General features: G+C 45.5%; 41 protein-coding genes, 3 tRNA genes and 4 pseudogenes. 10 read left to right on the top strand and 38 right to left on the bottom strand.

Features of this window, described 5'->3' with window-relative positions:
- Nucleotides 1-576: 576 nt before the first annotated feature.
- Both RIM23_RS30140 and RIM23_RS30135 read right to left on the bottom strand, forming a co-directional pair.
- Nucleotides 577-858: a DUF433 domain-containing protein gene (locus RIM23_RS30140; protein WP_446355050.1), complete on the bottom strand. Its 282-nt coding sequence runs from the start codon at nt 856-858 to the stop codon at nt 577-579.
- A gap of 119 nt (nt 859-977) precedes the next feature.
- Entirely contained in the window at nt 978-1,241 is a 264-nt protein-coding gene (locus RIM23_RS30135) for a hypothetical protein (RefSeq protein WP_446372097.1), read from the bottom strand.
- Between the two features lie 119 nt (nt 1,242-1,360).
- On the opposite strand from RIM23_RS30135, the gene RIM23_RS30130 reads away from it, so the two are divergent.
- Nucleotides 1,361-2,029: a hypothetical protein gene (locus tag RIM23_RS30130; RefSeq protein WP_446372095.1), complete on the top strand. Its 669-nt coding sequence runs from the start codon at nt 1,361-1,363 to the stop codon at nt 2,027-2,029.
- 367 nt (nt 2,030-2,396) lie between these two features.
- Here RIM23_RS30130 and RIM23_RS30125 read toward each other — a convergent pair whose 3' ends face one another.
- The 23 genes and pseudogenes from RIM23_RS30125 to pds all read right to left on the bottom strand — a co-directional run bounded on the left by RIM23_RS30125 (nt 2,397) and on the right by pds (nt 30,624).
- Nucleotides 2,397-5,141: a bifunctional acetate--CoA ligase family protein/GNAT family N-acetyltransferase gene (locus tag RIM23_RS30125; RefSeq protein ID WP_446372093.1), complete on the bottom strand. Its 2,745-nt coding sequence runs from the start codon at nt 5,139-5,141 to the stop codon at nt 2,397-2,399.
- Between the two features lie 224 nt (nt 5,142-5,365).
- Nucleotides 5,366-5,917, bottom strand: a complete 552-nt coding sequence (locus tag RIM23_RS30120) for a hydrogenase maturation protease (protein ID WP_446372091.1) — start codon at nt 5,915-5,917, stop codon at nt 5,366-5,368.
- 20 nt (nt 5,918-5,937) lie between these two features.
- Nucleotides 5,938-7,104 (bottom strand): SpoIIE family protein phosphatase, encoded by a 1,167-nt coding sequence (locus tag RIM23_RS30115; RefSeq protein WP_446355058.1) that lies wholly within the window; start codon nt 7,102-7,104, stop codon nt 5,938-5,940.
- A gap of 123 nt (nt 7,105-7,227) precedes the next feature.
- Nucleotides 7,228-7,734, bottom strand: coding sequence for a PAS domain S-box protein (locus RIM23_RS30110; protein WP_446355060.1), 507 nt, complete (start codon nt 7,732-7,734; stop codon nt 7,228-7,230).
- 25 nt (nt 7,735-7,759) lie between these two features.
- The gene (locus tag RIM23_RS30105; protein WP_446337168.1) at nt 7,760-8,017 is read right to left on the bottom strand and encodes a (2Fe-2S) ferredoxin domain-containing protein; all 258 of its coding nucleotides are present in this window, start codon (nt 8,015-8,017) and stop codon (nt 7,760-7,762) included.
- Nucleotides 8,018-8,033: 16 nt separating this feature from the next.
- Nucleotides 8,034-8,807, bottom strand: coding sequence for a pyruvate formate-lyase-activating protein (pflA, locus tag RIM23_RS30100; RefSeq protein ID WP_446372109.1), 774 nt, complete (start codon nt 8,805-8,807; stop codon nt 8,034-8,036).
- A gap of 287 nt (nt 8,808-9,094) precedes the next feature.
- Entirely contained in the window at nt 9,095-11,380 is a 2,286-nt protein-coding gene (gene pflB, locus RIM23_RS30095; protein WP_446372107.1) for a formate C-acetyltransferase, read from the bottom strand.
- Nucleotides 11,381-11,815: 435 nt separating this feature from the next.
- A complete protein-coding gene (locus tag RIM23_RS30090; RefSeq protein ID WP_446372089.1) occupies nt 11,816-13,552 on the bottom strand; it encodes a CHAT domain-containing protein in 1,737 nt (578 codons plus the stop codon).
- 61 nt (nt 13,553-13,613) lie between these two features.
- Nucleotides 13,614-14,330: pseudogene (locus RIM23_RS30085) on the bottom strand (filamentous hemagglutinin N-terminal domain-containing protein); the annotation flags it as partial.
- 596 nt (nt 14,331-14,926) lie between these two features.
- Entirely contained in the window at nt 14,927-15,349 is a 423-nt protein-coding gene (locus RIM23_RS30080; RefSeq protein ID WP_446372087.1) for a PIN domain-containing protein, read from the bottom strand.
- Nucleotides 15,336-15,599 (bottom strand): FitA-like ribbon-helix-helix domain-containing protein, encoded by a 264-nt coding sequence (locus tag RIM23_RS30075; RefSeq protein WP_446372085.1) that lies wholly within the window; start codon nt 15,597-15,599, stop codon nt 15,336-15,338. Before RIM23_RS30075 ends, RIM23_RS30080 begins: the two co-directional genes overlap by 14 nt.
- 175 nt (nt 15,600-15,774) lie before the next feature.
- Nucleotides 15,775-18,342, bottom strand: coding sequence for a leucine--tRNA ligase (leuS, locus tag RIM23_RS30070; protein ID WP_446372083.1), 2,568 nt, complete (start codon nt 18,340-18,342; stop codon nt 15,775-15,777).
- Nucleotides 18,343-18,922: 580 nt separating this feature from the next.
- A complete protein-coding gene (locus RIM23_RS30065) occupies nt 18,923-19,081 on the bottom strand; it encodes a hypothetical protein (RefSeq protein ID WP_446372081.1) in 159 nt (52 codons plus the stop codon).
- A gap of 5 nt (nt 19,082-19,086) precedes the next feature.
- Nucleotides 19,087-20,112, bottom strand: a complete 1,026-nt coding sequence (gene adhP / locus RIM23_RS30060) for an alcohol dehydrogenase AdhP (RefSeq protein ID WP_446372079.1) — start codon at nt 20,110-20,112, stop codon at nt 19,087-19,089.
- 129 nt (nt 20,113-20,241) lie between these two features.
- Entirely contained in the window at nt 20,242-20,874 is a 633-nt protein-coding gene (locus RIM23_RS30055) for a GNAT family N-acetyltransferase (protein ID WP_446372077.1), read from the bottom strand.
- Nucleotides 20,874-22,295: a WD40 domain-containing protein gene (locus tag RIM23_RS30050; protein WP_446372075.1), complete on the bottom strand. Its 1,422-nt coding sequence runs from the start codon at nt 22,293-22,295 to the stop codon at nt 20,874-20,876. Before RIM23_RS30050 ends, RIM23_RS30055 begins: the two co-directional genes overlap by 1 nt.
- Nucleotides 22,296-22,368: 73 nt before the next feature.
- Nucleotides 22,369-23,634: a WD40 domain-containing protein gene (locus RIM23_RS30045; RefSeq protein WP_446372073.1), complete on the bottom strand. Its 1,266-nt coding sequence runs from the start codon at nt 23,632-23,634 to the stop codon at nt 22,369-22,371.
- A gap of 43 nt (nt 23,635-23,677) precedes the next feature.
- Entirely contained in the window at nt 23,678-24,619 is a 942-nt protein-coding gene (locus RIM23_RS30040) for an Rpn family recombination-promoting nuclease/putative transposase (RefSeq protein WP_446372071.1), read from the bottom strand.
- Between the two features lie 179 nt (nt 24,620-24,798).
- Nucleotides 24,799-26,136: a WD40 domain-containing protein gene (locus RIM23_RS30035; RefSeq protein WP_446372069.1), complete on the bottom strand. Its 1,338-nt coding sequence runs from the start codon at nt 26,134-26,136 to the stop codon at nt 24,799-24,801.
- 166 nt (nt 26,137-26,302) lie between these two features.
- Nucleotides 26,303-26,482, bottom strand: a pseudogene (locus RIM23_RS30030) (AAA family ATPase); the annotation flags it as partial.
- Between the two features lie 102 nt (nt 26,483-26,584).
- On the bottom strand, nt 26,585-27,511 hold the full coding sequence (gene crtB, locus RIM23_RS30025; RefSeq protein WP_446372067.1) for a 15-cis-phytoene synthase CrtB: 927 nt from the start codon (nt 27,509-27,511) through the stop codon (nt 26,585-26,587).
- A gap of 323 nt (nt 27,512-27,834) precedes the next feature.
- Nucleotides 27,835-28,986: an RRXRR domain-containing protein gene (locus RIM23_RS30020; RefSeq protein WP_446338525.1), complete on the bottom strand. Its 1,152-nt coding sequence runs from the start codon at nt 28,984-28,986 to the stop codon at nt 27,835-27,837.
- A 195-nt stretch (nt 28,987-29,181) separates the two neighbouring features.
- Complete coding sequence (gene pds, locus RIM23_RS30015; RefSeq protein ID WP_446372065.1) at nt 29,182-30,624, bottom strand: 15-cis-phytoene desaturase; 1,443 nt, start codon at nt 30,622-30,624, stop codon at nt 29,182-29,184.
- Between the two features lie 317 nt (nt 30,625-30,941).
- On the opposite strand from pds, the gene RIM23_RS30010 reads away from it, so the two are divergent.
- The 3 genes from RIM23_RS30010 (at nt 30,942) to RIM23_RS30000 (ending at nt 35,610) form a co-directional block, all read left to right on the top strand.
- Nucleotides 30,942-32,336 (top strand): hypothetical protein, encoded by a 1,395-nt coding sequence (locus RIM23_RS30010; RefSeq protein WP_446372064.1) that lies wholly within the window; start codon nt 30,942-30,944, stop codon nt 32,334-32,336.
- Nucleotides 32,337-32,364: 28 nt separating this feature from the next.
- Nucleotides 32,365-34,512, top strand: coding sequence for a tetratricopeptide repeat protein (locus tag RIM23_RS30005; protein ID WP_446372062.1), 2,148 nt, complete (start codon nt 32,365-32,367; stop codon nt 34,510-34,512).
- A 189-nt stretch (nt 34,513-34,701) separates the two neighbouring features.
- Nucleotides 34,702-35,610 (top strand): Rpn family recombination-promoting nuclease/putative transposase, encoded by a 909-nt coding sequence (locus tag RIM23_RS30000; RefSeq protein ID WP_446372060.1) that lies wholly within the window; start codon nt 34,702-34,704, stop codon nt 35,608-35,610.
- 6 nt (nt 35,611-35,616) lie between these two features.
- On the opposite strand, the gene galT is transcribed toward RIM23_RS30000, so the two are convergent.
- Entirely contained in the window at nt 35,617-36,615 is a 999-nt protein-coding gene (galT, locus tag RIM23_RS29995) for a galactose-1-phosphate uridylyltransferase (protein ID WP_446355640.1), read from the bottom strand.
- A 181-nt stretch (nt 36,616-36,796) separates the two neighbouring features.
- Between galT and RIM23_RS29990 the strand changes: the two genes are divergently transcribed.
- Nucleotides 36,797-38,296 carry a glycosyltransferase gene (locus RIM23_RS29990; protein WP_446372058.1) on the top strand — a complete coding sequence of 500 codons (1,500 nt, stop codon included), beginning with the start codon at nt 36,797-36,799 and terminating at the stop codon, nt 38,294-38,296.
- Nucleotides 38,297-38,512: 216 nt separating this feature from the next.
- On the opposite strand, the gene RIM23_RS29985 is transcribed toward RIM23_RS29990, so the two are convergent.
- Nucleotides 38,513-40,237 carry an ABC1 kinase family protein gene (locus RIM23_RS29985; protein ID WP_446372056.1) on the bottom strand — a complete coding sequence of 575 codons (1,725 nt, stop codon included), beginning with the start codon at nt 40,235-40,237 and terminating at the stop codon, nt 38,513-38,515.
- Between the two features lie 249 nt (nt 40,238-40,486).
- On the opposite strand from RIM23_RS29985, the gene RIM23_RS29980 reads away from it, so the two are divergent.
- Nucleotides 40,487-41,035, top strand: coding sequence for a Uma2 family endonuclease (locus RIM23_RS29980; protein ID WP_446372054.1), 549 nt, complete (start codon nt 40,487-40,489; stop codon nt 41,033-41,035).
- Nucleotides 41,036-41,600: 565 nt separating this feature from the next.
- On the opposite strand, the gene RIM23_RS29975 is transcribed toward RIM23_RS29980, so the two are convergent.
- Nucleotides 41,601-42,476, bottom strand: a complete 876-nt coding sequence (locus tag RIM23_RS29975; RefSeq protein WP_446351076.1) for a class I SAM-dependent methyltransferase — start codon at nt 42,474-42,476, stop codon at nt 41,601-41,603.
- Nucleotides 42,477-42,605: 129 nt separating this feature from the next.
- Nucleotides 42,606-44,183: a flavin-containing monooxygenase gene (locus RIM23_RS29970; protein ID WP_446355602.1), complete on the bottom strand. Its 1,578-nt coding sequence runs from the start codon at nt 44,181-44,183 to the stop codon at nt 42,606-42,608.
- Between the two features lie 189 nt (nt 44,184-44,372).
- On the opposite strand from RIM23_RS29970, the gene RIM23_RS29965 reads away from it, so the two are divergent.
- Nucleotides 44,373-44,882, top strand: coding sequence for a TerB family tellurite resistance protein (locus tag RIM23_RS29965; RefSeq protein ID WP_446351074.1), 510 nt, complete (start codon nt 44,373-44,375; stop codon nt 44,880-44,882).
- 497 nt (nt 44,883-45,379) lie between these two features.
- Here the strand turns inward: RIM23_RS29965 and RIM23_RS29960 are convergent, their stop codons facing one another.
- The 8 genes from RIM23_RS29960 to RIM23_RS29925 form a co-directional block, all read right to left on the bottom strand.
- Nucleotides 45,380-47,962, bottom strand: coding sequence for a M1 family aminopeptidase (locus RIM23_RS29960; protein WP_446372052.1), 2,583 nt, complete (start codon nt 47,960-47,962; stop codon nt 45,380-45,382).
- Nucleotides 47,963-48,310: 348 nt separating this feature from the next.
- Complete coding sequence (locus tag RIM23_RS29955; protein WP_446372050.1) at nt 48,311-50,410, bottom strand: S-layer homology domain-containing protein; 2,100 nt, start codon at nt 50,408-50,410, stop codon at nt 48,311-48,313.
- A 166-nt stretch (nt 50,411-50,576) separates the two neighbouring features.
- Complete coding sequence (locus tag RIM23_RS29950) at nt 50,577-51,047, bottom strand: hypothetical protein (protein WP_446372048.1); 471 nt, start codon at nt 51,045-51,047, stop codon at nt 50,577-50,579.
- Nucleotides 51,048-51,051: 4 nt separating this feature from the next.
- The gene (locus RIM23_RS29945) at nt 51,052-51,957 is read right to left on the bottom strand and encodes a Dam family site-specific DNA-(adenine-N6)-methyltransferase (RefSeq protein ID WP_446372046.1); all 906 of its coding nucleotides are present in this window, start codon (nt 51,955-51,957) and stop codon (nt 51,052-51,054) included.
- A gap of 169 nt (nt 51,958-52,126) precedes the next feature.
- Nucleotides 52,127-52,213, bottom strand: a tRNA-Ser gene (locus RIM23_RS29940).
- Between the two features lie 7 nt (nt 52,214-52,220).
- Nucleotides 52,221-52,295 (bottom strand) — tRNA-His (locus RIM23_RS29935).
- Nucleotides 52,296-52,300: 5 nt separating this feature from the next.
- Nucleotides 52,301-52,361: transfer RNA gene (locus RIM23_RS29930), tRNA-Ser, on the bottom strand.
- Nucleotides 52,356-52,802, bottom strand: coding sequence for an NADAR family protein (locus RIM23_RS29925; RefSeq protein WP_446372044.1), 447 nt, complete (start codon nt 52,800-52,802; stop codon nt 52,356-52,358). The genes RIM23_RS29930 and RIM23_RS29925 overlap by 6 nt, the downstream gene beginning before the upstream one ends.
- A gap of 214 nt (nt 52,803-53,016) precedes the next feature.
- Between RIM23_RS29925 and RIM23_RS29920 the strand changes: the two genes are divergently transcribed.
- Nucleotides 53,017-54,537, top strand: a complete 1,521-nt coding sequence (locus tag RIM23_RS29920) for a hypothetical protein (RefSeq protein ID WP_446372042.1) — start codon at nt 53,017-53,019, stop codon at nt 54,535-54,537.
- A 74-nt stretch (nt 54,538-54,611) separates the two neighbouring features.
- Here RIM23_RS29920 and RIM23_RS29915 read toward each other — a convergent pair.
- Nucleotides 54,612-54,728, bottom strand: a pseudogene (locus tag RIM23_RS29915) (transposase); the annotation flags it as partial.
- Between RIM23_RS29915 and RIM23_RS29910 the strand changes: the two are divergent.
- Nucleotides 54,719-55,231, top strand: a pseudogene (locus RIM23_RS29910) (RNA-guided endonuclease InsQ/TnpB family protein); the annotation flags it as partial. The pseudogenes RIM23_RS29915 and RIM23_RS29910 overlap by 10 nt on opposite strands.
- A 9-nt stretch (nt 55,232-55,240) precedes the next feature.
- Nucleotides 55,241-57,610: a hypothetical protein gene (locus RIM23_RS29905; protein ID WP_446372040.1), complete on the top strand. Its 2,370-nt coding sequence runs from the start codon at nt 55,241-55,243 to the stop codon at nt 57,608-57,610.
- Nucleotides 57,611-57,671: the final 61 nt, after the last annotated feature.

Here is a 57,671-nt window from a genome sequence, read left to right as displayed (position 1 = left end):
TTGGCGGAAACTAGAGAAAGCAAATGCACCCTGCCTTGTAAAAGACCCTAAATGAATATGAAAGGGCAGATGCACCCCTAAAACCCTGACAGCCGCCCACATTCTGATTGACAGCACGTACTCAAATCGAAATGTGGGCTTCACTTCTAGAGTAGAAATTTCTAGTGGTAATTGTTGTGATCTAAATTTCCACTACTGTGTGTTAAAAATGGATTTTCCCGTGATAGCGATCACTAAAGTCTTGGTTTTGTAATCCCAGTTAGCTATAAAAAAAGTAACGTAGAGACGTGCCATGGCACATCTGTCATAAGATGGAGTAATGAGTTACTTTGGTTTCACCTATCCCTGCTGGAGAAAGCAACTTGGTATAAGTATCAAGTAACGGTGCGATCGCAGAGGGGGCGCGTGATCAATTTAATACAAATGTACTAATTGACTCCGGAGTTTTTTTTTATGCCCCAAGCTGTAAAAGCGATTTACCGTAACGGTGTATTTATTCTTCAGACAGCCTGTAACTCACCCCTGCGACCAAGACATTGACATCTTCATCTAAGTACAAACAAATAAAAAGGTTGCTCACAAATCTTTAACCAATGGGTCAATCAACTCATCAGGAATTCGATTACGTTCAATGTAATTGTTGATTTCATCTTGATGATCGCTGTAATAAGTCAATGCACTAAACACCTGCGCCAAAGTCAAATGAGGCAACCCTTTGGGAATTTCTTCTGGTGCAACACCCATACGCCAAGTTTCAACAATTGCTCTTACGGGTGTACGAGTTCCCTTAATAATTGGCTCACCCCTCAAAATCTGCTCGTCTCTAACAATGTAAAGATATTCCGTGGTTTGAACCATTGCTACTCTCAAAAATCGTTATCATTTAGGTAGCGTACTCCTAGCACCAAGCTTAGCGCTTAATGTAGGCTTTCTCTTATCAAAGACTAAATTATCGCCTACAGCCAGGGGTATTTCATTTAAGATTTATTGCTCTGGTCGATAAAAAATGGGGGAGTTGGTAAATCATTGGCTATTGCCAGTACCTGAAGAGCAACTTTAACTTTGACTATTGTTGCGTCTTTGTCAGAGAAGGAGGATCTCGTCTCGCCTTCTCCTTCCGATGGATTCTTGAGAAACTCTATCAGTACCCTAGCCGCCTCTACGCCAGCTTCATGTAGAGCATCATCAAATTCTCGTTCTGCTGCCATGACTTTCTCCTCGTATTGGGCTGATGCTTCCATTGTAGAAGGCGAGATTATGAGCTGGCTTTATAACACTTCATATTAAGCGTCTGAGGTGGGAATGAATTAAAATCATGAGTACAGGTACTTAGAGGATGTGTATGATGAGGGAAAAGTTCATGTTGGGTGTAAAAAACTTATTAACCGCTACAGCCGGGGTGACACTACTCAGTTTAGGAACAGTTGAGATAGCACAGGCGGCTGAAATCGATACGACAGCCGGATGGCTAGGTGCAGGATATATATTCGAGAATAGTCGCTATGGACAAGTCTTCACCGTACCAAAGGATAATGTGATCAATTCCTTTAGCTTTTTTCTCAGTTCAGTAGAAAGCCCTCCTACAGAGTTCACAGCCCACCTTGCACCCTGGAATCCCACTACCTTCGAGTCAGCTATAGACATCTACTCTAGCGATTCTCAGTCAGTAGCCGGTTTGCCGAGATATACGGCTACACCGTCTGGTTATGCTGAAATTACTTTTAACACTGGAGCAATTTCTCTGCTTGCTGGACAGCAGTACGTAGCTTATTTGAATGTGGAAACTCCGGGTTCGGGAGCCATTGGATATAATTTTGATCAGGATTCTTATTCAGAAGGATACGGTCTTTATTACAGTAAAAACAATGCTTTTTGGTACAACAATGGAGATAATCGGGACTATTCATTCAATGCCGCTTTTTCTACAGATTCCACAACTGTTCCAGAACCCTCATTAACTATAGGGACAGTAATGATTAGTACTTTTTTGATTGGTAAAAGGTTAAAACGGGGCAAAAATAGAGGCTAGGATGTAAGATTTTTTCTGTCTAAATCTTTGTTTTTAATATTTAGGATTTTGCTATTATCTTGTGGAGATATTTTCTGTAACGTCTTCAAGATTTTATTGGTTAACTTTACCCACTTTAAAGGGCATAGCAGTGCTATGCCCCTACAGATAATGCCAAATCCGGGTAACTCCCCCCTTTTTGGACAGTCCGCCCAAACATCCTAGAGACTTCGAGGGAATGTCTCTACAACCTGTAAAAGATCCTTTTATTCTCGTTTCCAATAACTAGAAAAAAATGCCCTCTAGTCAACTGTTCCGCTGTTAAAGGAGGCTGGAGCCTCCACAAGAGCATTCCCAGGCAGAGCCTGGGAACGAGGGAGACAGAGTTTTACGATAAATTAATCTCTGCTTTGACTAATTCATTCCCCGCACGGGAGAGACGGAATCCCACTTTTTCCGCCACTTTCTGCATGGGGATATTTTCGGCGAGAATTTCTGCCGTAATCCGGCTGAGTTTCTCATCCCGCCCAATTTGCACAATGCGCCGCAGTAATTCTGTGCCTAATCCCCGGCGCTGATAGGGATCACTAATTAACATGGCGAATTCCGCCTCGTTAATCCCGTGCAGTTTACTCAGTCGCGCCACACCTAAAATTTCATGCTTTCCGGTTTCAGGGTTCTTATAATCCCCAACCAGCGCCATTTCCCGGTCATAGTCGATAAAGCAGATGCGGGTTAAGCGTTCGTGGGCAATCCGCCGACTCAGCTTAATGGCATTGAAGTACCGCAAATATACGCTTTCATCGGATAGGGTGGTGTGAAACTTGACAATTAGGGGTTCATCTTCCGGACGGATGGCACGAATCTTCACTGGCGTCTCATCAGTAAGCTTCCAGGGACAGGTGTATTGGTTGGGATAAGAACGAATCGCGGTTTTGGGGAGTTGATCTTCTTGCATATCCGGTTCGTGCAGCACAACCCGTGCATCTACCGCAATTAATTTGTCAGCAGACGCCAGCAGGGGATTAATGTCAATTTCTTTAATCCAGCGTTGTTCGATGACTAACTGACTAAATTGCACCAGAATTTGTTCTAGTGCTGTCAAATCCACAGGTTTACGTCCCCGCACCCCTTTAAGCGCTTTGTAGATTTTGGTTTGTTCCATCATCCGCCGCGCTAAGGTGGTATTCAACGGAGGTAGTGCGATCGCGCTGTCTTTAAAGACCTCCACTAACTGTCCGCCCGATCCGAAGACTAAAATCGGTCCAAATTGCGGATCGACACTGCTGCCAATAATCAATTCATAAGCACCATCCAAACGCACCATTTCCTGAACCGTGACGCCCAAGAAATGGTGGGCACCGACTTTCTCTGTCACGGAGGATTGAATCCCCCGAAACGCCCAGCGTACCGCATCCGCATCGGTGAGATTCAACTGCACCCCACCCACATCAGTTTTATGGGTAATGGTTTCGGAAAAGAGTTTCAGCACCACGGGATACCCCAGGGAATTTGCCCAATTCACCGCTTCCTCTTCCGTTTTCGCCACCCCTGTATGCACAATTGGGATATTATAAGCAGCCAGAAGTTGTTTCGATTCCAACTCCGTCAGAATCGTCCGCCCCGCCTGCCGTGCGGTTTCAATCATCTGCTGGGCACAAGCGCGATCGGGTGCGGTTTCTTCGGATGAGGGCAGAATCGGCGTTTCGTAGATCCCACTCAGGTTGTAGCTGTACTGCCACATTAAATTAAATAACCGCGCCGCATCATCGGGGTAGGGATAGGTGGGAATACTGGCACGGTTGAGTAAGGTTTCCCCGGTTTTCGTTTCTGATCCCCCCATCCAACTGGCAAACACTGGTTTCCCGGCTTTCTGGGCATAGGGTTTTAACTGTTCGGCAATTTGGGTGGGATCAGTCATGGCTTGGGGCGTCAGGATCACCAGCAAGCCGTCACTGTTGGGATCGTCAACGGCAATATCTAAGGCTTTGGTATAGCGATCGGGATCAGCATCACCGAGAATATCAATGGGGTTGCCATGACTCCAATGGCGCGGCAAGATTTCGTTGAGGGCAGTTATTGTCCCCTCAGATAGTTCTGCTAGTTCACCGCCAGCGCTAATCAGGGCGTCTGTCGCCAAAACTCCGGGTCCCCCGGCATTGGTAATAATTGTTAAGCGGGGTCCTTTGGGACGACGGGGTTGTTTCGCCCATACCTCTGCCATATCAAACAGTTCGGAGATGGTATTTACACGCACCACCCCACAGCGGCGGAATGCGGCATCAAGGACATCATCGCTACCTGCCAAAGAACCGGTATGGGACGCTGATGCCTTGGCGGCGGCTTCAGTTCGCCCAGTTTTAATCACGATAATCGGCTTAGTTAATGCCACTTCCCGCGCCGCTGAGAGGAAGGATCGGGCATCACCAATGGATTCCATATAAATGACGATGCTATGGGTGTGGGGATCATCTCCGAGATAGTAAATCAGATCCCCCCAACTCACATCAATCATGGAACCAATGGAAATAAAGGCGCTAAAGCCGACATTTTCCCAGAAACTCCAATCGAGGACAGCGGTACATAATGCCCCACTCTGACTAATAAACGCCAAATTACCCGGACGCGCCATGGTACTGGCAAAGGTGGCATTTAACCCCGTGCGCGGACTCATTAAACCCAGGCAATTGGGACCAATAATTCGCATTTTGCCCCGGGCGGTTTCCAGGATTTTTTGTTCTAACTCAACTCCCTTGGGACCAATTTCTTTAAATCCTGCTGAAATAATAATCGCGCTTTTGACGCCAACATCAACGCACTCTTGGATAACTCCGGGTACCAGGGGGGCGGGTATGGCAATGATCGCCAGATCCACGCGATCGGGTATTTCTTTAATGCTGGGATAGGCGGGAATCCCTAGGACATTATGCCGTTTGGGATTCACGGGAAAAATGGTTCCCCCGAAGGGATTACTCATTAAGTTCCACAGTAGGGTTCGCCCTACACTTCCCTCTTTATCTGTCGCCCCAATTACCGCAACTGTCTCGGGGGCGAAGAAGGAGTGCAGGGGTTGACGTTCGGAACGCAGAATATCATAAGCTGGATCGGTGGTTGGTTTAAGTGGCTTAACCATTGTTTTTTCCTTTCCTTATTAATTAATCTGGGAAAAATTGAACGGAACGGTTAACGCTGAACACCCAAGGACTCAAGCCTAGGGTTCTCCCTGATAATCTGCCCTCTGAGTTGGAGAAGGTGGGGAAGAGGTTTTGATTGTGTAGGGGCGGGTTTTACTACTATGGTTTCTTACCTCACAAAAGATGGGACTCGCGCCCGCCCAGACTGAGTGCGAGATTTAACTCACAACTCCCTCATCTCCCTCATATCGGCGCAACCTGATGATTCTTGAGTCGGCGACTCCCCTGGTGTTGCCAACAAGCGATGAATATGAATGAGGGCATCGGTAACTCCCTGTTGGGCAATGGGTGAGAGGGTTTCGCCAAACTCGAAGTCAACAGCGGGAATGGTAACCAACCAAGCGGGGGGAGAATGATTATAAAGGGCTTGGGCTAGAGCTAAGAGCGATCGCGGATCACAATGATGCCCGAATGGGACAGAATCAGCCTCCCCCGATCGCAGCGGAAAGACTTGCACCAAGGCTTTCTCAGGCGAGACGGGATAAGCATCGACAAAAATCGCCCCATCCACAGTAGCTAAGGTTTGTGCCAGTTCTGGGGTCAGTTGGTGTAGGGGGAGCGATCGCACCCCAAGCCATCCCCACTCTTGCACCTGCATTGCCACAACTTGACCCACACCGTCATCCCGCCGCAGCGTATTCCCATAGCCAATCACCACCCATGACTGAGGATTTGGATTGGCTTGTCCTAAATCGGTCTTAAGGGTGGCATTCATTTTCATTACCCCAATTGGTGTTAGCAGTATTCTAACTGGACTTCTTTTTTATGGTTTTGCAAATATTTCACTACCTCTTCTACTAAATTTCGGCGGATGGAAATGTTTTTGGGTAACAGCGGATTTTGGTAAAATTCGTTAATTTTCTGTCCCACTAAGAAGAGTACCGAATCCGCCATCAAGATTTCCTTGGCTAGAAGCACCGCCCCATTGCTGTCAGTGGGTAAGCGATCTATATCACATTTACATTTTTTTAAGATTTCTAGGCTTTTCGAGATGGTTAATATCCCTTCGGTTACCAAGTCAATTTGACTTAACTTCCCAATCGGCGGCAGATCCGGTCGCATGGTGGCAATATCCATTTCCACCTCTTCGCCCAGATATTTGCCCACAATATTCCCCGTGGTGCCGCCACAGATCACTTTTCTGCCCTCAAAGTTTAATAAACGTTCCACATAAACTTTGTCTTGCCGTTGATCTAAAGGCGGACCTGTAAAAATCATTAACTCATTCCGCTGTCGTACACAGACGCCCACAAACGTGGCATCATCCCCAATTTTCCCTTGATACAGGCTGTGCGTTTCGCTAATCACTTTGCGGACAATATTACGGGCAGTGTAGGTATCCCGAATATATAAGCTTTCGATGTATTTGGCAATATTTTCCCAGCCCCAGCCAAAATTTAAAACCTCACCCAGCCCCGCATACAAGACGCCATCACTAATCGCACCCAGGAAATCTCCCCGTTCTAAATACCCTTCTGAGATAACAATGTCTTTCTCCATAATTTTCTCCGTGCGCGTTTCAACTGGTACAGGTTTTCCTCTCCTAAAATGAAAAATTGGTGGGTTATCAAAGTTTATAACCTTAAACTTATTGGTTTGATGATTAATCCGAATAATCGTAAAAGTGGCGTAAGCAATTTTCCGTACCCGACAAATTGGTAAAGTACCAATCACCGTTTTGATCACCTCAGTTAGGGACAGGTCAGCATTCAACATGGTGATCAATATTTCCGTCGTCAGTGTTGCCAGAATGTTTGCTTTGACACCACTTCCCAACCCATCGGATAAAACAATTGTGCTCTTATCCTTCGTCTTGATAAACTTAACCTTGTCGCCACACAGTTCCTCTCCCTTTTTATTTAAGCTCAAATCATAGATATCCAGAAAGTTATCACTGCTCATAAGCTATTCTCTAGTGAAACTACTGCTCCCAGACGTAGCTACGTCTCTACATTGCTTCCAGACGTGCCATGGCACGTCTCTACAACCCCACCGCAAGACTTATTCAGCGACTCTAGTTATCTTCTACCCCATCTCCTGTTCCACCATTTGAATAATTTTCAATAGACTCACCTTCGTCGTTGCCGTCGTTTCTCCCAATATTCCAGCAATTTCTTGTACAACTTTCATTTGATTATCCACCACCTCATTAACCTTCTCCACCGTTTCTCGCTTAACCTTTATCAATTCTCGCTTCCGCTGTAACTCATAACTCATATTCACAAAAATAGCTGCAATTATATTTTCCTCTTTAATCGGAAAAATAACTTCTCTGACATAAAGTTGGTGATTGGCGTACTCTTTTTCCTTCCCCTGAATCACTTCATTATTATCCCAGACCCGTTGAAAATCACTGACATCTGTTAAAATTTGGGAGGCGGACTGACCAACAGCCGCCTCCTGCTCCACCTTAAACATTTTGCAAAAGGCGGGATTGACCAGCTTAATTGTCATATTTTTATCCACGACAATCAAGCCATTGGGATCATACTGCCACAGTAGTTCCCACAAACTTTTATCGTTACTTGCCATATTATTTATTGTTCAAGATGCTGTATCATTGAAGACAAGGCAAAATCTCTTGTTTAAACTTTTGCTCGACATTGTTAGCATTGATATTGACAAAAAATTTATCCTTGAATTTCATCACAATACCAGCGCTACAGGTTTCTAGGCAAAAGGAACCCTTTAATTCAACTTTATCCCCCAAATTGTATGTGCTAATCAACTCCTGAATTTTGGGTAATACTTCATAAACACCCAGTTGATGGCACGCTGAACCCATACATAAATAGAGATTTTCTTTCCCGTCCATATTTTACACCTCAATTTTACTGCACGTTCAGCCCCTGTCTTTGGAAGATTTCCATCACCTGCTGCACCTGTTGGGGCGAGGGCGAGGGCGTGTTTTTGAGCTGATAGTCGTACCCCAACTGCTCCCATTTATATTCTCCCATTTTGTGAAAAGGGAGAACTTCTACTTTTTCCACATTGCCTAAGGTTGAGATAAAGCGGGCTAATCCCTCAATACTCTCTAAATTATCGGATAAGTTGGGGACTAAGACAAAGCGAATCCAGGTTGGCTTTTTAATCTCACTCAAATACTGGGCAAATGCGAGTGTGGGTTCTAGGGAAACGTTGGTAATCTTAAAATAAATTTTGGGATCAAAGGACTTGATATCCAACAAGACCAAATCTACATGATCCAGCACAGGTTTGACCAGATCCAAGTTGACATAACCAGACGTATCTAGGGCAGTATGAATCCCCAAATCTTGGCAGCGTCGGTAAATTTCGCGGACAAACTCCGGTTGCATCAAGGGTTCACCCCCTGAGATGGTAACGCCGCCGCCGGAAAAGCGCATATAAGAACGATACTTTTGGATCTGGGTTATCAGTTCATCAACAGTAACCTCCTGACCTTCACGGATACAGCGGCTATCCGGATTGTGACAATAAAGACAGCGCAGGGGACAGCCTTGGGTAAAAATAACAAAGCGGATACCCGGACCATCGACTGTACCGCAGCTTTCTATGGAATGAATGCGTCCGGTTACAGAGGTTTTGGGAGTGGCGATTGGGGATTGAGAAATTGATGATTGCATTACCATAGTTCAAATGTTGAGTGTTCCAGACGTGGCATTATTCGTCTGTAGGGGCGGGTTTGATGACTATCGTTTACGAAAGCACTTAGATGTAAATAAACCCGCCCAGAGGAATGTGTAGGGGCGGGTTTGATCAGTATCGTTTACGAAAGCACCCAGATGTAACTAAACCCGCCCCGACTTCGCTTGGTTCGAGGAAACCTGGTGAGTGATCCTTCGCTTTGCCTTGTTAGTTGGTGGGCATTGCCCACCCTACGGGTTTCGGCGAACCCAAAATGTCATTGCACCTAAATCCGTTCGTGGAACGTGCGGTTAATCACATCCAGTTGCTGTTCGCGGGTTAATTTAATAAAGTTCACCGCATAACCCGATACCCGAATCGTTAACTGCGGGTATTTTTCCGGATGATCCATCGCATCAAGCAGGGTATCGCGATTGAAGACATTGACATTGATATGATGACCTTCATCATGGAAATACCCATCTAGCATTCCCACCAAGTTATTCACCTTAGCATCATCCGTCTTACCCAATGCTTGCGGCACAATGGAGAACGTATAAGAAATGCCATCTTGGGCATGTTCATAGGGAAGTTTCGCCACTGAAGCTAAAGCTGCGATCGCGCCATTGCTATCACGACCATGCATTGGGTTCGCACCAGGGGCAAAGGGTTCCCCAGCTTTGCGACCATCGGGGGTACTGCCGGTTTTCTTCCCGTACACTACATTTGAGGTAATCGTGAGAATCGATTGGGTAGGAACAGCACCGCGATAGGTCTTGTTCTTGCGGACTTTATCCATAAACGCTTTCACCAGGTTGGCAGTAATTTCATCCACCTGATCATCGTTATTGCCAAATTTCGGATAATCTCCTTCTACCTCATAGTCTACGGCTAGACCCTGGTCATTGCGAAGGACTTTCACCTTGGCATATTTAATCGCCGATAACGCATCACCAACCACCGACAATCCCGCAATCCCACAAGCCATCGTCCGATAAACATCCCGGTCATGCAGCGCCATTTCCAAACGCTCATAACAATATTTATCGTGCATATAGTGGATCACATTCAGGGTATTGACGTAGAGTTTCGCCAACCACTCCATCATTTGGTCAAATTTCCCCGTCACCTCGTCATAATCTAGGTAATCTGAGGTCACTGGTGCTAGTTCTGGACCGACTTGATCGCCCGCTTTTTCATCTTTACCACCATTAATGGCATAGAGTAGGGCTTTCGCCAAGTTGACTCGTGCACCAAAGAACTGCATCTGTTTGCCAATGGGCATTCCCGATACACAGCAGGCAATGCCATAATCATCACCATAGTGCGATCGCATCAGGTCATCGTTCTCGTACTGAATCGAACTGGTTTCTACCGATACCTTGGCGCAGAACCGCTTAAAGTTAATCGGTAACCGTTCTGACCACAGGACGGTTAAATTCGGTTCCGGTGCAGGACCTAGGTTATTGAGAGTATGCAAGAAACGGAAACTCGTCTTCGTCACCAACGGACGACCATCTTCACCCATTCCGCCAATGGCTTCGGTTACCCAAACCGGGTCACCTGAGAACAGTTCATTATAAGCCGGTGCCCGCAAAAAGCGCACCATCCGCAGTTTCATCACGAAATGGTCAATTAATTCCTGTGCCTCGGATTCGTTGAGAGTGCCGTTATTTAAATCATGTTCAACGTAAATATCCAGGAACGTAGACACTCGTCCTAAGGACATCGCGGCACCATTTTGTTCCTTCACCGCACCCAGATAGCCAAAGTACGTCCACTGCACCGCTTCCTGGGCATTTGCCGCCGGACGGCTAATATCATAGCCATAGCTAGCTGCCATTTCTTGCAGTTCTTTTAGCGCCCGGATTTGTTCAGCAATTTCTTCCCGTTGCTGGATCACCGACTCGTCAATGGCATCGAATTCCAGGGAATCTTGCTGCTGTTTTTTATCAGCAATTAAACGAGTGATCCCATACAATGCAACCCGGCGATAGTCACCAATAATCCGACCCCGACCATAGGCATCCGGTAACCCCGTGATAATACCCGATCGCCGCGCCGTCCGCATTTCCCGCGTGTAGGCATCAAACACCCCATCGTTATGGGTTTTGCGATATTTGGTGAAAATCTCTTCCGTTTGGGGATCAAGTTGATAGCCGTAAGCTTCTAAGGATTTCTTGACAACTCGGATACCACCCAAGGGCATAATTGCCCGTTTTAGAGGTTTATCGGTTTGTACCCCGACAATTTGCTCGATGTCTTGGTCAATATAACCCGGTGAATGGGCGGTGATACTTGTGGGAACTTTGGTATCGACATCTAAAATACCTTTTTCCCGCTCTTGCTGCATTAAATCGCAGACTTTTTGCCAGAGTATTTTAGTCCGTTCAGTTGCTCCTGCCAAGAAGGAGTCGTCTTCTTTATAGGGGGTATAATTCTTTTGGATAAAATCCCGGACATTAATTTCATTCGTCCATTTACCGGGAGTAAAATCCTGCCATTGTTCGCATAAAACACTGGCTGTCTCTTGCTGTTGCGTAGACGTGTTAGGTACAAATGTCCCAACCATATGCATTATTTACCTCGTTTCTTGTGTAAACTTTTCGACTTTCGACGTAGCTCTGATCCTTTGTTTTTCGTAAATTTTGGTCAAAAGTCTAAGGTATTTGTGTTGCTGCTTAAAAACCGTAGTGTTTTATTTTTACCTCAGGCTTTTGACTAAATTCATGGATCTGGAGGAGGAACAGTAAGGTTTATCCTCACTAAATCTATTCCTTGCGGTCTATTTAGCTTGGACGTTTACTGCTCTCTCTAACTGTCTATCTATATCCTAACTCCATGGATATTAAATCAGCAAATTTTCTAGAAGTCAATCCACTGCTTTACAAAGATTTTTAATTGTCAAGGGTAGGGTGATTTTTATATGAAATGTGGGGTAAATACTACCCCTTAAACTCAGTTTGGTGTTAAAATGGGAAGATATTTTCAAAAATATTCTTTCTGCTCACAAAAGGCTATAGCTTAAGTTGACACGGATAAAGGCTTTGTCATTGCCGTCATGTAACGCCGCTAGGGGAATATGGCGCAACCCGGCGTCGAGAATAAAGCTTAGGTTTTCGATGTTGAGTTGTTGCAACTCCGTTTCTAACGGACCAACTAACCATTGATAGACTTGTTGTGCTGGAATACGATAGGCAGTAGGTCGTCTCGCATTCGTCACCGTGGAGTGAAAGTCTCGGACGACAGAGAGGACTTGGCTACGGGTGACATTCAGGGATTTACGAATCGGCGGTTGGTCAGCCGTGACTAGAATTAATTCTAAGCGATCGCTATCTTGGGGAGTCTGCGATCGCAACAGTGACAAAGAGGTGTTTTCACTCCCTTGGTTGGGGGGAATCGGCGTAATCACTTGGGGAACGAACAGGACATAGATCACCGCAGGTTTGATACCCGTGACACTATTGATATCTTGCAATAAGCTTTGGGCTTGGCTTAGGGTAATCTCTGAGGTGTTGTCTAAGCCAAAATAGTCGGCATAATCTTGACTCATCGATTGGTCAAGTTCCCCCAGTCCCCTGGGTTCGGTGGTGGGATTTGACACCATCAGCCGTTCTGGTAACCTCAGAGGCTGCGTCAGGTCAACGGGATTAACATCGCCAAGGTTAATAATTTGAATATTGCCTTCAATGTATGTTGTTGAAAACGATTGAACGGGTTCAATGGTAAACTCACCACTGCTAAGAGAACCCGCCGTCCCGTTCTCCCCCCCATCACCCACAGTAAAGGGAATATCCCGCAATCCCCCCTGATGAATAATTGTAATCGAACCACCGCCGCTTCCTCCAGATGTGGAGATACTCGCCTCTCGGTCTAAGGTATCGGGTATTTCCTCCGGTTCCAATCCACCCTCTGGAATTTTCGACAAGGCGTCTTCAGTCACATCTGTGGCGGTAAAAATACCTGTTGCTGTCGCCTCGACATCCCCCCCTGCGCCTATATCTAAGGCTTGAGAATTGATTATAGATACCTCAATATCACTCTCATTTTCCGTTACCGTCAACTCAACCTTCCCCGCATCTGAGTTGAGAGAACTGGAAATCAGATGACCTGTAATAATATCTTGACCCGCCTTGAGGATAATATCGCCACCCTTACCCGTTCCCGCAGAACCCGATAATAAGACTCCAGGATTAACAATAGTTTCCCCTAAAAATCTCACCTCACCCCCAAACGTATCAATAATACCCGTAGCGCTGGTTAGGCGAATATTTCCGCCATCCCCCATCGCCGACCCTGAACCCAGAGAACCTGTGTTAATATTACCGCGAGCGCTCATTATAATATCTCCCCCTCGACCCATTCCCCCGGCAAAGGTAAACACCCCTGCGTCTACCGCCAGTGAACCACTTCCAGTTTCCAGGGTTAATTCTCCCCGCATTGGATCAATAAAAATGTTTCCTGTGATACTGGTCAGCGTAACCGAACCCCCATCCCCATTCGTCGAACCGGAATCAATCCCGCCCGTGATCATATCTCCCTGTGCCTGCAAACGGATGTCTCCTCCCTGACCTTCAGAGGCTAGGGAGAAGAGAGTTTGGGTGCTAATCTGGTCAGCCGTGGCGGTGAGATTAATCGCACCTGCATCAAGATTACTGGAGGTATCAATTGTCCCCACCGTGACAGACGCGCCGGAAATCGTCACGTCTCTACCCTCAGCCGTAATCGACTGACTTTGATCCATAAAAAAAGACCCCGCCAAATCCCCATCTGAGTCGGCGGTAAATGTAATTGACCCACCACTGGGGTTCAAGTTCCAAACTCAGGACATGCCCAGGTTGACTAATTCTAACTTGATTCTCTCCCGGTACTGACGCGATCGCAATCTGTCCACCCGAGGCTATTAGGTTCCCCGTATTAATCACAGGATTCCCCAGTAAGATTAAATTCCCCTCAGTTACAGCTAATTTTCCAGCGTTGACAATTGCCCCCGGTTGTGATAATTCAAACGTAAAAAGATTGGGTGTACCCATCAAACTCTGGTAATTATTTTCACCCCAAGCATTAAACCAAAGCGTTTCTCCAAACCCGATTCCCGTAGCCGTTGTCGCGGTAAAGTCAGCCGGAACATTCAGTTGAGCATTCGCACCAAAAATAAACCCGGCGGGGTTCATTAAAAATAGATTCGAGTTTCCCCCGGTTATTTGCAGCAAGCCATTAATCAGTGAAGCGTCACCGCCAACGATTCGCCCTAAGATAGTTTGAATCGTGGGTGAACTGATAAAGGTAGCAATTTGATCCGCATTCAAGTTCAATTGCTCAAAACTATGAAAGAGATTCGCGCCATCTCCGGAATAGCTACCCCCCGTAATCGTAAACTGATTTCCCGTTTGAATGACTTGGGTTCCAGTCCCATCATTAGCAGGTGTCACCCCTTGAGCCTTGGCGCAAGAGGAATAAAAAACACTAAGCCAAAAAACAGAACTACAAAGCCAGTACAGAGAGAATCGAGTCGATTGCATGGTTGGTATAGCACTTGCCTTTTTAGCATTGTGGCACAATTTTTGACCTGAAACCGCCACATCTGCATCAGACCGAAAAGCTATAATCAGCAATGACGCAACCCTTCGACTTCGCTCAGGGTATCAGTAGAGGGACAAAAGCCCCTTTCCTCGCCGTAGCGAATCTATTTTTTTCAACAGCTAAGTTCGTAGTTGGGCTGTCTTCGCCATCAACGCTTGTATCGCTTACTACTGGCGTTGTACAGATAAAATCGTGATATAGATATTACCATAAAATCGGGCGCACGTCAGATGTAGGTTGGGTAGAGCGTAAGCAAAACCCAACAGGTTCTATGGGGAGTTGGGTAAGTAGTCGGACTTTCATTAAAGTTAACGGTTGAGATTAGGCAATAAGCTGTTTGGCATTTAAACCTTAATATCAATAATGGCGAAAGCCGTGTAGTGCAGAGCATCTTGCTCGCTACTAATACCCCATTTAAATGCATGACAGCTTAAACTAGAAAAACTCTGCCAGAAACCGGATTAAAAACTACTTGGCTAAATCGAGGAGAGTCCCATGTCTAGCATGACGATACCTGATACTCTCATCCATAGGTTTATTCAAGCTCCCAAGGATTAACAAGTGTAATACCGCACCCTTCAAAATCAGAAACATTACGAGTGGCAAGAGTCGCTTGGCAAGCAGAACAAATACTGGCTATTTGAGCATCAGATTGGGAAATTGGTTTACCCATTCGTCTTCTTTCAGCGGCAATTCTAGCAAAAGCGATCGCGGCTGTTTCATCAAACGGTAAAATACGTCCTATAAAATCTTCAGCAAACATCAATTGAGCCGCTTGGTTAAGTTCAGCTTGGCGTTTTCCAGCAGGTAATAAAGCAATCCCATAGAGAATTTCCGCTTGAGTGATAGTTGTTGTAAAAAGATTAGTCAGGGGTTGTGCTGCTACCCATTGACGCACCACTTGCGAACCTCTGGGGTGCATCAGTTCGGACAATACATTAGTATCAAGTACAATCATGTAAGTCTTCAAAATTAGGGGGTTCGCGTAAAGGTTCCCTAGTAATAGTTGGGAGTTCAAAATCGCCAAAATCTGCAAAACGTCGCTCGATTGCCAAAGCAAGATTTAAGGGTTTGGACGCTTTTTCTGTTAAGACAGCGCCGAGGATTGCTTTAGCTTCTTCTTCTAAAGAACGTCCCGAATATTCAGCTCGCTTCTGTAGGCGATTTTTCAGGTCATCATCAAAGTTTTTAATCGTGATACTGTTCATAGTCAATTTGAGTTTGGGTCATTTGTTATTCGTCATTCGTTTATGTCATTCGTCTTATGGTCGGGGCGGGTTTAGTTACTTATGGGTGCAATGGATAAGATAGTAGTGAAACCCGCCCCTACACATAGACGCGCCATGGCACGTCTCTACATGATTCTATCTCCCTACCTTGATATCAACCTGTCACCACAAAATTAACTAGCTTTCCCGGTACAACAATCACCTTTTTCACCGTCTTACCTGTGATATAACGCTGGGCAACTTCTGATTCCTTGGCGTACTTTTCCAAGGCTGATTTATCGGAATCAGCGGGAACCTGAATTGTGCCACGGGTTTTACCCATGATTTGAATAACTAAGGTAATCTCATCGGCGACTAATGCATCTGGTTCAAAGGTACTCCAAGGTTGTAGGTGTACTGAATCTGTATGACCAATTCCATGCCATAACTCTTCCGCGATATGGGGGGCAAAGGGGGCTAATAATAGAATCAGTGTCTCGATTCCTTCGGCGTAAACGGGAGAGTCTTTGCACTTAGCATCACCGAGGGCGTTGCTGAGTTTCATTAACTCGGAAACCGCTGTATTAAATTGATACTCCCCATCTAAATCATCAGTGACTTCTTTAATCGCCGTGTGAATTGCCCGCCGCAAGTCTTTTTCCGGTTTACTTAACTCAGGGGGAGTGGTGGTTGAACGGTTGGTTCCGTTTGCGGCAAACTCCTCGACTAAACGCCAAACTCGGTTGAGGAAACGGAATTGTCCTTCCACATCTGCATCATCCCATTCCAGGTCTTTTTCTGGGGGGGCTTTAAACAGGATAAACATGCGGGCGGTATCCGCACCATATTTGTTAATGACTTCTTTAGGTGCGACACCGTTATATTTAGATTTGGACATGGTTTTGTAGGACACCTCCAGGGTTTCCCCGGTTTCTGGGTCTTTGGGTTCATTGGGGTTGACCTCAACCGAGGGAATCCATTTCCCGGTTCTGGGGTTCATATAGGTTAACCCCTGCACCATCCCCTGAGTCAACAGACGCTGGAACGGTTCATCAAAATTGAGTAAGCCGCGATCGCGCAAAACTTTGGTGAAGAAACGGGAGTACAATAGGTGCAATATCGCATGTTCGATGCCACCCACGTACTGGTCTACGGGCATCCAGTCATTAGTTTTACTCTTGTCAAAAACCTGCTGGTTATTATTCGCATCAGGATAACGCAGGAAATACCACGACGAATCAATAAACGTATCCATCGTATCCGTTTCCCGTTTCGCGGCTGTACCACAGGTGGGACAAGGTACATCGGTCCATCCCTCCACTTGGGCTAACGAGGCGACACGCCCGCCACTCATTTCTACATTCTCCGGTAATTCTACAGGCAAATCCTGCTCCGGAACCGGGACAATGCCACAATCGGGACAGTAAATTACCGGAATCGGTGCGCCCCAATAGCGTTGGCGGGAAATTAACCAATCCCGCAGGCGGTACTGTATCCGGGCTTTCCCCCATCCTTGGCGTTCGGCGTAGTTGACAATTTCTGCTTTGGCGGAAATAGATTCCATGCCATTGAACAGGTCAGAATTCACCACCACACCGGGTTCAGTATAAGCCTGTTTCGGTTCAGCTTTCGGGTCAGCCGCATCCGCTGCTACAATCACCGTCTTGATGGGTAAATTCTGTTCCCTGGCAAATTGGAAGTCTCGCGCATCATGGGCGGGAACCCCCATCACCGCCCCTGTGCCATATTCATAGAGGACGTAATCGGCAATCCAAATCGGGATTTGTTCCCCAGTAAAGGGATTAATCGCCTTACCCCCAGTGGGAATACCGCGTTTCGGTTTATCCTCAGCCGTGCGTTCCAATTCGCTTTCCTGAGTTACCTCTTTAATAAAGGCATCAACCGCAGCTTTGCGGTCAGGAGTCGTAACCTTTGGGGTTAAGGGATGTTCTGGGGCTAAAACCACATAAGTCACGCCATAAACCGTATCTGGGCGAGTGGTAAAGACACCAATTTTTTCATCCAAGTCGATTATGGGAAACTCTAAATAAGCGCCGATGGACTTGCCAATCCAGTTGGCTTGCATCAACTTCACCCGTTCGGGCCATCCCTCCAGCTTATCTAAATCGTTGAGTAATTGTTCGGCATAATCGGTAATTTTCAGGAACCACTGGCGTAAGAGTTTCCGTTCCACTTTCGCACCAGAACGCCAAGAACGTCCCTCACTATCCACCTGTTCATTTGCCAGTACGGTTTGGTCAATGGGGTCCCAGTTGACAGCGGCTTCTTTCTGATAGGCTAATCCGGCGTGAAGAAACTGCAAGAAAATCCACTGAGTCCACTGGTAATAATCTGGCGCACAGGTTGCCAATTCCCGGTTCCAGTCGTAGGACAATCCCAGACGCTTTAACTCAGACCGCATCTGAGCAATATTTTGGTACGTCCACTTGGCGGGATGAACACCCCGTTGAATCGCGGCATTTTCTGCGGGTAGCCCAAAGGCATCCCAACCCATAGGATGGAGAACTCGATAGCCCTGCATCCGGCTTTTGCGGGCAATGACATCGGTAATTGTATAGTTACGGACGTGACCCATGTGCAGGTTGCCCGATGGATAGGGGAACATCGACAGGGCATAGAATTTGGGCTTATCTGCCTTGTCCTGGGTTTGGTCTAGGTTTTGTTGTGACCAACTCGTTTGCCACTTTTCCTCTATCTCGACGGGGTTATAACGCGACTCCACAAAAGAATCTCCTACAGGGTTGAACTGATCCGTTCTAACAATTTTGGCACATCATCAGGGGAGATGAGGAGTTTGTATGTAGTAAGGGCTTTAGCCCCTTACAATCCTGGGTTGACTACTGGCGTGACGCGATAGTTCAGAAATCGACCAAAAGCGACGTGAAAATCCATCGTTTCCGATTCTTGTTTGGGTACTTAGATGCACAAAAGGGTTTTTTTGTCAAATCTGCCCCTGATGAGTTGATGAAAATTGGGTGTTGAAACATGTTTGTATTTTCTCAACTTTTCCCAAGTTAGGGAAAAAAATTGACGTTATTTTAGGGCTTTGATGGGTTTTGCCTTTAGAAATGAACAAAAATAAACCAAAATACAGGATTTAATTTTCTCATACTACAACCAAAACCAACGGTAAGTCAAGCTTTGCCAGGAATTTCCGACTTAAGCCCTCAGTCCGATTATCTTGAGCAATTTAAAACTCAACGGAGAAATCGAAAAGTTATAGTTATAGGATAGGTTCACCGGTGAGGATGCAACCGGACATGATACTATCCGAGTTGTATCGCCGGGATGATGTCTTTGAGTTAGGGTGAAACTTGCCAGGATTTTCGCGATCGCATCCCATTAATCAGACACCAATACCCCCACGCGATCGCAAAGAGAATACTGGCATGATTAATCAGCGTATTTTGGGCATTGACCATCCCCCCTTGCCCCCCTTCGTAAGGGGGGTTAATTGTCATAATAATTAGCTGATTTGCAGCACGATGCGACCATTCACTTCACCGTTTCTGAGACGTTCAAATATATGATTAATCTCCTCTAACGGTTGCTTCTCTAAAGTGGGCTTCACCTTGCCTTCTGCCGCAAATTGTAAGCATTCTTGCATATCTTTGCGCGTACCGACAATGGAACCGCGAATAGTAATCCGTTTTAATACCACCTCAAAGATAGGTGTAGGAAAATCTCCTGGGGGTAACCCAACTAAAGCACAAGTTCCACCTCGTCGTAGCGTTCCCAAGGCTTGACGAAAAGCAGCAGTAGAAACAGCGGTGACTAAAGCACCATGCGCCCCCCCAATTTTCTCTTGTACCACCGTGGCGGGGTCTTCTTTGGTCACATTCACCGTAAGTTCTGCCCCCAATTGCTTGGCTAACTCCAGCTTCTGATCACTGGTGTCTAAGGCGACAACATGGAGTGCCAAAGCTTTGGCATATTGGACAGCAATGTGACCTAAGCCACCAATACCAGAAATCACCACCCATTCTCCGGGTTTAGTATTAGTTTCTTTCAAACCCTTGTAGGTGGTTACCCCAGCGCAGAGAATGGGACTAGCATCAGCAAAATCAACGCCATCGGGGATAGGACTTACATAGTCAGCCGGCGCCACCATATACTCCGCATAACCTCCATTGACAGAGTACCCTGTGTTTTCTTGATCAGGACATAGGGTTTCCCAACCCGTGAAGCAATATTCGCAATGTCCACAGGCACTATGCAGCCAAGGAACCCCGACGCGATCGCCTTCTTTATATAACGTTACGCCAGAACCCACAGCGGCGATATAACCCGCCCCCTCATGTCCAGGGATAAAAGGCAGATTAGGCTTTATGGGCCAATCCCCATCAGCCGCATGTAAATCAGTATGGCAGACACCACAGGTAACGGTACGGATTAAGACTTGTCCGGCTTTGGGTTCTGGAATAGGAACCTCTTCAATCGATAGGGGTTCGCCAAATTTATGCACCACGGCGGCTTTCATCGTATTTGCCATAACCTTTATCCTTAATCGTTGGATTTTCTTGGCTTGATTCTATGTTCCCCTCCCCTGGGATTGCACCCTCGAAAGGAGGATATATATCCAATGTGCAGGGGGGGCTACAGGTGACTTATCAATATCAATTTATTTTACAAAATTGGGACGAAACATAATAAAACTGTGGACTCCTTTAACATCAACTTGTCCTTTGAGAGAATAGCCAAATTGTTTATATAATCCCACATTTTGCGGATTGGATGTTTCTAAATACACACCCGTGGCGATCTTATGTGCTTCTGAACGCCTGTGCAACGCATTCAGCAAAGCACCACCGTATCCTCTCCCCTGAAAATAGGGATGTACACCCAACAGAAGCAGGTAGTAATGAGGCTGGGGGGGATGGTATTGTTCAAAAACCCTCAAGCTTTGCCATAAGTGCCATGCCACAAAAGGACTGATCCCAAAACTCACCTTTAATAACCACCGAATCTGCGCCCAAAGCGGAACGTGAAGTTCGGGTTCCTGGAAAACAGCAACACCAATAATTTGCTCGTTTTTCTGAACAGTCAATACCTGTTGCTTGGCTGTAGATTGAAGTGCCAGCCCACTTTGAAATATAAAGCGCAGGCGGCGATGAAGTTCTTCTCCTGTGGCGTTGCAAATTTGGCTAAGACCCGACCCTTTCTCAAAGGCAAGGGCAAGGAGTTCAGCAATTTCATCAAGTTGGGAAGTTTCTAATTGATGAGTTTTAATGTTATCAATTTTGTCATTTAGCATTAATCGCATCGCCAAATCTTAATTGTTTTATCCGCACTGCCACTGACAATAATTTGCCCATCTAAACTGATTGCAATTGTATGTACAGCAGCCGTATGTCCTTTGAGGGTGCGGAGTTTCTGCCCTTTTCTAAGCTGCCACAGTTTAATCGTTTTGTCGGTGCTACCACTGACAAGAATCTGTCCATCAGGACTAAATGCCACCGCATTGACCATATCATGATGCCCTTTCAAAGTTCGCAGTATCCGCCCACTACTGAGTTGCCAGATTTTAATCGTTCCATCGGCACTCCCACTGGCAAGAATCTGCCCATCGGAACTAAATGCTACCCCATTTACAGCATCATGATGACCGATAAGCGTATGAAGTTCCCGCGCCTTTCCCACCTGCCATAACTTAATCGTTTTATCAGTGCTACAACTGGCGAGAATCTTGCCATTTGGACTAATAGCAACTCCATTGACTCCAGCATTATGACCCTTAAAGGTGCGTAATTCTCGTCCTTTCGGCAGAGACCAAAGTTTAATGGTTTTATCATCGCTACCACTGGCAAGTAGCTTACCATCTGGACTAATTGTTACCGACTTAACCCCAGCAAATAGACCCGAATGTCCGATTAATGTTTGCTTTTCATTCCCGGTACTGAGTTGCCAAATCTTAATCGTTTTATCATTTCCCCCACTCACCAATGTTTGCCCATCGGCACTAATTGCAATAGATTGAACATAGCCAAACCTACCGACATGTCCTTTGAGAGTGCGTTGTTCCTTTCCTGTTTGCACATCCCATAGTTTAATCGTTCCATCTGTGCTACCACTCACGATAGTTTGCCTGTCTGGACTAATCGCAACGGCGTAGACAAAGTAAGTATGACCTTTCAGGGTATGAACACAACGCCAGTTCTGTTGGAGTGGCTGCAAGACTACATTTTGCAACTTGCTAATGCAGAAAAGCACATCTTGATACTCTCGTAGATCTTGCTGTTGCCAATACAGACTAGCCGCTTGATTAAGATCCGCGATCGCTTGTCGGTGTTCGCCCAGTTGAGAATAAGCCAGTCCGCGATATTTATAGGCTTTAACTAAATCAAAATCCAGCCATATAGCTTTGCTAAAATAGTCAATCGCTTGCTGATATTGACAGCCCTTTGCCAGTTCCATCCCCCACTGGTAATAGGTTGTCGCATCCACATCTTGGTTAGCCTCTGGCTGAGGTAATACCGGAGTGTATGACTTCAGATTTTGGTAAGCGTCATTTATTTTTTTAAGTTCCTCTTGCCCTTGGGCTTGTCGTTGCGGATCATCAGGAAAGCGATCCGGATGCCAATATCTAGCTAATTCCCGATAGGCTTGTTTAATCTCTGCTAAAGACGCGCCCGGTTGCAGTCCCAAAATTACATAATACTGATTAAGCTGATCCATTAAACTTATGAATTATCTGAATTATAAATTATGAATTTCTTCCCCGTTTCCTAACGAATGAAAAATGATGATCTTATTGATACCGCCAAATCTTAATTGTGCCATCGCGACTCCCACTAATAATCATCTGCCCATCTTGACTCAACGCAATAGAATTCACATCCTTGGTATGTTCCGCTAGCGTCGCCGCCACCTTACCACCGTGCAAATCCCATAACTTAATTGTGGCATCAGCGCTACCACTGACGAGAATTCGTCCATTATGACTAAATCTTACACTTCGTACCCAATCCCCATGTCCTCTGAGGGTAGCGAGGAGTTTACCGTTCCCTAAATGCCATAATTTAATCGTCGTATCACTGCTACCACTGGCGAGTATTTTCCCCTGGGGGTCAATCGCCACCGAATTGACATCCCGTTCGTGACCTGTAAACCTGTTTACCAGTTCACTATTATCCAGACGCCATAACTTCACCGTATTATCACTACTCCCACTAGCCAGGAATTGCCCATCGGGGCTAAAGGTGACTGAATTAATCCCCCGTGAATCACTGAGGGTGTAGAGTAAATTGCCAGTATCAATCTGCCATACTTTAATAACTTGGCGATCGCTACCACTAGCCAAAAATTTCCCATCGGGACTAATCGCTAGACATATCGATACTCTCGCATCGGAATAATCCGCGATCGTGCAGCTTAAAGACGCTGATTGCCACTGCCATAATTCAATGGTGTCATCCACACTAGCACTAGCAAGAATTTTACCATCAGGACTAAACGCCACCGACAACACAGGTTTGGTATGTTTTGTCAGCGTATGCAACAATTCCCCTGTTTGAAGATTCCACAATTTAACCGTTTTATCGAAACTTCCACTCGCCAGACATTGTTGATCAGGACTAATCGCCACGGAACAAACCGAACTTGAATGACCGATGAGAGTATGAATACATTTCCAGGTATTTTTAGGAGGAATGAGTTGAGTAATAGCAGGTATCGCCAAGGTTTTTAGTGCGGCAAAATAGCGGGGAGATGTCGTCGTTGAATCATGGTTTAAATCTTGGAAAACATCTTGTGCCTTTTGATAACGTCGTCGGATGGCACGTTGCAACAATTTATCGAGAATTTGACTTAATTCAGGACTAATGGACGTGGTTAAATAATCTCGCCACACCCAATCCCCCTCATTCACACAATAGAGTTCTAGGGGATGGCGTCGAGTCAACAGATGAATACAAGTTACACCCAAACTATACAAATCACTAGCAAAAAACGCTTGACCCAACGCCTGTTCCGGTGCAGCATAGCCATAATTTGCTCTCGTTGGGTTTCGTTCCAAGAGCCCAACCTACAAATTTGACATGCACCCGATCGCTCTTGGTTTAACTCTGGGTGTTATCTTGTAACCAAGTGGTTAAATCGGTAAAATCAGTAAATGTCAGGACAGCATCGGCTAACGCTTCTAATTGCCCAGAGGATAATTGACGGAGGCGGGTTTGCATTTCCGGCGCGATCGCTCCGATACGACGTTCTAATAAACGCAAGATTAATCCAATTTCTCCTTCTTGTTTACCTTGCTGTCTCCCTTGTTCTAAACCTTGCTGTCTCCCTTGTTCTAAACCTTTCAAAATAGCGCCCTGTTGATCTTCCAGAAACATCTGCTGCTTTTCTAGCGTTTCCAACTCTTCCAGACTTAAGTTGGCTTGATTAGCAATTCTAAACGCTTTCTGAATAGCAGCAACTTCATCCATTGTTTCCGGCACACTGTCTAAGTTGCTCGTTTGTTTCATGAAATAAATCCATTTATCGGTTAATGTTTCCAATTCATTTAAATCTTTTTGAAAATTCGGCAATTCTACAAAAACCAATTCTAGAGGATGTTCCGGATATATGAATAAATCCTCCATGTCGGCAAAAGTAAATCGGGAAATGACTTTATTTCGATGGGGAAACATCTGAAAGTCTGTAATTGTCAAAGCAATGACAGGATTCAGTCTAGAGTATCCTTCCCCAGATTTAAGTTGAGTTGCAAAGGTTTTAGCGGCATTGAATACAACTCGTTTATCAAAGGCGACGACATTTAAGACTTGCATTTCAATGATCACGATTTTATTTCCAGTAATTTTCGCCTTAACATCCAGAAATGTATCTTTTAGACCAGGAATACTCGGCGGTAAATACGGATCAATAATTTCCAAGTCCTCGATGGTGGAATTGCCTTCGTATAGAAGCGCATTTAAAAAACTAATGAGGATGTCTTTACTATCCGTAGAGCCGAATATTTTTTTGAAGGCAAAGTCTGTTTTTGGGTTAATGAAAGTCATATATAGCACCTAATTTATTTCTTAAGATACAGATTACCATGGGGAGCAGCGAATAAAATAGTTTACCAATTATGGAGGTTGGCTATAGACTAAGAGGGGACGATAAAATATTGTATTATGTTCTCAAGTTATTAGCAGATAGAACGGCGATCGCGGCGCAAGGTTGACTGGACTGGAGTTCAGGCGCGATCGCACTCCTCAAGCCTACGCCATATCTTGATTGTCTTGTCGCTACTCCCACTAATCAATTGCTGTCCATCGGGACTGAAAACCACTGATGTCACTGCACCCGCATGTTCCGATAAAGTGCTAATTAACTCCCCATCCTCCAGATTCCATAGTTTCAGGGTTTGGTCACAACTTCCACTGATCAAGGTTTTTCCATCCCGACTAAAGGCAAGACAGCGAACCTCATCAGTATGTCCTTTTAAGGTATACCTTTCCTGTCCAGTTCTCATGTCCCATAATTTAATTGTACAGTCTGCACTTCCACTAGCCAGCCATTGTCCATCGGGGCTAAATATGACCGCATAAATCCCACCTTGATGTCCGTTGAGTGTGATCGTATCGTTGCGAACAGAGGAACGGACATCCCAGAGTTTAATCATGCCATCCCGACTCCCACTGGCAAGAATTTGCCCATCCCGACTAAAGGCTACGGTATGAACTTTTTCCCCATGTCCTTTAAAAATGCGTTTTTGGGCTAAAGTATTGGCATCCCAAAGCTTAACAGTACAGTCAGCACTCCCACTCGCCAAGGTTAAGCCATCGGGACTAAAGGCGACGGCGAGAAAATAGTAAAAATAGCCCTTTAAACTGCGTTTTTGCTCTCCGGTGCGAGTATCCCACAGCTTAATCGTATGATCTGCACTACCACTGGCTAAGGTTTGTTCGTGAGGATTAAAGGCGATGGATAAAACCGGGTGGGAATGTCCTTTGAGAATCAGGTGTTTTTGTCCCGTGTGAATATCCCACAATTGGATTGTATTGTTAATCGTGTTAGTGGCAATAATTTGCCCATCTGGATGAAGAGTCAGAGTGGTAATGGGCGCTAAATTTCCGGTGAGGGTGTTGACACATTGCCATCGGGAAATGTTGTCTGGTAAAAGCAGTTCGACTTCTACAGCAGACTGAATCCTGGGAGAATTGGAGTTAATCGGTTCTGGGATTGGGAATTGTGCGATCGCAGCGTGTAATTCGGTAATCTGGGATTTGAGGGAGTCTGAGTTTGTAACTTGTTGTTGGAGTTGTGCGATCGCAGCGTGTAATTCGGTAATCTGGGATTTGAGGGAGTCTGAGTTTGTAGCTTGTTGTTGGAGTTGTGCGATCGCGGTTTGTGTCTGTTGATGAGTATTCTGATAAAATCGCCCTCGATTAGCTAGATTCAATCCCAGAGTAATCGTAATCGGTGCGGCGGCGTAAACCGCCTGTTGAGTTGCGGCGGTGATAACCGTTCCCAAGGCTGAACCAGCGAGGAAAAGGTATTCAGTAATCTTTAGCCAGTGGCGGTTACTCATAGCGGGTGCAACGGGAATATGGGTTGCGGGATTAGGTAAAAGGGTAGCCTAATTTTCACCACATCTGGCGCAATCAAGGCGGGAATATTTTGTTTTTTGTGTAGGGGCGGGTTTGACTACTATCATTTTTGACCTCACCCAAATGCGACTAAACCCGCCCTAACCGTCGCGCGATCGCGTCATAGTTATAGAGTCCATTCTGGAGATTAGTACGAGTGGTGATTGACCAAGCCAGAACCGAACCGAGTTGCAACTCATACGCGAAAGCATACGCTAGAGAGGTTTTCCCAGAACCCGGACGTCCAGTAACAAGGAGGAGACGACGCAGATAAATGGCAGCATTTACTCAGTTGACGACCTAAAATAGTGGACGAGATTTTAAGGCTAAATTGGGCGCACCGACGTGCGCCCCTACCAGTAATGTTCAAAAACAAATGACCAATGCTTCTTAAAGTGCTTGCGCCCTTAACCACGCTACTGGTAAATAAAGCAACTTCCGCCCCTTAGACACATAAGCCCGTTGCGTAAACACATCATAATTATTACGCTCAATTACATCTAAAATCCCCTGATACAGCATCGTAGCCGCCCAGACGGGCCAACGCGCATCCCGACTCAGCGCCCCAATACCCTTTTCTGCGTAAGTATAAAACTTACGCGCCCGTTGAATTTGGAAGCGCATCAATTCCTGCCAGCGCTCGTCAACAACTCCCTTAAATAAATCATCTTCGGTATAATTAAATAGCGCCAATTCATCTAATGGCAGATAAATTCGACCCCTTTGTGCATCTTCGCCAACATCGCGCAGGATATTTGTCAACTGTTTAGCAATTCCTAACGCGATCGCTTCCTCTACTGGATTCGTCTCAAATTGACCATTCCAGGACGTTTGACTCCAAGCCAAGTCAAATCCTAGCACTGGACTCGTCATTAACCCCACCGTACCCGCCACACGATAGCAGTACAGCTGAAGTTCTTCAAAGGTTTCATAACGGCTGCGGAATAAGTCCATCCGTTGACCCGCGATCATATCCCGAAACGGTTGAATATCCATCGGGAATCGTTGCAACGTATCCACTAACGCCACATCCGCGTCCTCGATTGGCTGTCCCGCAAAAACCGATTCTAACTGCTGTTCCCAGCGTTCCAAGGTTTCCGGCGTCGTTAAACGGGCTTGGGGACCATCAACCAGTTCATCGGTTCGCCGACACCAGAAATAGATTGCCCATATCGCACGACGCTTTTCTTCTGGCATAAGTAAGGTAGCCAGATAAAACGTTTTGGCGTATTTGGCTGTAATCTGACGGCAGATTTCATAAGCCTCAGATTCAGAAACCAGCTTTCTCATGGGCGGAGATTTAGGCAATTGAAGCATTCGTTGCAGGCAATCGGTTGGGGGTTAAGGAGTCGATCCTGGATTGAGTCATAAAAGTCAAACGTCATGTTCCAGATGTGCCATGGCACGTCTGTACATAAATCCTCGGCTATTTAAGGACTGCTCGGTTTCATCCCTCGGATGAATCACGAGGGCTTTCACCTTCGCTTTTGTGTAAAGACAGATCGTGGAGTTAGGATGAGCAAGTTTCCTCTCAACCCGCCCCGACAACGAAATCTTGGGTATCCCCGTCCTCCACGAAGTAGGGCGGGGAGGGATAGCGGGTGGAGTGAGGGGTTCGATGCCCCGAACACTACCAATTTTTAAGCCACGCATAAACCATTAGATCTCCGAATTAACTCCATCTTTTTGGGTGAAAATAAACCAATTCGCTTCCACTGCCAGTCGTAGACAGCAAATACTTTCACTTTTGGTGAATAACCTCCCACGTAGCCCATATAACTGACTCCAGATTTCTCGGCTCTAACTAAGTCAGCAACACGAAAACCTTTAACTGTTCCGTGGATACCTTTTGGTTTTCTAATTCCTGCCTTACTGGTAATCTCAAAATGCAGTTGGCGACGGAAGAATCCGTATTCTTTTCCCCGCTTAATAGCACCAGGGCGGGTGATGATTTTGAAGGGAGAGGAAGTGACGTTGACGTTACCCTTCCAAACGTAGCCGTGAGAGTTAGAACCAGTAAAGCGAACATACTTGATAAAGTATCCGCACGCTAGCGCCACTCCATCGACGGCGTGGGTGTCTGGTTTAGCAACGGACTTGTTCTTCTTGTCCTTGTCTAGTCCGAGTTGAGTTCGGATTTGAGAGGTTCCATTCCCGTCCTCGTGCCAGCCATGCCGGACGTAGACGGGAGCCATCTTCTCCATCTGGGATATTGCCCAGTTTTGTCCAACCATGACGGGGGAGAATCCCTTGCCTGATTTGGCTTTCTTCCGTTTGGTTTGGTCTACATCGGCTTTAACGCGCTCGTAACCAATGGCAGTTATCGGAAATATCTTCGTCACTTCAGTGACTACCCTTAGCTCCAGTTGTCTCGAAGCTCTGATGGATGGAGGTAATTTACATTGCTTGCGGTTGTCGAACCGACACTGGCGATGATTGCGCTGTTTAAATGAAACCTTACGGGTAATCCTCCTACCCCGCCGAGAACGACGAAGGGTGGCTCTGGTTTTCATCCGTTCCTTGACACGACCGAAAGGGAGGATCAGATGTAATTGCAGTAGAGTACTACGGGCAGATTGAACGCCAACTCCGGAATAGGATTTACCGGGGTCTACCCCAACAGCAATCGGTTGCACTGCCTCTGCCGATGGTGCGGTGAGCTGAACGTAGTAGACACCGAGGTCTGACCATTTCCCGACAGCTTTGCCTTCTTTTACCCACCGTCTAGCCCTAGACGCTTTGGTAGGCATCAGTGGTTTTCCTTCTTTGCTAACTACTGGAACACGATTCATAGGAGATAATCCACTCGTGCAATGTTTACGTCCCTTAAGGCATTAGTAGGGGTGTGTCCTGGCATCACCCAGCGTAAGCGAGATTCCTAGACCTACATTTAAACCCGAACTAGGGAAGTGTTCGGAAGTGTTGCCCCTACTAACTCATGCCCTATTCATGACTTCCTGCCAGGTTCCCTCTGGCAATCCCCGTCCTCACGAAGTAGGGCAGGGTTCATGAACCTCTTTACTGTCCACCTGCTTAAACACCCTTTGACTTAACCCTCCTGACTCATGGCGTCTGACAATCACCTGCGATGTCAGCTTACCAGAAAGTACGGCACCCTCCATACTGGCAAGGTAACGTTGCATGGTGTAATCGCCAGTCAGATAAAAATTGGCGATGGGCGTTTCTTGGGAAGGGCGATGGGCTTGTCGTCCCGGAATGGCTTTGTAAACTGAACGTGGGGTTTTGACGATGTGATACTTGAGCAACTGGGCAGGGGTATCACTATCAAAATGTTTGGGGAAGAGTTTCTTAAGTTCTGCCAACGTCGCCTCAACAATATCCTGATCGGATTTACCAATCCAATCTTTAGCCGGGGCGAGGACTAATTCCAGCATAGAACGGTCAGGGTTGGCATATTCCCGACAGGTATTGCTCATGTCAGCATAAACTGACAAAAGCGGCGATCGCGAAAACAGGAGATGGTCAATATCTGTTAATTTCCGGTCAAACCACAGATGTAGGTTAATCACCGGAACCCCTTCTAACCCCTCTAGCTTATTGAAAAATTCCATCTTTCGCCAGGATTGAGGCATGATTAACTTTAAGGGATCTACAGGCATTGCCGAGACATAAGCATCCGCCGTCAGCACTTCGTCCCCATTTTCACCCCGAATCAAAAATCCCTGTACCGTCTGATCCGGATTGAGTAAAAATTCCTTCACCGGAGCATTTAATCGCACTTCCCCACCCCTTGCCGTAATATAGTCTACCAAGGGTTTACAGAGGCGCTCCGTTGGGGCACCATCCAGGAATGCCATTTTTGACCCATTCTTTTCCTGGAGAAAGCGATTCAGCGCGGTCAACACCACGGTTGCCGAAATTTCATCAGGGTTGATAAAATTAAGGGCTTTCGCCATGGCGATAAAGACTTCCTTTTCTACCCGTGGCGGTACGTTTTGGCGCCCTAACCACTCGGAGAAGGAATACTTGTCCATCTGTTCAACATACTTCTGACCATTGATAATGGCTGGAATCAAACCCAAGCCAAACCGGATCTTCTCCGACCAGGTCAGCATATCGTTATTCCGTAGAATCGCAATAATTCCGTTAATCGGCGCTGGTAAATCCGGGAAATCAAACCGAGAGTAGGTGCCCGGTTTCTCTGGCTGATTGAAAATCATGGTATGGTCTTTCCACTGTAGCCGATCCTCAATATCTAGCTCCTTAAACAGCCGTAGCATATTGGGATAGGCACCGAAGAAGATATGTAATCCGGTTTCGTACCAGTCCCCATCTTCGTCTTGCCAAGCGGCAACTTTTCCGCCGAGAACGTCCCGACGTTCTAGAACAATAGGGGTGTGACCTGCATCCGTGAGATATTTGGCACAGGAAAGTCCAGCTAAACCCGCTCCAGCGATCGCAACTCGCATCTGATAGTAATACTCTTTAGTTAGGTGCTTGTCGGTGTAATCTGGATTTCATTATACTTTGCAATCCGTTACATTTGGTAAAAACTGTTGCCGACTTCATAGAATTAGCTCCAGGGGCTGTGGGGGCTGTGGGGCTAAAGGGGCTGTGGGGCTGTGGGGCTAAAGGGGCTGTGGAGAAAAATCTGCTATCTTTAGACCGCAACCTCTGGGGATGGGGAAACCCAACCCTAGGCTCAAGGAAACCTGGCGCGTGAATTTTGAGTTAACTTCCTACCCCATCTCCCCCATCTCCCCCACCCCTGTTCCCCGTGTCATCAATGATGAACAAACCGACTCAGCTAATCTACCCTACCGTCGATCTATTCTTGTATGATCTGCGCGATAGTTTCGGTCACTCTCTACCCGAACTAAATCAACACCGCCAACAGTTTTGGCAAAAAATCGATCCCAGCTTAGACAATGACCAACTCAGCAAATTAGCCGCCCTAGAAAATCCCGAAGCTGATTATGTTCAACTCTTGGTTAAGGCATTTGAATCTCCCTTAGATGGATACTATCGGGTGCTACAACTTGGGGATATTTACGCCCTGCAAGTCAATTGTTCGGGAGACTATAAAGATGCTGAAACCAAACAACCTAATGATGCAACCCAATGCATTGAAACCTTAAGCAAACTCAAGAAAATTATTGCTTCTCACATTAATCATCAGTTTAATACGTGGGAACTGCTCCCCACTAAGCAAGGCACAATTGGTCAAACTTGGCTAGTGTCTGTACAAATTGCTGATAGTAATCAAGATCCCAAACAATTGGCTAAAGACTGTTATGAACAGCTCACCCCCAATCCTAAATGGATTCCTGAATTTAGAGAACAAGGACGATTGTTGGGAGCAAGGGTATTTGAATATTGGCATTCTCCCGATAATTGGCAGCAAGACTGGACGTCTTTTAGTCAAGAAAACTATCATTTGATAATCTGTATGTTTCCGGCTGGGAAAAAAGTTACAGAAATTCGGCAAAATATGTATGATATTCACTTAGATTTAATCCGCTTATTTAGCTATCGCCATAAAATTATTTGGGCATACTGGCAAAGTCGCTGCCGTACCCAAGAGTTAAAACTTCAGTCTTATGAAATTAGAAGTTTAGTTGCCAGTGTCCGTACCTTGCCAAATCCGATTCCTGCCCAAGGCTTGAATTTAAAAGAACTTCAATCAACCTTAATCCAGACTTTACCCACATTATCGGATTATGCCATGAATTTAAATGACCTAGAGTATTATATGACAACGATTCAGAGAAATTTAGAAAATTATCAAAAGCGGATTCAAAAGCTAGAACGAGAAACAAGCAGCTATTTGAAATTTTTGAACCACTTTAGTGAAGTGGCAAATGAAAAATATCTGCAACAAGTTGCCACGGATGGCGCGACATTTCGTCCAGGATTGCCATTGATGGAAAATTTGATTCGGACGATTGGTAGCGTAAGTGGTATTGAACAAACAAAGAGTAATCGCATGTTAAATACGACAGTCGCTTTAATTGGTATCGGATTGATTGTCAGCAGTATTGCTGCGACGGTTTTGGTCGAACAACTGCCCCCCGCCAAAGATACACCCTTCTTTTTCACGACTGTATTTTGGGGAAGTATTAGCACAGGGGTGATAGCTGTGGTGATTGCTTTTATCCTTCTGTTTCGCGATCGCCGTTAAATAGTTTTTAACGAATGACAAATGACAAATGACAAATGCATATTTAGCTAATCAGTGGTTGCAGCAGGGAATTGAATACTTTAAGATTGGGCGCTACGGGGAATCGATCGCGAGTTTTGATCAGGCTGCCCAATTACACCCCGATATGCCGGAGGTGTGGTTCCATTGGGGAAATACTTTGTTTCATTTGGGATGGTTTGACGCGGCGTTGACGCACTATGAGAAGGCGATTACGTTGAAACCAGATTACTCAGAAGCCTGGTTTAATAAAGGAAATATCCTGTTTAAATTAGGACGCCTAGAGGACGCTTTAGTGAGCTATAACCAAGCGACGCAATTTAATCCTGATTTGGCAGTAGCTTGGGGAAATCGGGCAAGTACGCTGTATAACTTGGGACAGTATGAGGAGGCTTTAGCTAGTTGCAAACAAGCAACTAGCTGTCAACCGGATTACGTGCAAGCCTGGTATATGCAAGGGTTGGTGTTGATGAATGGGGGACGGAAAGAGGAGGCTTTGGCTAGCTTTAACCAAGCCATAAGTTTAAATCCTCATTATCTGGACGCTTGGAAAAATAAAGGTTGGGTACTGTTTAATTTAAACCGTTATACTGAGGCGTTAGACAGTTGGCAACAAGCGGTTTCGCTACAGCCCAATGATTACGAGGTGTGGTTTCAGCAAGGGAATACGTTGTATCGACTAGAACGTTTAGAAGACGCTTTAGCGAGTTATGAGAAAGCGGTTACATTAAAACCAAATGCCCCAGAAGCATGGAACAATCTGGGATTGGTTCTGTTTCATTTAACTCGCTATGCCGAAGCCTTGACAAGCTGCGAAAAGGCAACTAAATTACAACCCAATTACCCAGAAGCTTGGTTTCATCGCGGTAATGCCCTATTTAGCTTAGGACGTTTAGAGGATGCGATCGCGTCTTATGATCAAACTTTGCAGCTTAAACCCGATGATTACGCCGCCTGGGGCAATCGGGGCAGTGCATTATATAATTTGGGACGGTATCGGGAAGCGGTTTCGAGTTGCCAGAATGCTACCTATTTCAATCCTGATTATGCTGAGGCGTGGTACATGCAGGGAATGGCGCTGATGCAGGGAGAACAACCCAACGCCGCGATCGCCTGTTTGGATAAAGCGACAACCCTAAAACCCGACTATGCCCAAGCCTGGTTTTATCGGGGTTCTATGTTATTTCAACTAGGGCATTTAGCAGACGCGATCGCTAATTGTCAGCAAGCGACGACAATTCAACCCGACTATGTAGATGCTTGGTATATTCAAGGTACTGCCTTAATGCAGTTAGAACGTCCCCAAGAGGCGATCGCCTGTTTGGATCGCGTGGTTGAATCCTACCCTGATCGCCCGGAGGCTTGGAAACATCGGGGAACGGTTTTGTGTCAGTTGGAACGCTTAGAGGAAGCGATTAACAGTTTTGATCGGGCAATTACCCTCAAACCGGACTATTTCCAGGCGTGGTATAATAAAGGGTTAATCCTAATGCATTTAGACCGCCCAGAAGCTGCCATTACCACCTTTGATAACGCCCTAGAACTCCAACCGAAACTTTACCCCGCCTGGGTAAATCGAGGCAATCTATTATTAAATGAAGGGCGCTGGGAAGCTGCGATCGCGAGTTATGATCAAGCCTTAGCCATTCAACCAAATTTTGCTGAAGCCTGGGCGAATCGAGGGATTGCCCTAGAAAGCGTCGGACGCTACCAAGACGCCTTAGAGAGTTATGATAAAGCCTTAGCTCTACAATCTGATCATCCCCAAACCTGGAATCATCACGGAGTTACCCTAATCCAGTTAGGACGTCATCAGGAAGCTTTAATCAGTTTCAGCCACGCCTTAGATCATCAGCCAGATAACCCAGAAACCTGGAATAATCGCGGCTTAGCCTTAGATAATTTAATGCGGTATGAAGAAGCAATGGTTTGTTTTGAACAAGCAATTGAATTAAAATCTGATTATGCCCAAGCCTGGAACAATCGCGGGTTAGCGTTAAGGAATTTAGGACGAGAAGACGAAGCCATTCTTTCCTTTGATCAGGCATTAGAATTAAAACCAGACTATCCAGAAGCGTGGAATAATCGCGGGTTAGCCTTACGGAATTTAGGCAGAGAAGACGAAGCCATCGCGAGTTTTGAACAAGCAAATAAGTAGGTGGGGACAATTACAGTTAACGGTGAGTAACTCGCTCCCTTGAGAATCTAGCTGCGTTTATGTAAGGGTTTGAGAGCTATTTACAAAACTTAATATAGGTAAACTTATGGCTACCGACCTACTTGTGAAGGATTAGATAAGTTTTTAGTGTATAATCAATAGTTAAAACCTCATGTTTTGAGCAAAACGATGAGATTTATAAATCCCAAAACTGATTACGCCTTCAAGAAAATATTTGGTTCCGCTGAAAGCAAAGACATTTTAATTAGTTTTCTCAATGCCTTGATTTATAACGGCAACTCTACCATTGAAGATTTAGAAATCATCAATCCCAACTTACCACCGAAAGTTGAGGGATTAAAAGATACTTACCTTGATGTCAAAGCTAAACTGAAAAACGGCACACTGGTGATCATTGAAATGCAAGTGCTGAATGTGCAATCCTTTGGGAAGAGAGTCTTGTTCAACGCCGCCAAAACCTATGCCTTTCAACTGCAAAAAGGAGAAGGCTACCGAATGCTTAAACCAGTCATTGCTCTAACCCTGACTGATTTTGAGATGTTCCCTGGTCGCCATCAGTTTACCTCCCGCTTCGTTTATCGAGAAGTATCCGATGGCTATGTTTATCCCGAAAACGACATTGAACTGATTTTTGTTGAATTACCCAAATTTACCAAAGAAATTGAAGAACTAGAAACGATTACTGATAAATGGATTTACTTTATCAAATCAGCGCGATCGCTCGATGAAGTTCCCACAAATATGGACAATATTCCGGAACTCCACCGCGCCTTTGAAATTGCCAATCAAGCCAACCTAACCCTCGAAGAACTAGAAGATTTGGAGCGTCGAGAAATGTTTATTTATGATCAGCAAGGAGCGGTTGCTCTAGGTCGTGAAGAAGGTCGTGAAGAAGGTCGTCAAGAAGGTAAAAAAGAAGGTCGTCAAGAAGGTCGTCAAGAAGGTAAAAAAGAAGAACAACGGGCTATTGCTAAAAAGCTACTTACCCTACTGGATGACGAAGCGATCGCGCTAACAACGGGATTAAGTATGGAAGCCGTTCGAGAACTGCGCGAGAAAGAGTCTGAGAATTTGTAGAACTAATTAAGAATTCAAAAAATCGGCATCAATTTCGGGTAAAGAAGGATTGATACTAATTCCAGAACCGAGTTCAAATCCGGCTGGGGTAGTTAGCCGAGGGCTAATTTGGCAATACCAGTGAACCTGCGGTTCTTCTGCTTTGTAACGGGCAGCGGTATTAATAACATAATTATAATCAGGGTCATTTAGCTTTTTGTATAAGCGAGTCAGGACATTTTGGAGAATTAAAGCAAAATGTGCTTTTTCTATAGCGGAGATACTACCAAAATCTGCCTCATGTTCTTTTGGCATAATCCAAATTTCAAAAGGTACATCAGCGGCAAAAGGCACAAAAGCCAGAAACGATTCATTTTCGGCAATCACTCGTCTGCCGTGATGCCGTTCAAACTCTAAAATATCGCAATACACACACCGTTGCCATTGATCATAGTATCGCTGGGCTTCTTGTTCTCGCCAACGGATGTTTTGAGGAACCATACCTGTGACAATCATTTGAGAATGAGGATGACTCAACGATGCACCCGCTTTCATCCCATGATTGCGAAAAATAATTGCCATCATGTTTTTATGGACTTGCATGAGTGAGACGTAGCGCTTGTGATAGGTCTCAATCACAGTTTCTACGTCCTCAATTGACATTGTGGCAATATCTTGATAGTGATCAGGACTTTCAATAATCACTTCATGTTGACCATAACCAGGTATCATTAAATAAATCCCTTTCTGAGATCGAGCTCTATCTTCACTGGGAATTAATGCCGGAAACTTATTCAGTACGACCCTTGTTTGCCAACCTTTGTGGTGTCGGCTGGGCATCTCCAGAACAATCGACTCAGATTTATGTTCATTGCCGGGACAAAAGGGACAATCTTGGGGTTTAATACCTAAAGATGGTTTTTGGCGACTCTTTTGCTGAAAATCCTGGGGACGCTTACGGCGACTAGGTGCATAAATCACCCATTCTTGCGTTACCTTGTTGAGTCGGATTTGTCCGGATTGCATACTATCTAGACCCTATAATGTACTTTAATAATCGTTGTCCTATAGTTATCGATAGTCGTTCTGAGCGGAATTTTGTCTGATGTCAACTCATCCATTTCGTCTATCTTTCATCATTCAGACCTCATTTGTCTGATGTCAACTCATCCGTTGCGTCCATCATTCACTATTCATCATTCAGACAATGTACATCGGCTTTCTTAACCCCCAGGGCAACTTTGACCCAGATGATAGGTATATTACAGAACATCCCGATTTTGGTGGTCAACTGGTTTACGTCAAGCAAGTCGCCCTCGCGATCGCGGCGCAGGGACACAGGGTTGATATTCTCACCCGTCAAATCATCGATCCAGAGTGGGAGGGGTTTGCTGAACCCTTTGATGCGTATCCCGGTGTAGAAAATGTCCGGATTGTCCGCTTACCCGCCGGACCCCAGGAATTTTTACGCAAAGAGTTACTCTGGACTCATCTGGTTCGAGATTGGGTGCCCAATATTCTGAAATTTTATCAAGAACAGGGGGAAATTCCGGACATCATGACCGCCCACTATGCAGATGGGGGACTCGCGGGTCTATTAATTGAAGACCAAACAGGCGTACCCTTCACGTTTACCGCCCATTCCCTTGGCGCCCAGAAGATGGACAAATTAAACGTGACGCCAGAAAATTTGGCACAAATGAACGAGTATTACTTCTTTGGACGCCGCCTAGTAGTCGAACGCCTCAGCATGAATCACTCGGCACTCAACATTACCAACACTCGCCAAGAACGCTTCAACCAATATAGTCATCCGGCTTATCAAGACGCCGTTGATGTCCATAATGATGCTCGCTTTGCGGTCATTCCACCGGGAGTAGACCCCGCTATGTTTAGTGCTGAGGTTCGCTCCCCCAACGAAGATGCTACATACCAGTTAGTTAAAGATAAATTAGCGCGGGATCTTGCTGAGTCGCGGCGCGATTTACCCGTGATTTTGGCATCGAGTCGATTAGATCCCAAAAAGAACCTCTTGGGACTTGTCCAAGCTTTTGCTTACAGTCCAACCTTGCAAGAACGAGCCAATATTGTGTTAATTACGGCGGGGTTGGATAATCCCCTACACGAGAAGGTGAAGGATGAACAAACAGAACAAAAGGTAATATCACCAATCCGGGAAGTGGTGAATGACCATAACTTATGGGGCAAAATTAGCGCCTTTTGCGTCCCCGATCAACCCGCCCTAGCCGCAACCTATCGCTTTTTAGCCCAGCGCCGCTCGGTATTTGCCCTACCCTCTCTGTTTGAACCCTTTGGTTTAGCGCCCTTAGAAGCCGCCGCCGCTGGATTACCGGTCGTCGTTACCCAGAATGGGGGAATTACAGAAAGCTTGCATACAGACAATCAAGACTATGGCGTTTTTATTGACCCCGATGATCCGGCGGATATGGCGCGAGGATTGGAGCGGTTAATCTGTAATCAACCCGAATGGCAGAGTTTTTCTCAACGTACTCAGCAACTGGTATTAAATCACTATACTTGGGAGAGTACGGCTCAAGGCTATTTAAACCAAATTGAGCAGATTTTATCGTCACCCAAAACCAATCGTCTAGTACCGCGACTCCCGATTCATCCGTTCTTAGGTAATCCCCAACCGGAAAATGATGTTTCGTTGGCTCAATTGAGTCAACTCTACTTTAGCAAATAGCCAGTTTCATAGTTGCGCTTGGGTGCTAAAAATTCGATGAAGCCGAGCTGTAGGGGCGGGTTTTATTGATAACATTTCGGCACAAACCAATAACTAAACTAAACCCGCCCTTGGGGGAGAAAAACTACTATTAAGAACTGCAACTTGATATGAGTAGTGTTCAAAGTTTATATCCCCCTTATTTAGGGGGACTTTGAAATCATTTCTTGTTCCGCTCTAATCACCAATCATCGCCGCTAGAGGTAGAATCGCGGCAATTCTCTCTGTGGAAATAGTACCCAGAGAACTTAACGCCACATTAAATAACCGTCCCGGTTTCAAGTCATCTTTGACCAAATTCCAGAGGCGTTGCACCTCTTCAGTGTGCAATCGGTCATCTTCGGTTAACGCCAACAATACCTGACGCCGCAGAAACTGCCCTTCTTCAGATAGCAAATATTGTAATCCCAGTTGAGCTGTGGGTAGCAAATCAAACTTGTCATCAGATCGCGCGATCGCAATCATATTCTCCAACCGTTGCCATTGGAATCTACCATCCTTAAACAACACCTCAATTAACCGCCGCCGCATGGCTGGCGACTCACCTTTGAGTAGACGTTTGGCGATGTAAGGATAAGACACCTCAACGATTTTGAAATCTGGATTCAGGGTTAACGCCAACCCTTCCTGAGTCACCAACGACCGAATAATTAGGGCAAACTTGGCTGGAACTCGGAACGGATAGTCAAACATTAACTCGGAAAAACTATCCGTAATCGTTTTAAAATTGAAGTCCCGTACACTTTGACCCACCGCATCTCCCAGCACTCGTTCTATGGCGGGAATAATCGGTGTGATATCTGTCTCCGGTGTTAAAAAGCCCAGTATGACAAACTTTTTCGCTAACTCAACATAATCCTTATTGATTAAATCAATAACCGCACTTACGATAGTTTCTTTCGTTTCTTCCTCCAACTGATCCATCATGCCAAAGTCAATGTAAGCCATGCGACCATCGGGCATAGCAAACAAGTTACCGGGATGGGGATCAGCGTGGAAAAAGCCGTGTTCTAAGAGTTGACGCAAACCCGCTATGACGCCAGTTTGAATAATTTGGTCAGCATCAAGTCCAGCCGTGCAAAGACTTTTCGTATCGGTTAACTTACACCCATTAATCCACTCTAAGGTTAAAAGCCGATGGTTACTGTACATCCAATAAATGGTCGGCACTTTAACACTGGGATCATCGCGGAAGTTACTGGCAAATAGTTCTGCATGGCGACCTTCGTTGACATAATCAATTTCTTCAAACAACTTAATGCCAAATTCATCGACAATCAACGTCAAATCATGACCCAAATTTAGGGGGAGCCATCGGGATAACCAACCGGCTGACTTCCGCATTAAATACAGATCCAGCGTGAGTAACTTAAGTAGGTTAGGACGCTGAACTTTAACTGCTACCTCTTCCCCGGTATGGAGATAAGCATGATAAACTTGACCGAGACTTGCCGCAGCGATTGGATCTGAAGAAATTTGGCGATAGACTTCACTCACCGGACGATCTAACTCTGACTCGATAATCGCGAAGGCGGTTTCATTGTCAAAGGGCGGGAGTTGGTCTTGTAGCTTAATCAATTCTTCTAAAAAATCTTTGCGAACTAAATCCGGGCGCGTGGATAAAGCTTGTCCCACTTTAATAAACGTCGGACCAAGGCGAGTCAGGATCTGTCGCAGTTGAGTAGCGCGTTTAAACCGATTCCGCTCAACTTGGTTACGCCACTCGTCCCACTTGAGACCAAGAATAAACTGCACAAAGTTCCAGATAATCCTTAACGCCCGCCAGAGAACCACCCAAGGGCGATAGCGGTATTTAGCTGCGATCGCGTCGGGATCATAGCGTCGTCGGGGTTTAATCTGCTCGGCTTCAAGATAATCAACTTCAATGTATTGCTGACTCACAGCGACTTATAGCCTCTCACGTAACGAACTAGAAAAGTTTATTTATTTTTTTATCGTTTTGTTAAGTATATTCTAAGTGATCCTACTTAGTCCAGACCACAACAAGGAAATTGAACCAAAAATAAGCCAACGCGATCGCACCCCACCCAAAACGCAAGCAATTTCCCCTCTGCGTCCTGGAGCGCTACCCTCTGCGTCCTGGAGCGTTACCCTATAAACATTACCGAATTCACCCCTAACTCTCAAACAATGATCACCTCAACAATTCCCGCAACTCACACCAAACCCATCTCCCTAGACGACTGGATTGAAAATCCCCCAAATAGTACAGAATGGGTCAATGGAGAATTAATCCAAAAAAATGGCATGACACTCAAACATAGTCGAATTCAATCCAAACTTTCCTCTTACTGGAGAACCCATAAAGACTCCAGTGAACTAGGTGGAGAAATCTATACAGAAGCACCTTGTCGCACCAATAAACAAGGGCGTTGTCCCGATGTCGCCTATCTTCCCCCAGAACTCGTTACCCAATATGGTGATGCGAAAGTCCTCCCCCAAAGTTTTCCCCTGAGTTCAGAAATCGTTTCCCCCACTGATTTAGCTGAAGATGTGATTATCAAAGCCCAAGAATATTTACAATCAGGAGGTGAGGAAGTTTGGTTAGTCTTTCCAGAAAGCAGTTGGATTATTATCGCCACTCACAACCAGAGATTGGTGTTTACTTCTGGGGAAGTGGTAAGTACACAAACTGTTTTACCCGGTTTCAGTATAACCGTTGATGAACTATTAGCCTAGAATGACTCAAATATTTTCTATTTCAGTGTTGACAAATGCCATGGTTTTGTGGGAGACTTACTTCATAATGGGAAAATGTGCCAGCCTATAGGGTCGATTTGGAGACAGATACAAGACCAAGCAATAGTATTAGCAAGGATAATTGAATTCCGTTTAATGCTCCTGTAGGGGCGACCCGCTGGTACAAATCAACAACGGAGTCCACTAAATTGCCTCGGGTCGCCCAAGACGCCAGGGAAAATAATAAACACCTGAATAGCGCTCATTGTCCTAGCCTTGAACAATGTATCTCAATCAGAAGCGAGCATCAGAACCAGTCAAAAATGTGAATGCGATACATTCTCTTCGGAACAGGCTCCGCCAACGCGCCAAGATAAACCCATTCGAGTTATCCTCCAGTTCAGGTGATGTTCAGGGTTCAATTATCCTGATGCAGCATTATTCGGAGGGCGCACATCTTTTTCCCCTACAGTTTCTGGATATAAAACCCCTTATGTATTACAGCAATTGATCAATCACTAGCTAAGTGAGTCGGCTTTTGACTGGTTGCGATCGCGAACCGGGGTTACGCCCACTGATGCTCTAGCTCATAGACAACAAAGCTTTGGAATTCCGGTGCATTAGCAGAACCCAAAGACTTTTTGGAGAGTTGCCGCCAACCGCCAAGTTTGAATTCTTGTTCAGCAATCCGTGGGGACATTTTGTGTTCATCGCCAGAACCCGTCATTAGGTCATTATACGTTGCTCGGAGTTCGTCGATTGCGACTTCAATACAATTCCTTTCCATGGCGTAGTCAACAACATACCTATACCAAATCCAGAGTGCCTGTTGCCGACGCCGTTCAAATTCCAATGCCACAGGCGGAATCTCCCCTGAACGTTTATAATTTTCTACCTCAGCCGCCGTTGTCAAAATATACCCATTCGCGATGTAGATAAGTTCAGCGTTAGCAATCCGTACTGCATCAGTTTCATCGCAGTAATCTGGGCAAAATTCATCCCCGACAATGAAAACGCCATCTTTTTTTAGCACCTGCTTGGCGTGAATTAAATAGTTTGACGGCAAATGGTGGTGAGCGCCCCAAGAGAGGATTATATCTACGGGTTCGTTCCACTCTTCAAAGGGACAGTTGAATACTTTAGCATTAGTGTTAGCGAGACGACGTTCTAATTTAACCACAATATCAGGTTCTGCTTCTGCCGCGATCAGTTCGATTTCCGAGAACTGCTTGAGCAACCTTGACGCAAAATAGCCAGTACCACAGCCAACATCAAGCAGACGAACGGGTGGTTCTAGGCGTTGGCAATGTTGTTTAACCAGTCTCATGATGTAGGTGTCACCTTCAGCAATTTGAGGATGACCTTTACGCATCAATTTTGCAATATCTCCTTCCGCAAAGTTGACCATCATTGGGTAATTATCAGTAACAAAAACAGACATCTACAAACTCCTGTAATAGGAGTAAATATATTAACCTGGGTTCGGCATAGGCAAGAAAACACATTTGTCCTGGCTAGACTATAGGCATAGGGATGAAGCGGCTTGAAACAAACAGATCCTTTCCACTCCTTATCGCAATGCATTGGCTTTCCCTTGTCCAATTCTGATTTTTTGCCAGAATTGGGTTCCCCCTTTAACGATAGCATTGAACCCATACATCACGCGACCTTTGAGACCAGCAAGGAAAAAGTAATTGAAGGAACCGACGGGTAACTTGGCAATTATTTCTTGAGCCAACGCTTTCTTATCACCGGGACCTCGTAAACGAAATTGCGTTGCATTGGTAGCACCATAAACAATACGCAGCCAGAGGCGAGGCTGTAAGAAAAAGTAGTTCCACAATGGAGGTTTGCAACCGATTATATCAGCCAGATCATCCATGTAACTATGATAATCAACTAAGCTGCGGATGCGAAGGGCATTATGTTCAAACTGGTTTAAATAGTTCTCTCGATCTATCGATGCTATTTGCTCCATTTCCGCCGCCGGAAGCGTTTTTTCCCCAGTACAAATCAAAGCAAACAATCTGGCTTGCATTTCCATAATCGGAAACTGACTTCCGAACCCCGGACGTGCCCAGCCAATCCAAGCGATTTTGTCTCGATACTGGGGATGAAATATATGTTTGTAAAGGCTCCGGGGGTCAGTTTGCTTCAGTTCATCGGGAAGGAAAGGTACATAGTTTTTGTAGCCCGTAGAAAATACTACCGCATCTAAATTTTGCAGAGTTTTCCCATCAGCCGTGAGCAAGGTTCTGCCACCATCTTTTACCGTGGTTATTTCACCAACGACATCACACCCATGCTCCACAATTGCCTTGGGTAAGGCGAATGTTTTAGTTCCGTATGTTCCCCACACTCCGTTTCTGCACTTAACTTTCTGATTCAGGGTAACGGCAGTTTGATCAACGGGATTGTTGTAACTTAACCACTGTCGCAGGATAATTTTACTCAAGGTATGTCCATAGTCTCTGGGTAAGCCGTATATGCCCCGATTGCTAGCGATGTCGTTGGCGCGATTATTTCTATGGCGAGGTACAACAAACCCGGTTGAATGGCGTAGACTAACCCAGCAATTCTGGGCGACACGAGATAGTTCTAAGGCTACATCTGAACCGGATTCACCGCCGCCAACGACTAATATATTTTTGCCCGCAAAGCCCTCAGCATTATGATAGTCTTGGGAATGGGAAAATTCTACCTCCGTTAAGAATTCTTTCCATTTTGGATAATTCGGGATACTATTGTTACCAATCGCCAATGCCACTCGTTTTGAAACTAAAGTCTCTCCAGATGCCAATTGAACGTGCCATCCTTGGTTTTCTTCCTGCTCCGCCAGGGCTACAACTTTGGCGTTGAACCGAATTTTCTCTAACACACCAAACTGTTTGGCATATCGTTTCCAATAGTCAACCGCTTCATTCTTTGTCCAGAATTCGTGCTGTTTTCCATCACCAATCCAGAAGTCGGAAAACATACTATAGGTGCAAGACGAGGTTAGAACTAAACTGTCGTAGGTTTTCGCAAAAACGCCGCCTACATCCTCGGCTTGCTCTAAACAGACAACGTCGCGCACCCCTTGTTCGAGTAATTCCTTGGTTGTCACTAGACCTCCGGGTCCGGCTCCAATCACAATGCAATCTAACATATAATTTTTAGGAATTAAATATACAATATACCTTATATTAGAATTTCTATCCAGTTTTTTGTATAGAAAAAAATTATTAAATAATCTTTTACTAATAATTTTTTTAAATAAAAAAAAGCGTGATTGTCTGGGAGGATATTGAGAGAAAGTTAAAATCGATAGTTTAGCGTTGAAAGGAAAAAAGAAACTATGACGACAAACCAAATTGATGCCGCTCGTCAACGGACAGTGAATTGGTACTACCAGGATGTCTGGGGTTGGCAGCCTGAAGAGATTCCTCCAGTAGAAGTACATGCCACTTTTCTCAAGGCTCAACTCATTGCCGCTAATGGCGACGGGACACTGACGAATGAAGAAAGACAGTGGGCGCTGGGTCGGGCGGCGGCTTGTGGATACCGAGAAGAGCTACTGCAAGAATTAGAAACCTATCCGGCAAATGAAGATATAGTAGAGGTACTTTCTCAAACTCAGACAACCAATAAATCTCGCCAAGCTGTAATCTACTTTACGATTAAAGTTTCTGCAGCTGATGGCGTTTATCACGACAAAGAAAAAAAGGTTGTCCGTCAAGCGGCTGCGGCTCTAGGGATTGCTGAAGACGTAGTAGAAGAAATTGAAAAACTGTGTGCCGAAGAAGAACGTCTGAAACAACAACGTATTCAGTTATTGTTCCCTGATGGCAGTCCCGTGCATGACTAGAGGTTTGTACAGACGTTGGATGTAACGTTTCTAGCAAAGAAAGGGATAATTGTATTATTTTTAATTATCCTGTAGGGGCGACCCGCTGGCACACTCAATTTACTTGGGTCGCCCGCCCTTCACTAAGGGCAAATGATAAACACCTGAATAGCGCTCATTGTCCTAAGCAAGGACAAGGTTTAGGCATCAGTTAAAGCATCAGAACCAGTCAAAAATGTGAATGCGATACATTCTCTTCGGAACAGGCTCCGCCAACGCGCTTTGATAAACCCATCCCAGTTATCGTCTCCTGAAGAAGATTTTCAGCATTCAAAAAACAAACGCGATCGCACCCCACCCAAAACGCAAGCAATTTCCCCTCTGCGAACCTCTGCGCTACCCTCTGCGACCCTCTGCGTTTCCCGATAAAATCATCGAATTCACCCCTAACTCCCAAACAATGACGACAAGATGAGAGGGCGCACGTCTATGCGCCCCTACCGTTGACCAATGACAAATCAAGACGATTTCGCTTCTAGGCTTTCTAGGCGGCTTTTAAGTTCCTGATTTTCTTGCTTAATCTGGTCAAGTTCTTCGCGTAGCTGTTTAATCGCTTTGTCTGAACCCACCTGCTTCTGCACCGTTTGCATCGCCTCTTCCGCCCGCCGACGCACACGCCCATCCGGTGTTTGATCACACAGCGATCGCAAAACCCCAATCGCTTTAACAGTCTCCATTTGGGCTAAAGCAGAAACCACAGCCACTTGAGTCAGGAAGAACGATTCCCCAGATAACGCCTCTAACGCCTCCACTATCTCCTCTAGCTTATTCGGGGTTTGACCCGTGGAAATCGTACCTAAAGCCCGAATTGACGCCAATCGCAAGGGTTGAGGAATACCGGGCTTAGTGTACTCCATAATTAGATCTAGCGCCTGGGGTGAAGACTTCATCTGACTCAATCCCGCGATCGCACCCGAACGCACCACTTCATTCCAACCCGCACGTTCATTCAGGATCGTTGTCAAAAGTTGCAGCACCTCATCTGCTTTATCTTTCATACTCCCAGACGCCAGTTTACCCAGCACCTTCGCCGCCGATGCTTCCACGTAATAGCTAGCATCTCCCCCTTCTAACAGATGCTTTAAAGCTTCATAACTTTCTACCGTTTTCACCTGACTCAAGGCTTCAACCACGGATCGCCGCACCCGTGCATCTTTATCCTGCAATCCAGCAACTAAAGCAACAGAGGCTTGATCTAGTTTGACTTTTGCTAATTGTTTGGCGACTTCCACACGCACACCCCAGAAGGGATCATCTGTTAGGGCTTCTGCTAACGCTTGAACCACTTCTAATCCCCCCTTCTTCACTAACGCTTGGGCGGCGTAAATCCGGGAAACGGGGTCAGGGTCAAATTTAAGTTGGGCTTTTAGTTCGGCTAACGGATACTCTAGAGTCACCGTTTTTAAGTAATTGTTCCCCGCATCAAAACTAATAAACTGGGGCTTTTTCTCCAAGGGGAAATAGAAACTCTGTTCCCGTTCATGAATGCGAACCTTAAACGTTTTCAGAGGGGAATCAGCATCAGTGTAACCAAAGGCGATGGGAATTTTCAGGTCAAATCGCTCATTCTTGCTACCATTTTGACTCTCTTTCACTTGAGTTTGCACAACCGTGACTTTCGCCAACTGGCTGTCAGCGTCCCAGGTGTAGCTAACTTTATAGTCGGGATGACCCCCTCGGAAGACATATTGATCGAACAGAAATAGAAGATTTCGACCCGTAGCTTTCTCAATTGCCCGTAATAGATCAACAGTTTCTACGGTATTATGAGCATTATCTTGGACAAAGGTTTGAATCGTCTTCCAGAATAACTCATCCCCCAATTCTGCCCGGATTATATGATAAACACAAGCCCCTTTTTCATAAAGGTGGCGGTCATACAATTCAATGGCTTCTCGATAAATATGGGTAACAATCGGGCGGCGATAGCGGGAGGTGTCTTCGTGTATGTAGGTGCGGGCTTCATTAAGTAGGTAATACGCCGCATCATCTTTCCCATACTCCTGTTCAGTCCACAGAACTTCCGTATAGGATGCCATTCCTTCCTTAATCCAAGCATGAGACCAATGCTTGATCACCACCAAGTCACCAAACCATTGATGTGCTAATTCGTGGGCGACTAAGCTTTCGGTACGCAGACTATCAAGCGCCGCCCGTTCATCGAGTAAGCAGCGATCCGTAAGTAGGGTGGTGGAGGTGTTTTCCATCCCACCAAAGATAAAGTCATCAACACAGACTTGGGCGTATTTAGGATAAGGATAGGGATAGCCAAAGACATGACTAAAGAATTCCATCATCTGGGGCGTTTTCCCCATACTGCGCCGCCCATCCTCTTCGCGTCCTTTTTCGACATAATAGGTAACAGGTTTTCCTTGCCATTGATCACGAATTTCGGCAAAGTCCCCTACCGCCAGAGTCATCAAATAGGTAGGATGAACATGGTTTTGTAACCAGTGATAGGTTGTGCGATCGCCCTCTTCTTGAGTTCCAATCAGTTCCCCGTTGGATATGGCGATTAGGGGTTTAGGAACCGTGACACGCAGTTCAGAACTCGCTAATTGACCCGGATAATCGAAACAGGGGAACCAGAAGCGGGAGTCTTCATCTTCGCCCTGTGTCCACACCTGGGTGGGTTTGTTGGGGTAATCTTGGCTGGGAGTAATGAAATAGATACCCCGTTGCGGATGTTCAACATGGTACGCGATCGCGATTTTTACCTCTTTCCCCGCTTCAGTCGGGTTGCGAAGCTGGATCTGTAGTTGTTCCCCGTCACAGTCAAAGGGTTGAGATTCACCATCAATCTGCACCGATTCAATCGTCAGGTTCACCGCATCCAGGACAAACTGACGGATATCATTCCGCACTGGCGTTAGGGTAATGGTACAATTCCCTTCTAAGCGCTGCTTGGGGATATCCAAGACCAAATCCAGGAAAATATGATTAACTTGTCCCGGGCGATCGGGGTTATAGTGGGGTCTAGCACCGGGTAATTCAAAGGACTTGTGACCGTTTTGATCCGAATCAAAATAAGACTGTGCCATGAATGTGTCAAACGTTAACAGAACAACTACAAGGATCTCTTCCTTCCAGGTTAGCTTGTCTCCCCTTCTGTCGGTCAATGCGAATTAAGGTTCTAACGGGGAACTCTCTTAATCTTAAGCAATCATGGCTCAAAAAATAAGTTTTCGTAGGGTGGGTTAGGCGGTGTTTTTCTCAGGACAATAACTATTTAATGAAATATCCGCCGTAACCCACCACTATTCACGGGAGCGTCTATCATTTACCCTACCTTATATAGCAATAGACACATCGATTAGGACGTTCGGCACCATTGTAGAGACGCGCCATGGCGCGTCTCTACATAAATGATGGGTTAATACGTTCCCCTTTTAAGCGGAAACAATGTAATCCGAATCAATCACACTCACTTTATTCTCATCCACTAATGCTTGATAAACCATAGCCGCCACCTCCCCACGAGTAGCCGCTTTGGTTGGATTGAGTTTTTTGACATCAGGGTGATTCACCACAATTTGTTTTTTCGTTGCTGTGACTACTTCCTCCTTACCATAGTCAGGAATATCATCGCTATCCTCGTAAACATTTAAGGCATTATCATCGGATTCTGATAATCCTAATCCATTCACCAAAGACACCAAAACCTGAACCCGTTCTACATTATCTCCCTGGCGGAACATATCACCGGGATAACCAGACAGAAATTCGCCGCGATAGGCTTTTTGAATCACATCCTTTGCCCAAGACTTGTCACTAACATCCAGAAAGTTCTTGGCTTCCCGTTTGGGTTCAGGGTCAAAGGCTTTAACCAATAATGCCGCATATTGGGCGCGGGTCATTTTTTCATTGGGTTTAAATGTACCATCACCAAACCCGCTAATTAAGCCTTTGTTGAGTAATCCTTCAATAAACGGCTTTGCCCAGTGGTTTTGGATATCGGGGAAGATTTTATCATCGGGATTGACGCTAACAATATAGTCTGAGTTAACTTCACTCACCTGATTCGCATCAACCAGCGCCTGATACACCATCGCCGCCACCTCAGCGCGGGTAGCATCTTTTGTCGGGTTAAGTTGTTCCGTCTTGGGATAACTCACCACCATTTTCTTCTTTGTTGCCGTGTTGACTTCATCTTTGGCATAATCTGGAATAGCGTCGCGATCGCTATAGGTACTCAACACTGTCCCATCACTTGCCGATAACCCCAATCCATTAACCAACGAAACAATCACTTGCGCCCGTTGCACATTATCATTGGGTTTAAAGCTATTTTTTGGAAAACCAGATAGGAATTCGCCGCGATAAGCCTGTTGTATCACATCCTTTGCCCAGAAATCAGCGGCAACATCTGTGAAATTTATCCCATCCCGTTTAGCCGAGGGATTAAAGGCTTTCACTAATAGTGCCGCATATTGAGCGCGGGTCATTTTGTCATCGGGCTTAAATGTACCATCTTTAAAGCCGCTAATTAATCCTTTATCAAGTAATCCTTGAATAAAGGGTTTTGCCCAGTGATTTTGAATATCGGAGAAGCTATCCGGTGGTGAATCTCCATTACCACCATTTCCACCGCTATCACCGTTATCACCGTTATCACCGACGATGCTGCCCTCAATTTTAACGGAGCCACTCACTTGATTACTCGTCAACTGATTTCCCCAAGAAACCAGGGTATTCTTGCTGGAGTTGAGAATGGCGAATTTGCCGTTGTTGCGAAAAATATTATTACCTGGTTCTTCTTTGCTACCTAAGTCGGGTTCGGCATTGCCTGTCACGGCTATACCGTATTCTTCATTATCTTCAATCCGGTTATTTCGCAGGATAGGTTTAGCATCTACAGAAACTCCCACTCCGAAGCGGTTTTGAGAAATGATATTATCTACAACTCGCGGCGTCGCATTACCATCAATGCTAATACCGTACCCTGCTTTTTTGCAACTATTATTTTTAATTTCACCTTGAGCATTTTTGGTAAAGGAGATGCCATTACCACCATTATCAATGAAGTTATTATTGACAACGTTAGGTTTGGCTGTTCCTGTGGCTAAAACACCTTCCCGATTACATTGAGTAAAGGTACAGTTGGTTATAGTCGGATCAGTCGATTCAATCCAAATCCCTGTGCCTCGCGTGGCTTTATTCGTCACCGTGACACCGCGCACTTCTGTTGTATCTTCCAGTAAAAGGGTTATATTTTGTTTAGCCAGTGTGGGGCTAATATACTCGCCATTCCCTTCAATTACAATACCACTGCCTTTATTCCCTTCATTGCCTACCAGTTTGACCCCAGATGGGACTTGCAGTGGGAAAATCTCGCCGCTAGTCGCATTATAGGTTCCCGCCGCCAGTTGGATGGTTGTATCGGCTTGGGCTTGTTGCAGGGCTTTGGACAGGGTTTTCCAGGGAGCAGATTGGTCACCCGCCGCGCCATCGTTTCCAGTAGCCGGATTAACGTAAAGAGTTTGAGCCATAATCTAATCTTTCTATCGAAACAATAATGAGAGTATTGACTTGAGATAATGGTGAATGTTTCCCAGCCTAGGCTCAACTCAGGGCAAAAATCATCCTTCATTAGGGTGAAATCTAGCTACTGGAAGTTACCTCGACTCAGATTTTACACCATTAAGAGCAAATGTACTAATATGAATCGCTATGGCGTCTAAGCTCTTTTTCAATAATTTCTTTAACAAACTCTGGAATCTCTTTATCCAATTTGATAGCTTGTTGCTTTAGTCTTTCATAGATGTCTATCTCATCCCCTTGCCAAAGAAGGTCAAGTCTTCTGACTTGTCGCATGTCGCATCGCAATATTAACCCGGTTCTACCCGAAACCCTAGAAAATCTAACATTACTGATATCTCCAAACTTATAAGCTGCTATTTTCCTACCATCACTTCCTGTAACCCGAAAAGTTTTTAATGGTATTCCTAGCTCTCGGACATCTCTAGCTGCTCTAGGAGGATGATTATAACCATAAGTTTCTTTGAGTTCTTCAGTTGTTACAAAGCCATACTGCATAATGTGATCAATAACCGCTCTAGGTCTTTTGGCTGTTACTGACTGACAAATTTTTATAAAATCGTCAGGTAACTGTTGAGAATTATCCATGTTGCTATAGAAGAGTCAATTGCTTAGGAAATCCAAGAATATAATTTTCTACTTCGGGTGAGCAATCTCCGAGTAAAGTGGGTGACAAATATAGTGACTCTACTGTTATTTCCTGTTTGCCTAAAAGTGTTGCCTGCGATGAACGTCCCACCTCGATTTGAATTTTCTTAAGACCCAGATATTCCGGTAGTTTATTACCAAATATTTTACTACCTCGTTTACCATCGTAACTAATTGCAAATTTTATTGCTTTTCTGTTTAATACTTCAATAGCGGAAACAAACTCATCAAAACTAATCCCAGAGCAGTATCTAGAGTCTCTATTCCCACATACTCCTTGGTAGGGAGGGTCCATGTAGACAAAATCAGTATTGTCAACCTTGGCTAAAACATCTTTATAATCGAGAGCCGTAAAGAAACATTTATTTTTTAGCAAATGAGAAACTCCTTCAATATTCTGTCGCATTTTTTCAGGGCGGGTACCTTTCCTGCGCTTATCTGGGCTTTGATTAAATAAACCATGGCTATTGTATCGGACAGAACCTTTTACACATCGGGAGAGCAGATAGAGGAACAACAAAGGGTCAGATGTTTTATTAAATTCATCTCTAATCTTATAATAGTGTTCTACCGAGTTCCCATGTTGCTCATTCCATATTTTTGTATAGAAATCTGCTATTTGAGTAGGCTGTTCAACAATCAACTCTAGTAACTTAATTAAAGGTCGATTCAAATCATTAATCCAAAAATTTTGACTAACCTGCCGTGCCGCAGCAGCGATACTAATCGCAGCAGTTCCTGAAAATGGCTCTACTAACCTTCCTATGTTCTTAGGCAGAAACCTGAGAATGTCTGAGGCAAGATTCCTTTTACTTCCCTGATACTGGATTGGATGCGGAAGATTAGCCATCTTAATCTAAGGATAAATGCGTAAGTACACTGCAGCAGTAATTTATACCTATCTCTATACTAATTAAGTTTACCACTGGCAGAGGGATTAAAATCCACCGGGAAGGTACTGCCCCTTCTACCTCTGTGTTATCAGCACAGCGCCTCACTTTTCGGCTTCCGGTGGATAGAGGAAGATGGAGGAATTGAACCCCTACGACATCGCTGCCGTACCACGGTTTTCAAGACCGCTTGCCGTCCATTCACCGGCATCTTCCATTCAAGGGTGTCTGACGGGACTTGAACCCGCTATTGACTTGTTCCACAAACAAGCGCCGCGACCGCTTTGGCTTCAGACACCATCATGGATCTGGCGGGGGTCGAACCCGCAACCTCCTGTGTGCAAAACAGGCGTTCTCCCTATCCTTGACGCAATATCTCCCGCACTTCCCCTAAAATCTGTCCCAATCTATTTTGACCACTGCTATCTTTACCGCACCCCCAGTAGTAATCTATGGGAGAATTCTCCACAATTAACTCATCTCCTGTCGCCAAAAGTATCTCGCGGATCTCGGCATTTGTTTTAAACTTTTGCAATACTCCCCGCTTCATGATTTCATCCTTGACTTGTTCCCAATCGCTACGGAGAGGATGTTCCCGACTTCTGCCCATTTTGGCAGCTTCCTTGGGTGTTTTTACCTCGCGGATTTTGTCGAACCAAGGATGATCTGTATCGACGAATTTCTGTGCCTGGAAGTAATGTTCACTCGTTGCCCACCAATAACCATCTAACTCGAAACCATGGTGAGAGAAGTTGGAAAAGCAACCGTAGGGTTTTTCGCGGGTGCTGTAGAAGTAGACAGGCATACTTTAAATTGGTATTTTTGTACTATTTTAGTCCAATATTTGTAATTTTGCGATCGCCCTCTCGTACTAAGTATGTAAGCTCTTAGAAGTCAGGACACGCAAGGCGCGATCGCACATTCTTCTGATGCTAGGATGAATTAATCTGTTTGTAGTAAGCGCTTTAGCGCTTCTTCTGGCACGCTTCGTGCCTACTACGAACGAACCCCCGAAAACTATGTCCTCGCCACGTTCTCTGAGAATTGAACTTACTGTTTCTATCTCCAATCCCAACTTACTCGAAGGTCTAGAAACCTGGTTGCGCTTGGGTTTAATCAGCGATGCCCAAGTTAAGCAATTAAGTCGAATCTCTCTGTCTTGTCGCGTACCTCAACCAGAGATTGCGCCGCTTCCATCTCGTCCTCAAGTTACCTCTCCCCCGAAGGTGAAAACTCAGGTAGAGGAACCCGTTCCTACGGTGTCACCCTTATCCGGCGTCTGGCAGTCATGGCAAGAAGAATTGAGTGTACGCTGGCTGCTGTTTCTGGGTGTCTTTCTGGTTGTTGTCTCTTCCGGTGTCCTCGCCGCAACTCAATGGCAGACTTTTCCCCCAGCGGGACAGTATGGTGTGTTATGGGCATATACCGTTGTCTTTTGGGGCATTAGCCTTTGGGCGGGAAAGCGTTCTAACTTAAAGTTAACCTCTCAAACCTTGCAACTGATTTCCCTACTTTTAGTCCCGGTTAATTTTTGGGCAATGGATAGCTTTGGGTTATGGCGTCATCCCTGGGAATGGATTGTTGTTGGTGTTGCGGCTTTAAGCCTAACCGGGATTACGGTTATCAATCAATCTATCCAAACCAACTCATTCCGCCTTACCTCCCGCGCTTCTCTAATTTTATGGTTGAGTTATCTACACTGGGGTTGGAATTGGGCAGAGGTTCCATTAGTCGCTGTTTATTTAGGCGTCATCGGAACCGCAATTTTCCTCCCCTCCACCTTTGCAATCCCCCGCGCTTCCCCATCTGTGCCTAATCATGCCCCTACAGGCAGTTTAGTGGTGATTTATGCCCTAACGGTGTTGTTAGGACGGGCGATTTTCGTGATAAATGTGCCAATTGCCCAACTTGGTTTGGCGATGGGAATCTGTGGTTGGTTGTTGGCGCGACAGGGAAAGCCTCCAGCCGTCTCACCAGAGTCTGTTTCCTCCTTTAGTACAAAACTCTGGGATGGAATTGGCGGCGGGTTATTGCTGATGGGTTGGTTGGTTTCGGTAGGAGAAGCAATTCCTTGGCAAGCTACGGCGGTTAGTGGGTTGGCGATTTGGTTTTTCGCCCAGCGCTTACAGTATTCTCGGCGACGTCGGGATTTAGCTGCCATTTTTATTATTAGTTTGCAAACGCTGTTTTTACTATGGCGATTAATCCCGTTGGCGGTACAAGAAGATGTAATTACATTCCTCTCTCAACAGTTTGGTTTAGTCGTCGAAGCTTGGTGGGGTGTCGCCCTGTTTCCCTACGTTATTTTCTGGGTGGGCTTGACAGATTGGCTGTATCGTAAGTCGAACCCTAAATTAGCCCGTTTTGGGGAAGGACTCACATTAGGATTGGGTGTGATGTTAACGGTAATCAGTACCCTGAATCCGACGACGCGATCGCTCAATCTATTACTCTCCACCATAACCCTTGCCATTGTTACCCATCGCCGCCCTCCTCTGCGCCCTCCTCTGGTTTATCTTACCCATATCGCCGGATTATAGAAACGCCTTATATCCCACATCCTTTTAGGTGTGGGATATAAGGCGGGTCATCGGAGGTACTCCAGATGACCAAACTATCTGGTCTTCTGATTTTCAATGTAACGCTTAACCGTCTCACTACTGACATTTCCCGCCGTTGAACAAAAAAAGCTTCTAGTCCACATACTTGGAAGCTTTTTTAAATGGGGGAATTAAGGCAAGGAGCCAATATTCCAGAAAACACTTAAGAGTAAGTAGGCAACGTACCGAACACGCCAAGAGACTGGCGCGTCACGTTTGCAAGTTTAACGACTTAGTAGCCTATGTAGACTTAAGGGTAGCAAATTTACTCAAAAATCACTGTCTGGCAAAGTCGATAGCTGATGCTAGTTGGTATCAGTTCAGACAGTGGTTAGAACACTTTGCTAAAAAGTTGGGAAGACTGGCTATTGCCGTTCCACCCCAGTATACAAGCCAGGAATGTAGTCAGTGTAAGGTAATTGTGAAAAAGTCCCTTAGCACCAGGACTCACGTTTGTTTGTGTGGGTTGATTCTGCAAAGAGATTGGAATGCGGCTATCAATATTTTGCTCAAGGCAAAATCTAGGGATGGGCAATCCCGAAGTAACGCTACAGGAGTTGGAGCCTCTACGCTACTTGGCGCAAGCCTGGTAGAGCAAGTTCTGACGATGAATGTAGAATCCCACGCGCTTTAAGCCGTGGGAGTGTCAATAACCCTCTGTTCGTTTATCGATGGATGGTTTGGGACTATCAGCGAACCCCTCTGGGCAAGTTTATTGTTGGCGCTAATGGTAGGAGAATGGAGTCTAAGTATAAGGCAGGAAGGGCAAACCGTAGAAGCAAATCCCCCATCTCCTGTTCCCCAACAAATCTGGTATCGCAGTTGTTGGCACATTGGTTTTGTCCTCGCTGGAATTAGTTATGTTTTACTGGCTGGGGAGGGATTTCCCCCGCACCCTTGGGGACTTTTATGGTTACTCACCCCATTAACCTTAACTGGAGTTGCCAGTCTTACTCAGCGATCGCGGCGCATTCAGGCTGCTTCGTGGAGTGCGATCGCGTTATTTCTTGCCCAAGGGCTAACCCTATTCATACCGCAGAGTAGGCTGATAGGCTTAGGGATTGCTACGGTTTTAATGTTCCTCAATAGCCGCTATTTACGCCAAACTGTAGCCGCCGCGATTACGATTGGATTTGCCCTCAGTTTTTTGGCTGCATGGCTTTGGCAAGGAATTCCCGGATTACCCCCCCTATCCGTCGCCGATTGGTATTTGGTTGGCGCGATCGCAATTGTCGGATTATGGCTGCTACGGGCTAGTTTAATTCCCCAGTCTGGTGATTTAGCCGCCTTGTACGCCCAAGCCTCTGAGGTATGGGCAATTGTCCTGTCTGGTACAGAATTAGGATTTCTGACGCTACACATTACCCAGAGTTACATAGAACTGATTCCATCAAGTTGGCAATACTTAACCGCCTCAATTTTAATTGGCGGTGCTATTTGTTTTCGCTGTTGGCGATCGTTCACTGACGTTGGTGTGTATGGCATCAGTTGGGCAATTGAATTAGCGATCGCGAATACCATTGTGTTACAAAATGGTTCATCCTTAACCCTAGCCACCGCTAACATTATCCTGGCACTTTTAACGCTATTCCTCACAGATTGGTGGTTTGCCCGTTTAGAGAGAGACACAGGCGAACTCGTAGAGACGCGCCATGGCGCGTCTAGGGATGCACTGGAGATTTTACCCTTAATTTATGCCCTAATTGGCATTAGTTTACGTTGGACGTATTTCACGCCCTATACTGGGTTACTCACTCTCGGTGCGGCATTAACCGGGATAGGCGTAGGGCGTCGCCGTCTTTCCTGGAAAGGGATCACCTATCTTTCCCTAGCGGGTATTTCCATCGCCTGGTATGAACTGGTAATTTACCAGATGCTGCAAGCGGATGGGGGAAATCCAGGGGATGGCTTTACTATTTTAGGAGTTGTGGCGACTGCGATCGCGGTTATTTATCGAGTGTTGGCTTGGTTTTGGCGATCGCGCGATCGTTCCCAATTTCTCAACCTCAGTATCACTGAAATTAAAATCACCGCCCACATTCACTGGGCAATTGCCAGTTTCCTGATGGTTCTAGCGGCGGGAATGTCTGTGTTAACCACACCAAACCTGAGAACAATCGGACTTGCCATCAGTTGGATACTGGCTATCTATGCGTTATTACAGGGGCGTACCAGAGGACAACAACGCCAGTTATCTCCCTCATCTGCTAACCTCTGGATATACGCCGGATTAACCGAAGTCGCCGCCACTGGTGTTTATGCACGTTTGACATGGACACAGTTGAGTATATTTGACCCCTGGAGAGGGGTAATGGCTTGTTTATTCGCGATCGCTCTTTTTCAACTTCCCTGGCGACGCTGGGGATGGAACGATAAACCTTGGCAACATTACGCCATAATATCTCCTCTGCTAACAGTTTGTCTCAATTATCAAACCCTATCTTCAATTAATTTACTAGCAGTTGCGGGTTTTTATGCCTGGGTTGCCAACCGCCAGTCTAATTTACGTTGGACGTATTTGAGTCTATTTTTCGTTGATTGGGCAATCTGGCGGGTTTTAGTCGATCAACAGCTCACTGAACCCTTGTGGTATGCTGCCATAATTGGCGGTTCTTGCCTCTACATTGCCCAAATTGATCCAGAATTAAGACTCTCCCGAAAACGACAAACTCGTCATTATCTCCGCTTACTGGGTAGTAGCATCATTTGTTTAGCCGCGTTCTTTTTCCCTCAAAATACTGGACTCATTCCAGGAATAATTAGCCTGGTTGCCATATTTGCTGGATTAGGACTGCGAATCAGAGCATTTTTAATGGTTGGCACAGCAACATTTGTGCTAACGGTATTTTACCAGTTAGTTGTTTTGAGTTTTGACTATCCCTTTTCAAAATGGGTCGTTGGCTTAATCGCTGGTATCATTTTTATTAGCATTGCCGCTAATTTTGAACAGCGACGGGAGCAAATTCTGGGCATTTTCCAAAACTGGGCAAACCAATGGCGAGAATGGGAATAGACACAAACAATTTTAGATCCCCCTTCCGTCCCCCTTATAGATCCCCCTTCCGTCCCCCTTA

The organism is Coleofasciculus sp. G3-WIS-01 (assembly GCF_040223135.1).
Taxonomy (GTDB): Bacteria; Cyanobacteriota; Cyanobacteriia; order Cyanobacteriales; family Coleofasciculaceae; genus Coleofasciculus.
Note: the sequence above shows the minus strand (reverse complement) of the source record. Positions and strands in the feature narration are given on the sequence as shown.

Bases quoted from the DNA above. Each gene is read 5' to 3' on its own strand.
- RIM23_RS30140 (WP_446355050.1), bottom strand. From the start codon at position 858: ATGGTTCAAACCACGGAATATCTTTACATTGTTAGAGACGAGCAGATT.
- RIM23_RS30135 (WP_446372097.1), bottom strand. From the start codon at position 1,241: ATGGAAGCATCAGCCCAATACGAGGAGAAAGTCATGGCAGCAGAACGA.
- RIM23_RS30130 (WP_446372095.1), top strand. From the start codon at position 1,361: ATGTTGGGTGTAAAAAACTTATTAACCGCTACAGCCGGGGTGACACTA.
- RIM23_RS30125 (WP_446372093.1), bottom strand. From the start codon at position 5,141: ATGGTTAAGCCACTTAAACCAACCACCGATCCAGCTTATGATATTCTG.
- RIM23_RS30120 (WP_446372091.1), bottom strand. From the start codon at position 5,917: ATGAATGCCACCCTTAAGACCGATTTAGGACAAGCCAATCCAAATCCT.
- RIM23_RS30115 (WP_446355058.1), bottom strand. From the start codon at position 7,104: ATGAGCAGTGATAACTTTCTGGATATCTATGATTTGAGCTTAAATAAA.
- RIM23_RS30110 (WP_446355060.1), bottom strand. From the start codon at position 7,734: ATGGCAAGTAACGATAAAAGTTTGTGGGAACTACTGTGGCAGTATGAT.
- RIM23_RS30105 (WP_446337168.1), bottom strand. From the start codon at position 8,017: ATGGACGGGAAAGAAAATCTCTATTTATGTATGGGTTCAGCGTGCCAT.
- pflA (WP_446372109.1), bottom strand. From the start codon at position 8,807: ATGCAATCATCAATTTCTCAATCCCCAATCGCCACTCCCAAAACCTCT.
- pflB (WP_446372107.1), bottom strand. From the start codon at position 11,380: ATGGTTGGGACATTTGTACCTAACACGTCTACGCAACAGCAAGAGACA.
- RIM23_RS30090 (WP_446372089.1), bottom strand. From the start codon at position 13,552: ATGGATCAAAGTCAGTCGATTACGGCTGAGGGTAGAGACGTGACGATT.
- RIM23_RS30080 (WP_446372087.1), bottom strand. From the start codon at position 15,349: ATGATTGTACTTGATACTAATGTATTGTCCGAACTGATGCACCCCAGA.
- RIM23_RS30075 (WP_446372085.1), bottom strand. From the start codon at position 15,599: ATGAACAGTATCACGATTAAAAACTTTGATGATGACCTGAAAAATCGC.
- RIM23_RS30065 (WP_446372081.1), bottom strand. From the start codon at position 19,081: ATGACAATTAACCCCCCTTACGAAGGGGGGCAAGGGGGGATGGTCAAT.
- adhP (WP_446372079.1), bottom strand. From the start codon at position 20,112: ATGGCAAATACGATGAAAGCCGCCGTGGTGCATAAATTTGGCGAACCC.
- RIM23_RS30055 (WP_446372077.1), bottom strand. From the start codon at position 20,874: ATGCTAAATGACAAAATTGATAACATTAAAACTCATCAATTAGAAACT.
- RIM23_RS30050 (WP_446372075.1), bottom strand. From the start codon at position 22,295: ATGGATCAGCTTAATCAGTATTATGTAATTTTGGGACTGCAACCGGGC.
- RIM23_RS30040 (WP_446372071.1), bottom strand. From the start codon at position 24,619: ATGACTTTCATTAACCCAAAAACAGACTTTGCCTTCAAAAAAATATTC.
- RIM23_RS30035 (WP_446372069.1), bottom strand. From the start codon at position 26,136: ATGAGTAACCGCCACTGGCTAAAGATTACTGAATACCTTTTCCTCGCT.
- crtB (WP_446372067.1), bottom strand. From the start codon at position 27,511: ATGCTTCAATTGCCTAAATCTCCGCCCATGAGAAAGCTGGTTTCTGAA.
- RIM23_RS30020 (WP_446338525.1), bottom strand. From the start codon at position 28,986: ATGAATCGTGTTCCAGTAGTTAGCAAAGAAGGAAAACCACTGATGCCT.
- pds (WP_446372065.1), bottom strand. From the start codon at position 30,624: ATGCGAGTTGCGATCGCTGGAGCGGGTTTAGCTGGACTTTCCTGTGCC.
- RIM23_RS30010 (WP_446372064.1), top strand. From the start codon at position 30,942: ATGATGAACAAACCGACTCAGCTAATCTACCCTACCGTCGATCTATTC.
- RIM23_RS30005 (WP_446372062.1), top strand. From the start codon at position 32,365: ATGACAAATGCATATTTAGCTAATCAGTGGTTGCAGCAGGGAATTGAA.
- RIM23_RS30000 (WP_446372060.1), top strand. From the start codon at position 34,702: ATGAGATTTATAAATCCCAAAACTGATTACGCCTTCAAGAAAATATTT.
- galT (WP_446355640.1), bottom strand. From the start codon at position 36,615: ATGCAATCCGGACAAATCCGACTCAACAAGGTAACGCAAGAATGGGTG.
- RIM23_RS29990 (WP_446372058.1), top strand. From the start codon at position 36,797: ATGTACATCGGCTTTCTTAACCCCCAGGGCAACTTTGACCCAGATGAT.
- RIM23_RS29980 (WP_446372054.1), top strand. From the start codon at position 40,487: ATGATCACCTCAACAATTCCCGCAACTCACACCAAACCCATCTCCCTA.
- RIM23_RS29975 (WP_446351076.1), bottom strand. From the start codon at position 42,476: ATGTCTGTTTTTGTTACTGATAATTACCCAATGATGGTCAACTTTGCG.
- RIM23_RS29970 (WP_446355602.1), bottom strand. From the start codon at position 44,183: ATGTTAGATTGCATTGTGATTGGAGCCGGACCCGGAGGTCTAGTGACA.
- RIM23_RS29965 (WP_446351074.1), top strand. From the start codon at position 44,373: ATGACGACAAACCAAATTGATGCCGCTCGTCAACGGACAGTGAATTGG.
- RIM23_RS29960 (WP_446372052.1), bottom strand. From the start codon at position 47,962: ATGGCACAGTCTTATTTTGATTCGGATCAAAACGGTCACAAGTCCTTT.
- RIM23_RS29955 (WP_446372050.1), bottom strand. From the start codon at position 50,410: ATGGCTCAAACTCTTTACGTTAATCCGGCTACTGGAAACGATGGCGCG.
- RIM23_RS29950 (WP_446372048.1), bottom strand. From the start codon at position 51,047: ATGGATAATTCTCAACAGTTACCTGACGATTTTATAAAAATTTGTCAG.
- RIM23_RS29945 (WP_446372046.1), bottom strand. From the start codon at position 51,957: ATGGCTAATCTTCCGCATCCAATCCAGTATCAGGGAAGTAAAAGGAAT.
- RIM23_RS29925 (WP_446372044.1), bottom strand. From the start codon at position 52,802: ATGCCTGTCTACTTCTACAGCACCCGCGAAAAACCCTACGGTTGCTTT.
- RIM23_RS29920 (WP_446372042.1), top strand. From the start codon at position 53,017: ATGTCCTCGCCACGTTCTCTGAGAATTGAACTTACTGTTTCTATCTCC.